General features: G+C 56.4%; 59 protein-coding genes and 1 pseudogene (2 of these 60 running past the window's edge). 30 read left to right on the plus strand and 30 right to left on the minus strand.

All coding sequences use genetic code 11. From position 1 onward, the window contains the following. On the minus strand, positions 1–165 hold the start of the coding sequence (locus H8K27_RS01965) for a site-specific recombinase (protein ID WP_329604325.1). Its footprint begins 1,875 nt before the window's first position; the window shows 165 of its 2,040 coding nt (coding positions 1–165); the start codon lies at positions 163–165; the stop codon falls past the left edge of the window. 399 nt (positions 166–564) lie between these two features. On the opposite strand from H8K27_RS01965, the gene H8K27_RS01970 reads away from it, so the two are divergent. Both H8K27_RS01970 and H8K27_RS01975 read left to right on the plus strand, forming a co-directional pair. Further along, entirely contained in the window at positions 565–1,866 is a 1,302-nt protein-coding gene (locus H8K27_RS01970; RefSeq protein ID WP_186861549.1) for a hemolysin family protein, read from the plus strand. 97 nt (positions 1,867–1,963) lie between these two features. Next, a complete protein-coding gene (locus H8K27_RS01975) occupies positions 1,964–5,587 on the plus strand; it encodes a bifunctional diguanylate cyclase/phosphodiesterase (protein WP_186861550.1) in 3,624 nt (1,207 codons plus the stop codon). 22 nt (positions 5,588–5,609) lie between these two features. Here H8K27_RS01975 and H8K27_RS01980 read toward each other — a convergent pair whose 3' ends face one another. Both H8K27_RS01980 and H8K27_RS01985 read right to left on the minus strand, forming a co-directional pair. Continuing rightward, on the minus strand, positions 5,610–6,719 hold the full coding sequence (locus H8K27_RS01980; protein ID WP_186861551.1) for a 6-phosphofructokinase: 1,110 nt from the start codon (positions 6,717–6,719) through the stop codon (positions 5,610–5,612). Between the two features lie 40 nt (positions 6,720–6,759). After that, the gene (locus H8K27_RS01985; RefSeq protein WP_186861552.1) at positions 6,760–7,623 is read right to left on the minus strand and encodes an MBL fold metallo-hydrolase; all 864 of its coding nucleotides are present in this window, start codon (positions 7,621–7,623) and stop codon (positions 6,760–6,762) included. A 112-nt stretch (positions 7,624–7,735) separates the two neighbouring features. Between H8K27_RS01985 and H8K27_RS01990 the strand changes: the two genes are divergently transcribed. Beyond that, a complete protein-coding gene (locus tag H8K27_RS01990) occupies positions 7,736–8,545 on the plus strand; it encodes a sulfite exporter TauE/SafE family protein (protein ID WP_186861996.1) in 810 nt (269 codons plus the stop codon). A 28-nt stretch (positions 8,546–8,573) separates the two neighbouring features. Here H8K27_RS01990 and H8K27_RS01995 read toward each other — a convergent pair whose 3' ends face one another. Both H8K27_RS01995 and H8K27_RS02000 read right to left on the minus strand, forming a co-directional pair. Continuing rightward, entirely contained in the window at positions 8,574–8,909 is a 336-nt protein-coding gene (locus H8K27_RS01995; protein ID WP_176804690.1) for an ArsR/SmtB family transcription factor, read from the minus strand. A 121-nt stretch (positions 8,910–9,030) separates the two neighbouring features. Continuing rightward, a complete protein-coding gene (locus H8K27_RS02000) occupies positions 9,031–9,741 on the minus strand; it encodes a queuosine precursor transporter (RefSeq protein WP_186861553.1) in 711 nt (236 codons plus the stop codon). A 156-nt stretch (positions 9,742–9,897) separates the two neighbouring features. On the opposite strand from H8K27_RS02000, the gene H8K27_RS02005 reads away from it, so the two are divergent. Then, the gene (locus H8K27_RS02005; RefSeq protein WP_186861554.1) at positions 9,898–11,184 is read left to right on the plus strand and encodes an HD-GYP domain-containing protein; all 1,287 of its coding nucleotides are present in this window, start codon (positions 9,898–9,900) and stop codon (positions 11,182–11,184) included. On the opposite strand, the gene H8K27_RS02010 is transcribed toward H8K27_RS02005, so the two are convergent. Beyond that, entirely contained in the window at positions 11,181–11,846 is a 666-nt protein-coding gene (locus H8K27_RS02010) for a GntR family transcriptional regulator (RefSeq protein WP_186861555.1), read from the minus strand. The genes H8K27_RS02005 and H8K27_RS02010 overlap by 4 nt on opposite strands. Before the next feature lie 210 nt (positions 11,847–12,056). On the opposite strand from H8K27_RS02010, the gene H8K27_RS02015 reads away from it, so the two are divergent. The 10 genes and pseudogenes from H8K27_RS02015 (at position 12,057) to H8K27_RS02060 (ending at position 21,261) form a co-directional block, all read left to right on the plus strand. Continuing rightward, positions 12,057–13,085 (plus strand): TRAP transporter substrate-binding protein, encoded by a 1,029-nt coding sequence (locus H8K27_RS02015; RefSeq protein WP_186861556.1) that lies wholly within the window; start codon positions 12,057–12,059, stop codon positions 13,083–13,085. After that, the gene (locus H8K27_RS02020; protein WP_186861557.1) at positions 13,082–13,699 is read left to right on the plus strand and encodes a TRAP transporter small permease; all 618 of its coding nucleotides are present in this window, start codon (positions 13,082–13,084) and stop codon (positions 13,697–13,699) included. The genes H8K27_RS02015 and H8K27_RS02020 overlap by 4 nt, the downstream gene beginning before the upstream one ends. Then, positions 13,696–15,045, plus strand: coding sequence for a TRAP transporter large permease (locus H8K27_RS02025; RefSeq protein WP_186861558.1), 1,350 nt, complete (start codon positions 13,696–13,698; stop codon positions 15,043–15,045). Before H8K27_RS02020 ends, H8K27_RS02025 begins: the two co-directional genes overlap by 4 nt. Then, positions 15,045–16,709, plus strand: a complete 1,665-nt coding sequence (gene mdcA, locus H8K27_RS02030) for a malonate decarboxylase subunit alpha (protein ID WP_186861559.1) — start codon at positions 15,045–15,047, stop codon at positions 16,707–16,709. Before H8K27_RS02025 ends, mdcA begins: the two co-directional genes overlap by 1 nt. Before the next feature lie 8 nt (positions 16,710–16,717). Further along, the gene (gene mdcC / locus H8K27_RS02035) at positions 16,718–17,032 is read left to right on the plus strand and encodes a malonate decarboxylase acyl carrier protein (RefSeq protein ID WP_186861560.1); all 315 of its coding nucleotides are present in this window, start codon (positions 16,718–16,720) and stop codon (positions 17,030–17,032) included. Next, a pseudogene (locus H8K27_RS02040) lies at positions 17,029–17,892 on the plus strand (biotin-independent malonate decarboxylase subunit beta); the annotation flags it as partial. The gene mdcC and the pseudogene H8K27_RS02040, both read left to right, overlap by 4 nt. Before the next feature lie 66 nt (positions 17,893–17,958). Beyond that, positions 17,959–18,684 carry a biotin-independent malonate decarboxylase subunit gamma gene (mdcE, locus tag H8K27_RS02045; protein WP_329604337.1) on the plus strand — a complete coding sequence of 242 codons (726 nt, stop codon included), beginning with the start codon at positions 17,959–17,961 and terminating at the stop codon, positions 18,682–18,684. 12 nt (positions 18,685–18,696) lie between these two features. Continuing rightward, positions 18,697–19,380 (plus strand): malonate decarboxylase holo-[acyl-carrier-protein] synthase, encoded by a 684-nt coding sequence (gene mdcG / locus H8K27_RS02050; RefSeq protein WP_186861561.1) that lies wholly within the window; start codon positions 18,697–18,699, stop codon positions 19,378–19,380. Positions 19,381–19,499: 119 nt separating this feature from the next. Continuing rightward, positions 19,500–20,351: a triphosphoribosyl-dephospho-CoA synthase MdcB gene (gene mdcB, locus H8K27_RS02055; RefSeq protein WP_186861562.1), complete on the plus strand. Its 852-nt coding sequence runs from the start codon at positions 19,500–19,502 to the stop codon at positions 20,349–20,351. Further along, positions 20,344–21,261, plus strand: coding sequence for an ACP S-malonyltransferase (locus H8K27_RS02060; RefSeq protein WP_186861563.1), 918 nt, complete (start codon positions 20,344–20,346; stop codon positions 21,259–21,261). The genes mdcB and H8K27_RS02060 overlap by 8 nt, the downstream gene beginning before the upstream one ends. A gap of 33 nt (positions 21,262–21,294) precedes the next feature. Here the strand turns inward: H8K27_RS02060 and H8K27_RS02065 are convergent, their stop codons facing one another. From H8K27_RS02065 to H8K27_RS02100, 8 genes are all read right to left on the minus strand, one after another. Next, positions 21,295–21,957 carry a TetR/AcrR family transcriptional regulator gene (locus tag H8K27_RS02065; protein ID WP_329604327.1) on the minus strand — a complete coding sequence of 221 codons (663 nt, stop codon included), beginning with the start codon at positions 21,955–21,957 and terminating at the stop codon, positions 21,295–21,297. Positions 21,958–22,080: 123 nt separating this feature from the next. Further along, positions 22,081–24,456, minus strand: a complete 2,376-nt coding sequence (locus tag H8K27_RS02070) for a TonB-dependent receptor (RefSeq protein ID WP_186861565.1) — start codon at positions 24,454–24,456, stop codon at positions 22,081–22,083. Positions 24,457–24,615: 159 nt separating this feature from the next. After that, positions 24,616–25,908: an alanine racemase gene (locus tag H8K27_RS02075; RefSeq protein WP_186861566.1), complete on the minus strand. Its 1,293-nt coding sequence runs from the start codon at positions 25,906–25,908 to the stop codon at positions 24,616–24,618. After that, positions 25,905–27,335 (minus strand): D-arabinono-1,4-lactone oxidase, encoded by a 1,431-nt coding sequence (locus tag H8K27_RS02080; protein ID WP_222610566.1) that lies wholly within the window; start codon positions 27,333–27,335, stop codon positions 25,905–25,907. Before H8K27_RS02080 ends, H8K27_RS02075 begins: the two co-directional genes overlap by 4 nt. Then, positions 27,332–27,718, minus strand: coding sequence for a c-type cytochrome (locus H8K27_RS02085; protein WP_186861567.1), 387 nt, complete (start codon positions 27,716–27,718; stop codon positions 27,332–27,334). The genes H8K27_RS02080 and H8K27_RS02085 overlap by 4 nt, the downstream gene beginning before the upstream one ends. 312 nt (positions 27,719–28,030) lie before the next feature. Beyond that, positions 28,031–28,582 (minus strand): RNA polymerase sigma factor, encoded by a 552-nt coding sequence (locus H8K27_RS02090; RefSeq protein ID WP_186861568.1) that lies wholly within the window; start codon positions 28,580–28,582, stop codon positions 28,031–28,033. Between the two features lie 3 nt (positions 28,583–28,585). Next, the gene (locus H8K27_RS02095; RefSeq protein WP_186861569.1) at positions 28,586–28,795 is read right to left on the minus strand and encodes a YgaP family membrane protein; all 210 of its coding nucleotides are present in this window, start codon (positions 28,793–28,795) and stop codon (positions 28,586–28,588) included. A 288-nt stretch (positions 28,796–29,083) separates the two neighbouring features. Continuing rightward, complete coding sequence (locus H8K27_RS02100; RefSeq protein ID WP_186861570.1) at positions 29,084–29,251, minus strand: hypothetical protein; 168 nt, start codon at positions 29,249–29,251, stop codon at positions 29,084–29,086. A gap of 132 nt (positions 29,252–29,383) precedes the next feature. Here H8K27_RS02100 and H8K27_RS02105 point away from each other — a divergent pair, with 132 nt between their 5' ends. Together H8K27_RS02105 and H8K27_RS02110 are read left to right on the plus strand one after the other, a co-directional pair. Beyond that, on the plus strand, positions 29,384–30,073 hold the full coding sequence (locus tag H8K27_RS02105; RefSeq protein WP_222610567.1) for a DUF6969 family protein: 690 nt from the start codon (positions 29,384–29,386) through the stop codon (positions 30,071–30,073). A 123-nt stretch (positions 30,074–30,196) separates the two neighbouring features. Continuing rightward, positions 30,197–30,913, plus strand: a complete 717-nt coding sequence (locus H8K27_RS02110) for an MgtC/SapB family protein (protein ID WP_186861571.1) — start codon at positions 30,197–30,199, stop codon at positions 30,911–30,913. 15 nt (positions 30,914–30,928) lie between these two features. Here H8K27_RS02110 and H8K27_RS02115 read toward each other — a convergent pair whose 3' ends face one another. Together H8K27_RS02115 and H8K27_RS02120 are read right to left on the minus strand one after the other, a co-directional pair. Further along, positions 30,929–31,258, minus strand: coding sequence for a TfoX/Sxy family protein (locus H8K27_RS02115; protein WP_186861572.1), 330 nt, complete (start codon positions 31,256–31,258; stop codon positions 30,929–30,931). Positions 31,259–31,285: 27 nt separating this feature from the next. Further along, a complete protein-coding gene (locus tag H8K27_RS02120) occupies positions 31,286–31,756 on the minus strand; it encodes a carboxymuconolactone decarboxylase family protein (RefSeq protein ID WP_186861573.1) in 471 nt (156 codons plus the stop codon). Positions 31,757–31,828: 72 nt separating this feature from the next. Between H8K27_RS02120 and H8K27_RS02125 the strand changes: the two genes are divergently transcribed. Next, entirely contained in the window at positions 31,829–32,278 is a 450-nt protein-coding gene (locus H8K27_RS02125) for a MarR family winged helix-turn-helix transcriptional regulator (protein WP_230418821.1), read from the plus strand. Positions 32,279–32,560: 282 nt separating this feature from the next. Here the strand turns inward: H8K27_RS02125 and lipA are convergent, their stop codons facing one another. From lipA to H8K27_RS02140, 3 genes are all read right to left on the minus strand, one after another. Next, entirely contained in the window at positions 32,561–33,571 is a 1,011-nt protein-coding gene (lipA, locus tag H8K27_RS02130; protein ID WP_186861575.1) for a lipoyl synthase, read from the minus strand. 21 nt (positions 33,572–33,592) lie between these two features. Continuing rightward, the gene (gene lipB / locus H8K27_RS02135; RefSeq protein WP_186861576.1) at positions 33,593–34,270 is read right to left on the minus strand and encodes a lipoyl(octanoyl) transferase LipB; all 678 of its coding nucleotides are present in this window, start codon (positions 34,268–34,270) and stop codon (positions 33,593–33,595) included. A gap of 210 nt (positions 34,271–34,480) precedes the next feature. Further along, on the minus strand, positions 34,481–34,801 hold the full coding sequence (locus H8K27_RS02140; protein ID WP_186861577.1) for a DUF2917 domain-containing protein: 321 nt from the start codon (positions 34,799–34,801) through the stop codon (positions 34,481–34,483). A gap of 196 nt (positions 34,802–34,997) precedes the next feature. On the opposite strand from H8K27_RS02140, the gene gcvA reads away from it, so the two are divergent. Continuing rightward, entirely contained in the window at positions 34,998–35,918 is a 921-nt protein-coding gene (gene gcvA / locus H8K27_RS02145) for a transcriptional regulator GcvA (RefSeq protein WP_186861578.1), read from the plus strand. Positions 35,919–36,138: 220 nt separating this feature from the next. On the opposite strand, the gene H8K27_RS02150 is transcribed toward gcvA, so the two are convergent. The 11 genes from H8K27_RS02150 to H8K27_RS02200 all read right to left on the minus strand — a co-directional run bounded on the left by H8K27_RS02150 (position 36,139) and on the right by H8K27_RS02200 (position 46,813). Then, positions 36,139–36,420: an HP0495 family protein gene (locus tag H8K27_RS02150; RefSeq protein ID WP_186861579.1), complete on the minus strand. Its 282-nt coding sequence runs from the start codon at positions 36,418–36,420 to the stop codon at positions 36,139–36,141. A gap of 81 nt (positions 36,421–36,501) precedes the next feature. Continuing rightward, entirely contained in the window at positions 36,502–37,347 is an 846-nt protein-coding gene (locus H8K27_RS02155; RefSeq protein ID WP_186861580.1) for a D-amino acid aminotransferase, read from the minus strand. A 205-nt stretch (positions 37,348–37,552) separates the two neighbouring features. Then, entirely contained in the window at positions 37,553–38,701 is a 1,149-nt protein-coding gene (locus H8K27_RS02160; RefSeq protein ID WP_186861581.1) for a D-alanyl-D-alanine carboxypeptidase family protein, read from the minus strand. Between the two features lie 111 nt (positions 38,702–38,812). Then, positions 38,813–39,451, minus strand: a complete 639-nt coding sequence (locus tag H8K27_RS02165) for an alpha/beta hydrolase (RefSeq protein WP_186861582.1) — start codon at positions 39,449–39,451, stop codon at positions 38,813–38,815. 48 nt (positions 39,452–39,499) lie between these two features. Next, the gene (locus H8K27_RS02170) at positions 39,500–39,826 is read right to left on the minus strand and encodes a (2Fe-2S) ferredoxin domain-containing protein (RefSeq protein WP_176804657.1); all 327 of its coding nucleotides are present in this window, start codon (positions 39,824–39,826) and stop codon (positions 39,500–39,502) included. Between the two features lie 96 nt (positions 39,827–39,922). Beyond that, positions 39,923–41,038, minus strand: a complete 1,116-nt coding sequence (locus H8K27_RS02175) for a VanZ family protein (protein WP_186861583.1) — start codon at positions 41,036–41,038, stop codon at positions 39,923–39,925. A gap of 28 nt (positions 41,039–41,066) precedes the next feature. Then, entirely contained in the window at positions 41,067–41,678 is a 612-nt protein-coding gene (locus tag H8K27_RS02180; RefSeq protein WP_186861584.1) for an ABC-type transport auxiliary lipoprotein family protein, read from the minus strand. Positions 41,679–41,743: 65 nt separating this feature from the next. Continuing rightward, entirely contained in the window at positions 41,744–42,712 is a 969-nt protein-coding gene (locus H8K27_RS02185) for an MlaD family protein (RefSeq protein ID WP_186861585.1), read from the minus strand. A gap of 7 nt (positions 42,713–42,719) precedes the next feature. After that, positions 42,720–43,511: an ABC transporter ATP-binding protein gene (locus tag H8K27_RS02190; RefSeq protein ID WP_186861586.1), complete on the minus strand. Its 792-nt coding sequence runs from the start codon at positions 43,509–43,511 to the stop codon at positions 42,720–42,722. Next, complete coding sequence (locus tag H8K27_RS02195) at positions 43,511–44,635, minus strand: MlaE family ABC transporter permease (RefSeq protein WP_186861587.1); 1,125 nt, start codon at positions 44,633–44,635, stop codon at positions 43,511–43,513. Before H8K27_RS02195 ends, H8K27_RS02190 begins: the two co-directional genes overlap by 1 nt. A 309-nt stretch (positions 44,636–44,944) precedes the next feature. Continuing rightward, the gene (locus H8K27_RS02200) at positions 44,945–46,813 is read right to left on the minus strand and encodes a phosphoethanolamine transferase (RefSeq protein ID WP_186861588.1); all 1,869 of its coding nucleotides are present in this window, start codon (positions 46,811–46,813) and stop codon (positions 44,945–44,947) included. 495 nt (positions 46,814–47,308) lie between these two features. Here H8K27_RS02200 and rpsL point away from each other — a divergent pair, with 495 nt between their 5' ends. From rpsL to rpsC, 12 genes are all read left to right on the plus strand, one after another. Beyond that, a complete protein-coding gene (rpsL, locus tag H8K27_RS02205; protein ID WP_050465777.1) occupies positions 47,309–47,692 on the plus strand; it encodes a 30S ribosomal protein S12 in 384 nt (127 codons plus the stop codon). A 142-nt stretch (positions 47,693–47,834) separates the two neighbouring features. Further along, positions 47,835–48,305 (plus strand): 30S ribosomal protein S7, encoded by a 471-nt coding sequence (gene rpsG / locus H8K27_RS02210; protein WP_176804650.1) that lies wholly within the window; start codon positions 47,835–47,837, stop codon positions 48,303–48,305. 128 nt (positions 48,306–48,433) lie between these two features. Next, on the plus strand, positions 48,434–50,539 hold the full coding sequence (gene fusA / locus H8K27_RS02215) for an elongation factor G (RefSeq protein ID WP_186861589.1): 2,106 nt from the start codon (positions 48,434–48,436) through the stop codon (positions 50,537–50,539). A gap of 81 nt (positions 50,540–50,620) precedes the next feature. After that, entirely contained in the window at positions 50,621–51,811 is a 1,191-nt protein-coding gene (gene tuf / locus H8K27_RS02220; RefSeq protein ID WP_176805263.1) for an elongation factor Tu, read from the plus strand. Between the two features lie 179 nt (positions 51,812–51,990). Beyond that, on the plus strand, positions 51,991–52,308 hold the full coding sequence (rpsJ, locus tag H8K27_RS02225; protein WP_176804286.1) for a 30S ribosomal protein S10: 318 nt from the start codon (positions 51,991–51,993) through the stop codon (positions 52,306–52,308). A 206-nt stretch (positions 52,309–52,514) separates the two neighbouring features. Then, positions 52,515–53,171: a 50S ribosomal protein L3 gene (gene rplC / locus H8K27_RS02230; protein ID WP_176804285.1), complete on the plus strand. Its 657-nt coding sequence runs from the start codon at positions 52,515–52,517 to the stop codon at positions 53,169–53,171. A gap of 3 nt (positions 53,172–53,174) precedes the next feature. Next, positions 53,175–53,798: a 50S ribosomal protein L4 gene (gene rplD, locus H8K27_RS02235; RefSeq protein WP_176804284.1), complete on the plus strand. Its 624-nt coding sequence runs from the start codon at positions 53,175–53,177 to the stop codon at positions 53,796–53,798. Further along, positions 53,795–54,109: a 50S ribosomal protein L23 gene (gene rplW, locus H8K27_RS02240; RefSeq protein WP_176804283.1), complete on the plus strand. Its 315-nt coding sequence runs from the start codon at positions 53,795–53,797 to the stop codon at positions 54,107–54,109. Before rplD ends, rplW begins: the two co-directional genes overlap by 4 nt. A gap of 2 nt (positions 54,110–54,111) precedes the next feature. Beyond that, positions 54,112–54,939, plus strand: a complete 828-nt coding sequence (rplB, locus tag H8K27_RS02245; protein ID WP_176804282.1) for a 50S ribosomal protein L2 — start codon at positions 54,112–54,114, stop codon at positions 54,937–54,939. 10 nt (positions 54,940–54,949) lie between these two features. After that, entirely contained in the window at positions 54,950–55,225 is a 276-nt protein-coding gene (rpsS, locus tag H8K27_RS02250) for a 30S ribosomal protein S19 (protein WP_007875308.1), read from the plus strand. A gap of 6 nt (positions 55,226–55,231) precedes the next feature. Then, positions 55,232–55,564, plus strand: coding sequence for a 50S ribosomal protein L22 (gene rplV, locus H8K27_RS02255; RefSeq protein WP_176804281.1), 333 nt, complete (start codon positions 55,232–55,234; stop codon positions 55,562–55,564). A gap of 9 nt (positions 55,565–55,573) precedes the next feature. Then, positions 55,574–55,736 carry the beginning of a 30S ribosomal protein S3 gene (rpsC, locus tag H8K27_RS02260; RefSeq protein WP_176804280.1) on the plus strand. It continues 662 nt past the right edge of the window, so the window shows 163 of its 825 coding nt (coding positions 1–163); the start codon lies at positions 55,574–55,576; the stop codon falls past the right edge of the window.

The following is a 55,736-nucleotide window of genomic DNA, read 5'->3' on the forward strand; positions in this document are numbered from 1 at the left end:
CAGCACGAAGCACAGTGCGCGGATGTTGTCAGTTGCATGGGCGATATCGCGGGCATGCCGCGGACGGATGGCGGCGACCAGCGCCTGCAGGTGGCGGATATGGCTGGTGTCGGGATGTTGCTGCAGTTCTGAAGTGATTTCCATCAGGACGATGTCTAAAGACACTGTACTCTCCTTTCATTGAGACAGGCACCATGACCGGTGTGACCGGCAGCAGGGTGCGTATCTGTTTGGCCCGGTGATGGTGATGGCGGGCATGTTTCATGCATCGTACGCTATATACGACGCGCACAGCAGGCAGGTGACCGTAGTCAGGGATGCGGTGCCGGATGTGTCTGTCACCAGAAGTCTGGTGCGACGGACCGGCAATCCGCTGATGCAGTGCCGGCCGGGATGATTACAGGGCGGACGGGATGGTCCGCAGGATACGCTCTGTGTAGATAGAGACCGTTGTTGCCGGGAAAAGTTTCATGCTCTGTCTGGCAGCCCGTAATTGTATGCAAATGTATCCAAAGTAATCTAATTAGTCTAAAGTAGTGCCGTGTTCATCCTGAAGGCAGGGCGTTGGATAATTTATTGCTAGTGGTGGCTGCACTTTTTCTCGTTTTATTAAACGGATTTTTTGTTGCGGCTGAATTCGGACTGGTCAAACTGCGCCAGACGCGTGTGCGCAGCATTGCCAAAACATCCGGGCTGCGCGGGCGCCTGCTGGTCACCGTGCACCAGCATCTCGACACTTATCTTTCTGCCTGTCAGCTGGGCATCACGCTGGCTTCCCTGGGGCTGGGCTGGATTGGCGAACCTGCGTTTGCGCGCCTGCTGCAGCCGCTGCTGCATCAGATCGGCGTGGCGTCGGCAGAGGTGATTCACGGTATTTCTTTCTTCTTCGCATTTTTTGTCATTTCTTTCCTGCATATCGTGGTGGGTGAGCTTGCTCCCAAGTCGATGGCGATCCGTATGCCGGAAAGAGTGTCGCTCTGGACGGCGCCTGCCTTGTACGGATTCTACTGGCTCATGTATCCGGCGATCTGGGCGCTGAACAGCAGCTCGAATCTGGTACTGAAAATCATTGGTCTTGACACCGTACATGGCAGCGACAGTCATTATTCGCCGGAAGAATTGAAACTGATCCTGCGGGGCGGGCATGCGGGAGCCAAGGAAACCCGTGACGAGTGGAGCATCATGGCGCAGGTGCTGGATTTCGGCGGCCTGGAAATTTCCGATCTGATGCGTCCGATCAATGAAGTCGTTGCCATGTATAAATCTGCCAGCCTGGAAGAAAACATGGAAACCGCTGCCAGAAACCGCTTCAGCCGCTATCCGTATTTCGACGACGATGAGCAGACCGTGCTTGGCATGCTGCATCTGAAAGACCTGTTTCTGGCGCAACAATCCGGCAAGCCGCTGGAGGATCTCAGCAAGCATTTGCGTCAGGTGGAATTCGTGCCGCCGAACATGCCGGCACTGGAACTGTTCCGCCGTTTCCGTAAAGGCGCGCCGCATTTTGCGATTGTCGGACATAAAGGCAGCAAGCCGGTTGGCTTCCTGACACTGGATAATTTGCTGAGTGCGCTGGTCGGCCAGATACGGGATGAATTCAGGCAAAATGAAAATGACTGGACATTGCTGGATGACGGCACATTGATCGGAAAAGGCAGTCTGCCTTTATATACACTGGGCATGGCGCTCGGCTTCGATCTGGACAGCGATGAGGTAGAATCGATTGGCGGCCTGATCATGCAAAAGCTGGGTGATCTGCCAGCCGAGGGGCAAAAAGTGGAATTTGAACAATTCGATGCGGTGGTCAAAAAAATGAACGGGCCGCGCATTGTGCTGGTCAGGATTTATCCAAAGCAGCATCCATGAATTTCCGGCATACTGAGAGCTAACATCGGAAAGTCATCAAAATCAAAAAACACCGGAATCAGGAATCAGGCGTGAACTAAACCTAAGGCCAGTCGGTATGCGAGCGCATCACACATTATCCGCTTATACCCGTAACTTCTGGATGGTGTCGGCCAGTGTGCTGGTTTTTCTCCTTTTTTTTGCGGTTTATATCCGTTCTGCAAACCAGCTGGATACCCTGCAGCAGCAACATTTCAAAGTCCTTTCCCTGGCCGACGAGTTGCGGCAATCCTCCGATGATCTGACCCGTATGGCGCGCGCCTATGTGGCAACGGGCGATCCGATTTATCAGCGTTATTATCAGGAAATCCTGGATATCCGGGATGGCCGCCGCCCACGGCCAGCAGGCGGCGCCCGCATGGAATGGGATATGCTGTCAGCCAATCCTGATAAGACGCGGGAGCCATCCGGGGGGGAAATCGCCCTGATGGAGCTCATATCCCAGGCTGGGTTTACCGAGCAGGAAACTGGCAGGTTAAATGCAGCCAAAATACAGTCCGACCATCTGTCCCAGACGGAACTGCATGCCATGCATCTGGTCAGCAGCAGCGGTGCCCATACCCTGTCGGAAGCGCAGAAGGCCGCCAGCATACCCTTGTACGATCCGGCCTATCTGCAGGAAAAGATTTCCATCATCGAACAGATCAATCAGGCGCGCAGGATGGCGCATGTCCGGCTGGAGCAGGCTGCGTCCGAACTTGAGTCGCGAGTACAGTGGCTGCAAAAAATCATGATACTCAATGGCCTGGTTATTCTGGTGCTGCTGGTACGCAGCTATCGTTCGCATTGGCAGATGATGGGGGGAACGCTGGAAGAAATTTATCAGCAGCTTTCCCAGCTTGGCGGCCAGCATACACCTGTCGCGGGCGGTAGCGGTTGGCAACATATCACCAGCATCAAATCCTGGATTGTGCAGACCCGCGAGTATCTGGAAAGAGTGGATGCTGAAAATCAGGAAATCAGTCAGAAAAACCAGCGTCTGACCCGTCTCTACAATGCGCTTAGTTTGTGTAATCAGTCCATCGTGCGCAGCAGTTCTGAGCAGGAGTTGTTTGAGCGGGTGTGCCATCATGCGGTGGTGCACGGCGGTATGAATATGGCGTGGATCGGGCTGGTGAATGAGGATACCCAGGAATTCCGGCCTGTGGCGCAATACGGCGATGAAGCAGGTTACTTGTCGGACCTGAAGATTTCCAGAGAGCCGGATCAAAATGGCAATCTGGGGCCGATTTCCAGCGTGCTGGTGAATGACGAACCGTTCTGGTATCAGAATTTGCAGCAGGATACCCAGTATCGGCACTGGCATCAGCGCAGCGTTTTGTTCGGGTGGAAATCAATGGCGATTTTACCTTTGCATAGAAATGGCAAAGTGGCCGGAACGTTTAATCTGCTGCTCGATCAGGTCGATGCGTTTGATGATGCGTCGCGCCGGCTGTTGCTGGAAATGGCGGTCGATATCAGCCATGCACTGACCCGGTTTGAGCTGGAGCAGGCCAGGCACCAATCCTTGCAGATGGAAGCAGTGCGCAGCTATCTGATAGAGCGTACTACCGGAAACCAGTCTGTCCGTGACATTTTGCATGATGTCGTGCTGAAACTGGAAGTCATGATTCCGGACAGCATGTGTACCATCATGCTGTTAGACAAAGACGGGCGCCGCATCAGAACAGGTGCGGCGCCCAGTTTACCGGATTTTTTTCTGCATGCAATTAATGGTCTGGAAATTGCGCCCGGAGAAGGTTCCTGCGGCAATGCCATGGCTACCGCCACCAGAACGATCGCGGCAGATATTGAAAGCGACCCGTTCTGGGTAAAGTATATCGGTCTGACTAAACGGGCTGGACTCCGATCATGCTGGTCAGAACCGATTGTGTCTTCTGTCGGCAAGATGCTGGGGGCTTTTGCGATTTATAACCATGTGCCGGGCAAACCCACGGTGTTCCAGATTCAGTTGCTGGAAATGACCGCGCATTACATTGCGAATACTCTGGAACGCAAACAGGCTGAAGAGACTTTGCGAAAATTGTCGCAGGCTGTTGAACAGAGTTTTAATGCCATCATGATTATCGACCGCAAGGCACATATTGAATACGTGAATGCGGCCTATCTGAAGCGGTATCACAAGACGCTGGAAGAATTGATCGGACAGCGGCCGCCGCTGATGTATCCGGGACAACTCAGCCGGGCGAATTACCGGAAGACCCGCAAGCTGCTGAAACACGGGGAAAGCTGGCATGGAGAACTGCTCCGCACCGATGTTTCAGGAAAAATGCACACTGATCTGATTCATATTTCCCCGGTGAGAGACGGCGCCGGGGAAATTACCCATTTCCTCATCATGCAGGAAGATATCAGCGAGAAAAAACGCAACGAGGAAAGAATTCAGTATCTGGCGCATTTCGATGCGCTGACCGGGCTGCCGAACCGGGTGTTGCTGGAAGAGCGGGCGCGCTATGCGTTTGGCAGGGTGGTGCGCACCGGAGAGCCGCTGGCAGTCATCTTTTTCGATCTGGACCATTTTAAAGATATCAATGATTCGCTGGGACACAGCATCGGCGATGCGCTATTGATGGAAGTCGCACACCGTCTGTCGGTCAGCCTGCGGGCGGACGATACGATTTCGCGGCTTGGCGGCGATGAATTCGTGCTGATATTGCCGGGTGTGGACAGTGTGGGGGCAGAGCGGGTGGTGACCAAACTGATGGAAATTGTCTGTCTGCCTTACCACATTGGAAATGTCGACCTGACGATTACTACTTCGGCAGGGATAGCAATGTGCCCGGACGATGGCCAGGACCTCGAAACCTTGTCCAAAAATGCCGATGTCGCCATGTACCGGGCAAAGCGCGAAGGCCGCAATGCTTACCGGTTTTTCACACAGGAGATGCAGGCGCGTTCAGCACGCCATTTGGAGCTGGTACATGCGTTGCGGCTGGCGCTGGAAAAACAGCAATTCACTTTGCATTATCAGCCGCAGATTGATATCGGAACCGGGCAGGTGATCGGCATTGAAGCCTTGCTGCGCTGGCAGCACCCGGAGCTGGGGGCAGTACTGCCGACAGAATTTATTCCGGTGGCGGAGGAAAGCGGCATGATTCTGCAGATCGGCGAATGGGTGCTGAACACCGCCGTCCATCAGCTGCGGTTGTGGCATGAGCTGGGGTATAAAGAACTTTGCGTGGCGGTGAATTTGTCGGCGGTACAGTTCCGCCATGGAGACCTGCCGCATGTGGTCAGTCAGATTCTGGCCGCAGAGAAAATGCCGGCTGCTTTTCTGGAGCTGGAGCTGACAGAAAGTGTGGCAATGCATGATCCCGAAGCTGCGATCGAGATGATGAGTAAGCTGCACCGGCACGGTGTCAGGATGTCGATTGATGATTTCGGAACCGGTTATTCCTCGCTGAGTTATCTGAAGAAATTTAAAGTCTATAAACTCAAGATTGACCGCAGCTTTGTGCGCGATATTCATACCGATCCGGAAGACAAGGCGATTGTCAGCGCGGTTATCGGGCTGGCTAAAAACCTGGGTTTGAAGACGATTGCCGAAGGGGTGGAGACTGCCGAGCAGCTGGAGTTTCTGCGGCAGCAGGGTTGCACCGAAGTGCAGGGGTATTACTTTGCGCAACCGATGCCGGCAGCGCAGCTGGAGGAATTTATACGGCAGCGTCATTCGCCGGAATGAGTCCTCATCGTTTGAGTCCTGTTCAGTCGCCGAGACAGATATGCAGGTCGCGCGCAGTCTGCAGGCAATCGCTGTTCAGCGGAACATTTTTCATGCGTCCGGCAACTTCTTCCAGCGCGACATAATTCACGTCCGGAAATGCCAGCGCCACCATGATGCCGGAATGTCCTTCGTCCAGCGCACGCACCGCCGCCGCGCCGAAGCGCATGGCGGACACGCGGTCGAAGGCGCTCGGACTGCCGCCCCGCAATAAATGGCCGAGCACGACTGCACGGGTTTCCTTGCCGGTTTTTTGCTGCAATTCATGCGCTAATTTTTCTCCGATTCCGCCCAGTCGTTCAACGTAGCCGGTACCTGCCTGCTCCTGCAGCGTGGCATTGCCACCAACCGGATTGGCGCCTTCTGCCGCAATCACGATGGCGTAATGCTGACCTGCAGCTTCGCGTGCAAGCAGATGTGCCACCAGCCGGTCGATGTCATAGGGAATTTCAGGAATCAGGATGCCATGCGCATTTGCTGCGATCCCGGAATGCAGTGCGATCCATCCGGCGTACCGCCCCATGACTTCCACCACCATGATGCGGCGGTGACTGGCGGCGGTACTGTGCAGACGGTCTATGCATTCAGTGGCGAACGATACTGCCGTGTCGAAGCCAAACGTGGTAAAGGTTTTGTCGAGATCGTTGTCGATGGTTTTTGGCACGCCCACCACCCGCATCCCTTGCAGATGCAGGGCGTGGGCAATGGTCAGTGTGCCGTCGCCGCCAATACAGATCAGCGCATCAATGTCCCTGTTCCTGAGCGCGGCGTGGATTTCGCCGCTGCGGTCGGTTTCCTGCATGCTGCCATCCGGCATGAGTGTCGGATAACGCAATGGATTACCGTGGTTGGTGGTGCCGAGCAGGGTGCCGCCCAGGTGGCCGATCTGGTCAACCTGGTCGATACTGAGCCGCGTGATCCCGTCTTCCGGATAACGGTCAGGGCACAGAATGCCATTGAATCCTTCGCGGATACCATAACATTCCCAACCACGCCGGACAGCCGCAAACACGACCGAGCGGATGACCGCGTTCAAACCTGGCGCATCACCGCCCCCGGTGCTGATGGCTATGCGGCGTATGGTCTGTGACATGAAGTTTCCTTGGAATTCGGAACGGAAAATGGCCGCAGGATCAGAGCTGATTCAGCGGAATTTTCAGGTAAGCGACCTGGTTGTCCTCGGCCGGCGGAAAGGCGCCGGCGCGGATGTTCACCTGCACCGACGACAGCAGCAGTACCGGCATTTCCAGTCCGGCATCACGCTGATTGCGCATGGCGACAAAGGCATCCTCATCAATTCCGTCGTGCACATGGATATTTTCCGCCCTTTGTGCCGCCACCGTGGTTTCCAGATTCACTGTGCGACCGGCAGGCGGATAGTCATGGCACATGAACAGCCGCGTTCCGGCAGGCAGTGACAACAGCTTACGGATGGATTGGTATAACTGGCGCGCATTCCCGCCGGGAAAATCACAGCGTGCCGTGCCGACATCCGGCATGAATAAGGTATCGCCGACAAATACCGCGTCACCGATCCGGTAAGCGATATCTGCCGGTGTATGACCGGGCAGAAACATGACCTGCGCTTCCAGCTGGCCGATTGGAAAACAGGCGCCATCGTCAAACAACTGATCAAATTGCGAACCGTCGGTTGCAAACTCCGGTTCCAGATGGAACAGGGTCTTAAAGGTCTGCTGCACCTGGCCGATATGGGCGCCGATAGCGATTTTTCCGCCGGCTTGCTGGCGCAGATAGTGCGCCGCAGACAGGTGATCGGCATGGGCATGGGTTTCCAGTATCCAGCAGAGGCGCAGTTGCTGCTGTTGCAGAAATACGAGAAGCTGGTCAGCGCGGGTGGTTCCGGTGCGGCCGGATTTGGGATCATAATCAAGCACCGGGTCAATCACCGCTGCATACCCGCCGCGTTCATCATAGACGACGTAACTGGCAGTGCAGGATACGGAATCGAAAAAAGGCTGAATTTGGGGCGGTCGCATCGTGAAGCCGTTAAAATAAGATGGGAAACATCATAGTAAACCGGAATGCATGGGACCAACAACCGGTACCGGTGCAGACGGATTCCTCATTGGGCAACAGCAAACGGCGTGTATGGATTTATTGGCGACATTACTGGGCGCAGCGATCGGGCTGCTGATGGGCGTGACCGGCGCAGGGGGCGGTATTCTGGCGGTTCCTGCACTGGTGTACAGCCAGGGCTGGAGCATGCAGCAGGCGATGCCGGTCGCTTTGCTGGCGGTGACTGCCGGGGCGCTGATCGGGGCAGTCGAAGGGTTTATGAAGCGACTGGTGCGGTACCGGGCGGCTTTCGTGATGGCGTTGGCGGGCAGCCTGCCGACCATGCTGGGCGTGGAACTGGCGCAGCGTCTGCCGCAAGCCTGGCTGATGGGCTGTTTTGCCTGCGTGCTGTTGCTGGTGGCGACGCGGCTGGCATTGCAGTTGCGGAACGCACACCATGAAAAACATCCGGATCAGGTATTGGCGAAAATTAACGAAACTACTGGCCGTTTTGACTGGTCGGCCAGAACAGCCGCAGTGATTGCAGCGATCGGCAGCATCGCCGGTCTGATGACGGGTTTGCTGGGGGTTGGCGGTGGTTTCATCATCGTGCCGATGCTGCGGCATCTGACCAATGTCACGCTGCAGGGTGCTGTTGCCACGTCGCTGTTTGTGATCAGTCTGGTCGGCAGTCTGGGTATTGCTTCTGCGCTCTGGCATGGCGCCGGTATCCCGGCAGGTTTTTCCACTTATTTCACGCTGGCGACGGTGGTTGGCACCTTGCTGGCGCGGCGGCTGGCGCCGCATTTGCCGGTACGGGTGGTGCAGATGATTTTTGTGTTGCTGGTGCTGGGCGTCGCCATCAGCCTGCTGATCCGTGCCGTGCAACAGTGGGGGCACTGATCCGGCGTATTCAGCAGGAAAGCCGGAATTAGCGGTTGCGGAGCGTATTCAGTAATGCGGCTTGCGCATCAAGCTGGCGCGCGACGTTGCTGCAGACCAGATCGCATAAGGCATAGACGGATTCGTCCGCAATCTGGTAATAGGCGGCATTGCCCCGGCCTTCGCGCTGGATAAAGCCGTGCTTGGCCAGCGTCGATAAGTGGCGCGATACGTTGGCCTGTGAGCATTCGCAGCGTTCTGCCAGTTCCCCGACATTCAGCTCGCCATCGCGCAGGCAATTCAGGATACGCAAACGGGTCGGCTCTGCCAGAGCAGAAAAGTATTGTGCGACTTGCGTCAGCGCCTGATCAGAGAGTCCTTCCATGGTGCAAACCAGTTCCTGATAGCAAAATGAAGATCATACCTTGTCCCGCACTTTGCGTCACGAAACAGCGATAAATAGATAAATAATAATCTTTTCGGGGTGCTGACTGCTTGTCAGGGTATTACACCTTCAGGCGGAAAGGCGTGAAATTGGTGTGTCTGTCATAAAAATCTTCCTGTTCTTTGCGTTTCAGGAAACCGACGATTTTATAGGTCGCCGGTGTCATCACGACCTCCCAGCCGGTTTTCAGCAAATACTGGGCAATCGCCACGGTAATGAGCTGATGATCGGACCAGATGCCATAAAACGCAATCACATAAAACAGGCTGGAGTCGACCAGCTCGCCGCACATGGTGGAGCCGATCGTGCGCAGCCAGAGGTGCCTGCCCTTGGTGGCGATTTTCATCTTCGCCAGTACGTAGCTATTTACGAAGCTGCCAGTCCAGAACGCTGTGATAGAACCGAGAATAATGCGGGGCGTATTGCCGAACACCGCCTTCAGATGCGTCTGGTAATCCTGATTGAACGCGTCGGCCACCGGCGTGAGCGCCAGCACGACCACGGACATCACTGCCGCAAACAACAGGGCGGCAAATCCGGCCCAGATCACTCGGCGATCCCGTCCGTATCCATAGACTTCGGTCAGGATGTCGCCAAAAAGGTAAGAGATCGGAAAAAACAGCACGCCAGCGCCGAAGCTGATGGTGCCCAGCACCGGCAAGGTGACCTGGGCTGCTTTGGCAGCACCGATCAGGTTGGAGCACAGCAGTACCGTGACAAACGCGGCCATCACGAAGTCATAGTATTTATATTGCTTGACAGGCTGATTCATCACGTACTTTCTGTAAAAGGTGGGACGGACCGGAAAATCTGCTGATTGTAATGGTAATCAAGAAACAGCGTCCTGAACGGCTGCAATTGCGGCAGATCATGTTTTTTTCATCAAAGAGGCTGCTAAAATATCGCATCCATACTTTCTGAACCGTCAATGTGCGCCGCGCCTAGAACTGTCAACGTCCCAATTGAGCAACTCTGTATTGGCCTGTATGTGCATCTGGATATTCCCTGGCTGGATCACTCCTTTGCGCTCAGCAGCTTCAAGATAAAGACCGAACAGGAATTGCGCGCGCTGAAACAACTGGGCGTTCCGACCATCCGGGTCAATCCGGTGAAGTCGGATTGCCGCCCGCTGCCGCCCCCGGCACCTTCTGCTGAACCGAAAGCCGAGCCGGAAAAGCTGGAGCTGACCGAAGAAGAACAGGAAAAAATCCGTGAAAAGAAGGCTCGCATCGACCGCCTGATCCGGGAGCGCAATGCTATTGCTGAATGCGAAAAACAGCTGCTGAAGACGGCCACTGCGTTGAAAAATATCAACCGCAATCTGTTTTCCCGCCCGCAGGAATCGGTGCAGCAGGCCGAGCAGCTGATCGAACAGATGGTCGATTCGCTGCTGATCGACAAAGACATTGCGATTCATCTCATGAACGACAAAATCGCGGGTGAGGATACGTATTACCACTCGCTCAATACTGCCGTGCTGACGATGATGCTGGCGAAGGAGCTGTCGTTTTCACGCGAGGATCTGAAACTGCTGGGCATGGGTTGCCTGTTTCACGATATCGGCAAGATGGAGATTCCCGACCGGGTGGTGAATAAGACGTTCCAGCTGACCAAGGCTGAGATGCATCTGATGCAGCAGCATTGTTATTACGGATTAAAGATCGCAGATAAGCTCGCATTGCCGAAGCAGGTCAGGGATATTATCGCTCAGCATCACGAATATATTGACGGCAGCGGTTATCCGCAGGGATTGAAAGGCGATGTAATCTCGCCGCTGGCGCGGGTGGTTGCGATCACCAATGCCTACGATAATCTGTGCAACCGGCCCAATTACCAGGAGTCAATGAGTCCGCATGAGGCGATGGCGCATATGTTCAGCCAACTGCGCAAGCAGTTCGACGTGCCGGCGCTGAATCTGTTTATCCGCAGCATGGGGATTTATCCGCCTGGCACCATTGTTAAATTATCTGATGGTACGCTCGGCATGGTGATTGCCGTGAATTCCCAGAAACCCCTGCGCCCCAGCGTGCTGATTTACGATCCCAGCGTGCCGAAAAATGAGGCCATCATCCTTGATCTGATGCATGATCCCTTGCTTGAAATTACCCAGAGCATGAAGCCGGGACAACTGAGTCCCGAGGTGCATGACTATCTGAGTCCGCGCAAGCGGATGACGTATTTCTTCGATTCGGAACGTCAGATCGAGAAGAATTAAGCGGCTGCGTTGCCGGTGCTGGCAGATAGCGAGGCCATCAGGTCGGCAAAACGCTCTCCCTGGATGGTGATATGACCGCGCAGCAGTTGCGCCGTCTTTTCACCGTCACCCTGCAGAATTGCCTGCACGACGTCGTCATGCTCGTGGTAGGAATTTTTCAGGCGGTCCCGCACACGCAACTGCAAACGCCGGTAAGGCCGCAGACGACGGTGCAGATTGGTCGCCTGCTGTGCCAGGAACTGGTTATGACTGCCCGTGTAGATCAGGCCGTGAAACACTTCATTTTTATAAAAATAGGCATCGGTGTCTTCCGCATCCCGGGCGGTTTTGCAGGCCTCATGCGCCGCCTGTAACGCCTGCTGCTCACCGGCAGACATGCGGCGGGCAGCCATTCTGCCGCACATCGCCTCGAATTCCGCCATAACTTCAAACATTTCCACCAGTTGCTGCGGGCTGATGGTGGCGACCTGTGCGCCACGCCGCGGCCGCATCTCGATAATCCCCATCGACGCCAGCTGGATCAGCGCTTCCCGCACCGGCGTGCGGGAGACATGAAAGCGGGCAGCCAGCTCGGTTTCATCCAGGTGGTGTCCGGGCGGTAATTGTCCGGTGGCGATCAGTTCTTCAATTTCTTCGCGCAGGCTGGCGGAACGGTTTTTCATTGCAATCGGTGCTCTGGACAGAAAATTTAATAGCGTGAATATTGTGAGTATATATTCAAGTTGACTTTGAATGCAAAATATACGATCTTGTATACAAGAAAAAATATCTGGCATACTCAGAACAAACTGCAAAACACCGCATTGCACTGAAGCGGGCCGGAAACCAGCGGACCAAGAGCCGCACACTGACGACAATCCTTAGGAGATAACATGACGCAATTCAGCCGCAGACATGCTTTGCGGGCGCTCAGTCTGGCCCCCGCTTTGTCCTTCGCTCATCCTCTGCTGGCGCAGGCACAGGGCATGACGCTTAAAATTTCACATCAGTTTCCCGGCGGTACGCTGGAAGAAGGCGATTTCCGTGATCGCCTGTGCCGCATGTTTGCTGCGGAGGTGCAAAAACGCAGCAATGGCGGTTTGAAATTCGAGATTTATCCCGGTTCTTCGCTGATGAAAACCAATGCGCAGTTTTCTGCGATGCGCAAGGGGGCGCTGGACCTGTCGCTGGTACCTTTATCGTATGCTGGCGGCGAGGTGCCGGAAGTGAACATCGGTTTGATGCCGGGACTCGTGCCCTCCTATGAAACCGGCGCGGCCTGGAAAAATGCCGAGGTCGGCAAGGAGCTGAACAGGCTGCTGCTGGACAAAGGCATTGTGCTGATCAGCTGGATCTGGCAGGCAGGCGGCGTGGCTTCGCGCACCAGAGCGGTGGTGGAGCCGGACGACGTCAAAGGCATGAAAATCCGCGGCGGTTCACGCGAAGTGGATCTGATGCTCAAAGCCGCCGGTGCTGCCGTGGTGTCGCTGCCGTCGAATGAAATCTATGCCGCGATGCAAACCGGTGCGATGGAAGCTGCGCTGACGTCGTCCACTTCGCTGATTTCCTTCCGGCTGGAAGAAGTGTCTAAATTTCTCACCAGCGGCCGTGGCCAGAGTTACTGGTATATGTTTGAACCCCTGATGATGTCGAAAGCCGTGTTTGACCGGCTGACCAAAGAGCAGCAGAACATCATCATGACCGTCGGTGCAGAGCTGGAAGCGTTTGCCATTAAAGCAGCGAAGCAGGATGACCTGACCGTCGCCAGCGTGTATGAAAAAAAGGGTGCCAAAGTCGCCGATATGAATGCCGCCACCGTCAAACGCTGGCAGGCGATTGCCCGCACGACAGCCTGGAAGGATTATGCGGATAAAAACGAGAACTGCGCCAAACTGCTGAAACTGGCGGAGAAACTGTTATGAGCCACGGCTTTGAAATGGCGCCGGGTAAAACGGTGCCGCTGCCGGCGCATCCGGCGCTCAGGATGCTGGCGCGCGGCCTGCACTGGCTGAACCGCTGGATTATCCGCCTGTCGATGATCGCTATGCTGCTCACCACGCTGATCCTGACTTATTCGGTGATCTCCCGTTATCTGTTCCGGGTGCCGACCGACTGGCAGGATGAGGCATCGGTGTTCATGCTGATTGGCGTGACATTTTTTTCAGCCGCTTATGTGCAGTCGTACCGCGGCCATATCGGCATCGAAGTGCTGTCATCGCTGTTGCCGCCGGCCTTGAACCGCTGGCGCCTGCTGCTGGTGGATCTGCTCAGTACGGCGTTCTGCGGTTTCTTTGCCTGGAAATCCTGGACTTTGTTTTACGAAGCATGGGTCGATGGTCAGACCACGTCCTCCACGTTTGCACCGCCGCTCTGGATTCCCTACGCCATGATGGCGGCGGGCATGACGCTGCTGACCTTGCAATTGCTGATCCAGGTGCTCGATGCGCTGACGGTGCTGGCGATGCCTGCGACGTCAACAACTTTCACCGGTCAACCGGCAGCGGCGGGACAGGCAGCGCGGGGGGAGAAAGCATGAATCCGTTAACCCTGGGTGTGCTGTATGGCGTGGTGACATTGCTGGTCATGTTTTCGGGGATGCCGATTGCCTTTGCGCTTGGCACGGTGGCGACCGGCTTCATGTATTTTCTGATGCCGGCGGCGTCGCTCGATACCATTACGCAAAATGTGTATGAAGAGATGGCATCCATCACCTTGCTGTCGATCCCGCTGTTCATCCTGAAGGGCGCCGCCATTGGAAAATCTGCTGCCGGGCGGGATTTGTATTCGGCCATTCATGCCTGGCTGCATAAGGTGCCGGGCGGACTCGGCATCGCCAACGTGTTTGCCTGCGCGATGTTTGCTGCGATGGCCGGCTCTTCGCCGGCGACCTGTTCCGCCATCGGATCGGCGGGCATTCCTGAAATGCGTCGCCGGGGCTATTCGCCGGGATTCGCTGCCGGCATTATTGCAGCCGGAGGAACGCTCGGCATTTTATTGCCCCCTTCCATCACCATGATCCTGTATGCAGTCGCTGCCGAACAGTCGCTGGGGCGCCTGTTTCTGGCGGGGATCGGCCCCGGGCTATTGATGGTGCTGCTGTTTTCGGGATACGCCGTGTACCGCGCCCGGGCTGAATATGCGCTGGCTTACCGCGCCTACCAGCAGACCGGAGCACATTCTGCCTATCTGGAACAAGAGCATTTCACGCTGGCGCAGAAAATGGAAATGCTGCCGCGGGTCCTGCCATTTGTGATTTTGCTCATCGGTGTCATGGTTGCCCTGTACGGCGGTTATGCCACACCGTCAGAGACCGCCGGGCTGGGTGCCTTGCTGGCGATGGCGCTGATTGCGCTGGTGTACCGCGTCTGGCGGCCATCCGACATCGCGCCGTTCGTCACCTCCACCATCAAGGAATCGACCATGCTGCTGCTGATTATCGGCATGTCGCTGCTGTATTCCTATGTCATGAGCTATCTGCACATCAGCCAGTCTGCTGCGCAATGGGTGGTCGATCTGCATCTCGATAAATGGATGCTGCTGTGCGTGATTTTGCTGATGGTGGTGGTATTCGGCTTTTTCCTGCCGCCGGTATCCATCATTCTGATGATGTGCCCGATCATTTTGCCGCCTTTGCGGGCTGCGGGGTTTGACCTGGTCTGGTTTGGAATCGTCATGACCATCGTGATGGAAATGGGTTTAATCCATCCACCGGTCGGGCTGAATATTTTTGTCATTAAAAATATCGCACCGGATATTCCGCTGAAGGAGATCGTCTGGGGCGTTTTGCCGTTTCTGTTGCTGATGCTGCTGGCGGTGATTCTGCTGAGCCTGTTTCCGCAGATCGCCACCGCGTTTCCTGACATGATCATGGGAGGGCAGTGATGGCGTCGCCCGGTTCGTGGAATACCCTGCAGCATAACCGTCAGCAGCGTCTGCAGCGCGCTGCGCAGCGGCTGGGTGCGGATTTGCAGGGGCGCGTTCTGCCTGCATCCCGCATCCGTGATTTGCTGCACGCCGTGCTGGAATCCGGTGACCGGGTCTGCATCGAAGGCAATAATCAGAAGCAGGCCGATTTTCTGGCGCAGGCGCTGACACAGCTTGATCCGGCGCAGGTGCACGACCTGCACATGCTGCAGTCGGTGCTTGCCTTGCCGGAACATCTGGATGTGTTTGAAAAAGGCATAGCATCGAAGCTGGATTTTTCCTTTTCCGGCCCGCAGGCGACCCGCCTTGCCAGGCTGGCATCGGCAGGCAGGCTCAATATCGGCGCGATCCACACCTATCTCGAATTGTATGCGCGCTATTTTGTCGACCTGACACCGAGAGTGGCGCTGGTGGCAGCGCAGGCAGCCGACCGTCATGGCAATCTGTACACCGGCCCGAATACCGAAGATACGCCGACGATCGTGGAGGCGACTGCCTTCAAGTCCGGCATTGTGATTGCGCAGGTGAATGAGGTGATCGATGTGCTGCCGCGGATTGATATTCCGGCTGACTGGGTGGACTACGTGGTGGCGGCGCCGGCACCGCATTACATCGAACCGCTGTTCACGCGCGATCCGGCGCTGATTTCCGAAATCCAGGTGCTGATGGCGATGATGGCGATTAAAGGCATCTATGCGGAATACGGCGTGCAGCGGCTGAATCACGGTATTGGTTTTGATACGGCTGCGATTGAACTACTGTTGCCGACTTATGCCGCCTCGCTCGGTCTGAAGGGCAAAATCGCCAGCCACTGGGCGCTGAATCCGCATCCGGCACTGATTCCGGCGATTGAAGCAGGCTTTGTGACCTCGGTGCATTCTTTCGGTTCCGAACTCGGGATGGAAAATTACATCCGCGCCCGCCCGGATGTGTTTTTTGTCGGTGCCGACGGTTCCATGCGCAGCAACCGCGCCCTGAGTCAGGCAGCGGGGCATTATGCCTGCGATATGTTTATCGGCTCGACGTTGCAGATTGATCTGCAGGGGAATTCCTCGACCGCGACGCTGGGGCGGATCGCCGGTTTTGGCGGTGCCCCGAACATGGGTGCCGATGCGCGCGGGCGGCGTCATGCCAGCCCGGCATGGCTGAAAGCCGGGCGTGAAGCCCGTGCCGGCAAAAACACCATGCCGCGCGGCCAGAAGCTGGTGGTGCAGATGGTGGAAACTTTCCGCGAACATATGCAGCCTGCATTTGTGGAAACGCTCGATGCCTGGCAGCTGGCTGAACAGGCAGACATGGCGTTGCCGCCGGTAATGATTTACGGCGAGGATGTCACCCATATCCTGACCGAAGAAGGGATTGCGAATTTACTGTTATGCCGCAGCGAAGAGGAACGGGAACAGGCGATCCGCGGCGTGGCCGGTTACACGCCGGTCGGACTGGCGCGCGACCGGCGCATGGTGGACAATCTGCGCGACCGCGGCGTGATCCGCCGCCCTGCCGATCTGGGCATTGATCCGCGCGATGCAACCCGCGATCTGCTGGCAGCAAAAACGATGAAGGATCTGGTGCGTGCTTCGGGTGACCTGTATCTGCCGCCCAGACGTTTCAGGAACTGGTAAGGAGAATCATGGAAACACTGGTATTTCATTACACGCAGGGGCAGCGGCGATTAGGGACGCCGCCCCGGCTGGTGGGCGTGGTCAGCTCCGGCAATCTGGAAGTGCTGGTGCACTGCGCCGAACCGGGTACGGGTTGTGAGATTCATGTCAGTACCGCAGCCGAAGGTTTCGGTGCAATCTGGCAGGCTGTCATGGACGATTTTCAGGAGCGCTGGCAACTGAGGGATGTCCGCATCGCGATCAACGATATGGGCGCGACACCGGCAGTCGTGCGTTTGCGGCTGGATCAGGCGATCGAAACCTGTCTGGAGCCGGAAACATGAGCAGCTATCTGGAAGCCACGGCGCGGCAGCGCATGTTGGCGCTGGTGGATAATTTTGAAGAAATGCTGCCGCCCGGTCCGGAATGGACCAGTCCGCATCTGCCCTTGCTGAACGCGCCGGTGTCGTTTGATGACGGTGTCGTGGTCGGCAGCGGCTATCTGGAGGGGCAATGGGTGTTTGCCGCGGCACAGGAGGGCGGCTTCATGGGCGGCGCGGTCGGCGAGGTGCATGGCGCTAAACTGGTCGGGCTGATGCGCCGGGCGGTGATCGACAAACCAGTCGCGCTGATTCTGCTGGCAGAGTCCGGCGGCGTGCGTCTGCACGAAGCGAATGCCGGACTCATCGCCGTGTCGGAAGTGATGCGGGCGCTGTTCGCCGTGCGTGCGGCCGGTATTCCGGTCATCGTGCTCAACGGCGGCAGCAACGGCTGTTTCGGCGGCATGGGCATCGTGGCGCGCTGTGCGAATTACATCATCATGTCGGAAGAAGCGCGGCTCGCGATGTCCGGCCCGGAAGTGATCGAAACGGCGCATGGCGTGGAAGAATTCGATGCGCGCGACAGGGCGCTGGTCTGGCGCACGACCGGCGGCAAGCACCGTTACCTGATGGGCGACTGCCAGATGCTGGTGCCTGATGATCTGAACGCATTCCGGGATGCCGCCGCGGCAGCAGTCCGTCGGATAAACCGGCCGGAACTGAGCCTGCAGGCGCTGGAAGCGGAGCATGCCATGCTGGAGCAGCGACTGGCATTCGCTGCCGATCACCGTGATCCGGCACAGTTATGGAGCGCACTGGGCGTGCCTGATGCCAGCCGGGTCGCCATGATGGAAACCGCTGAATTTATCGCCATGGCCGATGCCCTGCCGCCGGTGGCAGCGCTTCACAAAGATACCGCGTTCACTGCGCAGGCTGCCGGGCAACAGGAGGTGCAGCCGCATACTGCCGGCTGGCAGGCACTGACAGCGCTTTTGTTTCCGCAAGGTGCGCAAGTCAGCGAACAGGCTTACGTCCTGACCGGTACGGCGCAGGTGAATGGCAAAACGGTGGCGGTCACGGGCACCTGCGATCATGTTCCGATCGGGGTGGAAATCGCACTGGCGCAGGCAACCGCGGTGCTGGACACCGTGCGCCAGCATCCGGGGCGACCGGTTGTATTGCTGGTCGATACCGTCGGCCAGCGTCTGCGTCACCGCGACGAAATGCTTGGCATTAACAGCTATATGGCGCATCTGGCGAAATGCCTGGAGCTGGCACGGCAGTCCGGTCATCAGATCATCGCGCTGGTGTACGATCAGGCCTTGTCGGGCGGTTTCATCACCAGCGGCATGATGGCCAATGCCTGCTATGCCTTGCCGGAAGCGGTGATTCGCGTCATGGCATTACCGGCGATGGCGCGCATTACCAAGGTGCCGGAAGAAAAGCTGACCGCACTGGCGCAGGATAATCCGGTGTTTGCACCGGGGCCGGCAAACTATGAACGCATGGGTGGCATACAGGCGATCTGGTACGGCGATCTGGCCGCAGCGCTGCAAGAGGCGCTGGATACAGCAGACACGCAGGACAGACGGATGGAGCTTGGCGCGCAGCGTGGCGGACGCACGATGGCAAAGAAGGTGGCAGATCGCCTATTATCTCTACCTTTGCGACATTAAAGTGAGTCCGAATTGGAACAGACGGAACAATTTCACCGGCATGATCTGGTCTGGCTGGCGCATCCGGCGTGGGATATGCTGATTCAGCAGCAACCGGCACTGGCAGCGCAACTGCGCCAGTGGCAGCAGGCCGAGTGGCCGGCTGTGGTCAGGCGGCGCGATGGCGATGCGGCAGAGCATGAAGTGTGCATCGGTCTGGCGCTGCCGCCGCAGCAGGGCCGGAAAATCCGGGTGGCGGCGCGGGTGCCGTTACAGCAGATCAGCGCGCATCAGCCCGGCTTATCCTTGTCCACCGTGATGGCGGTGGCAGGCGACAGTGCGCAGGAGTATCTGCAGGCGATGCAGCGCGATGCGCAGCAGCAGGGTATCCGTTTCCGTGTCTATGGCTCGCTGGCGATGCAGTTCCTGACCGGCGTGCCGTATATGACGCCGCAATCGGATATCGACCTGCTGTTCCGTCCGTCTGACCGGCAGCAGTTGCGGCTGGGACTGGCATTGCTGCAACGTTATCGCGCATGGCTGCCGCTGGATGGGGAAATCGTTTTTCCGAGGGAACAGGCCGTGGCCTGGAAAGAATGGGCGACTGCCGACACACTGGCCGATGCCCATGCCAACCAGCGTGTTCTGGTCAAAGACAGCCAGACGGTCAGACTGGTCAGCCGGCAGGAATTGCTGGACAGCCTGCCGCTGCCATGAACCATCCGCTTCCTTTAGCAGCCGGTTTCTTTGCCCCGCCTGAAGCGACGGGCTGTCTGCCTGACGGGTTTTTATTGCCGCGGGGGGCCACAGTCTTTTCCAGCCGGCAGCAGAAACAGATGACCCGCATCATCGCGCTGTGTGCCGTGCGCAGCCTGTATGCCGAGCTGGCGCTGTATCCCAAACCCGGGCTGGTGTCCCTGCGCGATAACGGCAGCCATACCGATATGACTGCTGCAACGTTCATGCGCAGCCTGTTTGCCCTGCGCCATTATTTCAGGATGATTGCTGCCGCAGGTCTGCGCTGTGCACCGTTTTCCGAATTACAGCGTCTGGGGATACAGGCCGAACAGCGTATGTTGCGGGCGACCGGAGGCATCAATACACATCGCGGCGCAATTTTTGCGCTCGGTATGTTGTGTGCTGCCGGTGCCGCCTGCGTGGCTGCCGGTCAGCGTTTATCGGCAACGGCGATTCGCGCTGCCTTGCAGCAGTATTGGGGTGGAGCGCTGAGGCAGCATTGCGTCACGGCGCCGGAAATCGCGCCAGACAGCCATGGTCTGCAGGTTGCGCAACGCTTTGCCGCCAGCGGCGCCAGAGTAGAAGCGGCACTGGGATTTCCTGCCGTATTCGAGCTGGCCTTGCCGCGCCTGACGCAGGTGTTGCAAGACAGCGGCTGCGGTGAGGCAGCCAGGACGGAAGCCTTGTTCTGCCTGATTGCGCATGTCAGCGACACCAATCTGTATTACCGTGGCGGGCCGGCCGGGGCGGACTTTGCGCGACAGCAGGCGCAGGCCTGGATAAGCGCTGGCGGAACCCGTCAGCCGGACTGGTTTGAAAAGGCAAAAGCCTGTCATGCGGCGTTTGTGCAGCGTCGTCTGTCTCCCGGCGGCGCTGCGGATCTGCTGGCCGCCAGCTGGCTGGTGCATCAGCTGACTGGCCTTGATTTTCCGCCGGTGCGGTATGGCTAGACTGGCTTTGCTATGTCCCGGACAGGGCGGGCAGTCCGCACAGATGCTGGCGCTGGCGCAGTCCGATACCGCGGCCCGTCACTGGCTGCAACAACTCGAGGCTGACGGTGCCGTGCAGCCCGCTGCGCTGGATGCGCAGGCATTGTTTGACAACCGTCTGGCGCAGCCGCTGATCGTCACTGCAACGCTGGCGAACTGGCTGGCGTTGCGGACGCTGTTGCCGTCGCCAGCGTTGCTGGCGGGTTACAGTATCGGCGAATGGAGTGCCCATGCGATCGGTGGCACGCTGACGCCGGATGCCGCGGTGCAGCTGGCGCGGCAAAGGGCGCAGGCGATGCAGGATTGTGTGCTGCCGGGAGTGCCGCACCGCATGCTGGCGGTCAGTGGCATGCTGACGGTACAAGTACAGGAATTTTGCGCACGCCATCAGCTGCAGGTGGCGATCATTAGCGGGCCGGATGCGGCCATCATTGCCGGAGTCGCCAGCCGGGTGGCGGATGCCGCGAAGATCTTGCAAGCCATGCCGCGCTGTCACCTGACGGAGCTGCCGGTGCATATTGCGTCCCACACCACGCTGATGACAGCAGCAGTGGCGGTGATCCGCGCCGCGCTGGATGCAGTGCCGTTATCCGCTCCAGCGCTGCCGGTGCTGGCGGGTGTCTATGGCAGCGTCTGCCATACGCCGCAACAAAGTATGCAGGCATTGCTGGCGCAGACCACGCAGACGATACGCTGGGACTGGTGCATGGAAAGCCTGAACGAGGCAGGCATCACGATCGCCCTGGAGCTTGGGCCGGGCAATGCGCTGAGCAAAATGCTGCAGGCCAGATATCCGCATATTGCCTGCCGTTCGGTGGCGGATTTCCGTCATTTGGATGCGGTGGCGGATTGGGTCAGTCGCCAGAGCTGATCCTGCGCCGTGACGGAGCAGGGAAAATACCGATCAGCGCCGTGCCGGAAAACGCTGCTGTATGCCCAGCAGCAGCACATCGAGCAGTGCATCCACATGATGTTGCGGGTCGAGTTTCGGCGTCCATACATCGCCTTCATCCATGACCAGGCTGATCGAAGTCAGTCCATGGATACCCTGCCAGAAAATCTGCGTCATCAGGTGCAGGGTATCGTCATCACCGGCGACCTGTCCGGCATCCCTCAGCTGCACAAACAGATAGTGGGCAAACGCATACGGGTCCTGCTCGATATTGCCATGCTCGACCACGGCGGCTTCCACCGGAGCATGCGGACGACGCTCCATGAACACCAGCGCGTACTCATCCGGATTGCTGAGTCCGTATTGAATATAGGCTTTGCCGGTGGCGCGGATTTTTTCTGCAGGATCGTCGCAGTGTGCTGCGGCTTTTTTCATGATGTCGACCAGTTCAAACAGCGTCTCGTCCATCGCCTGCGTGATCAGTGTCGCCTTGTCGTGAAACAGCGCATACACCACCGTGGTTGAAAAACCGGCTTCTTCTGCCACATTGCGGATCGTGAGTTCTCTGGCGCCGCCTTTTCTGACCAGCCCTTTAACCACTGAAATAATGTGTTTTTTCCTGGCTTCGGATTCGCGTCGTTTGCGTTCCTGTAAATTGGCAGCAGCCCTGGTCACAACTGAATTCCTATCAAAAGTTAAATGCCCGTACGGCATGAAGAGCATGCGATACGGGCTTATTATACTGAAGCCCTGCGGGAGCAAGAACAGAGATTCTCCCGCAGGTCAGCCAGAACTACACTACATCCGCACATTGAGCTGCATGCCCATCATGCGCGGCGCACTGACCGAGGCAAAGGGTGTCCCAAGTACGGCAGTGATCGGGTTGGCATTGAACACGTAACGCTGGTTGAACAGATTATTCACAAACAGCGATACGCCCCAGCGCCGGTCCTGCCGCTGCCAGCCGAAATGCAGATCGGTCCGGTGCTGCGGCCCGCCGATGTTGAAGCCGGGTGCCTTGACACAGCTCATCTGCGCGGCGGAATTGTCATTGCAGCGGGTCGCGCCGGTATAGGCATGTTGCAGCATCAGGTTCAGATTGCCATTGAGCACGTCATACCAGGTGTAATCGACGCCGCCCGTGATGCTCCATGTTGGTGTGCCAACCGGCTGGCCGGACAGGTCCGGTCCGTTCTGCACCACATAATGGGTGTATTTCTGATCGATGTATTCGGCATTACCAAACAGTTTCATCCCGCGCACAGGCGTCCAGCTGGCTTCCACATCGAGCCCGGTCGCATCCTGATCGCTGTTGGTGACCTGATACGCCGGAATCGGCGTGCCGGGCGCCTGAATCAAGGTCAGCGATTGCAGATTGGTGAACTTGTAATGGAACAGCGAGGCATTCAGCATCAGCTTGATGTTGCGTAGATAGCTCTTGATGCCGATCTCATAGTTCCAGACATCTTCAGGCTGGAATTGCGCGCCCATCGTGACCGAATTGAAACCGCCGGACTGATAGCCTTTGGTGACCGAGGCATAGCTCATGATATCCGGTGTGTAGTGATAATCCAGCACCAGACGCGGACTGACATCCGTCCAGCTTTTTTTCACGGCGGCAGCGCTGCTGGTGGCCGAACCATTGATGAAGAAATTCTGCGTCAGCGCAGCCAGTGCCGCATCCTGACCGGTGAAAAATCCATACTGGTTTGCCAGCGCGATCTGCTGATCCAGTCCCGCTGCCAGACGTGCCGGATAATTCCAGCTGAATTCCTTGCTGTCGCGCGTCAGGCGCAGCCCGGTCGTCAGATTCAGTTTCGGTTGCAGATGCCAGATCACGTCGCCATAGACGGCAGCCGACTGATAATCGCCGTGGTTAATCATGTTTTCCTGCCAGCTCTGACCGAGGAAATTCAGCGGCAGACCGTACTGGGCGGCACCACCGTTGAGCATGCTGAACAAGGGGATGCCGAGCATATTATTGGCAATCGTGTTGTAGCTGTCGGTGTTGGTGTTGACCTGGCTGATCTGGAAAGCATTTTCCTTATAAAAACTGGCGCCGGCCAGCCAGTCGGCTATCCCGTTTTTTCCCGCCAGTTTGAATTCCTGTTGCCAGGTGCTGTTGCGCTCGATGTTGGCGGTATTCAGAAAAGTGACCGGATTATTGGTGCCGTCTTCATCTTCCTGGTTAAACGAATTGAAGTGGCGGTAAGCTGTGGTCGATGTGAAATCGGCCCAGCCCAGCGGTTTTTCAATGCGGATGGTCACACCGTCGAAACGGCGGCTTTCGGTGTTGCCGCCGTTGGTATCGTTGTACACCAGTTCACGGCGCGGATCGACGAAACTGCTGATGCTGGCCGGGAACGCTGGCGCGGTGCCTGCCGGACTGAACGGCACCAGCGAGATCGGCGGACGTGCCATCTGGTTCAGGTTTTCATGTTCCCAGGTCAGCAGGACGCGGGTTTTTTCCGGCCCTTTCCACAGCAGACTGGTGCGGGTTCCCCAGTTGTTCTGATCTTTGTAGCGCTGGCCGTTGCCGCTGTCACGCAGCCAGCCGTCGCTTTGCTGGTCGACGGCATTGAAGCGCAAAGACAGGTCGTTGCTGAGCGGAATATTCAGCAGCCCGGACAGATAGCGGCTGCCGTAATTGCCGGCCCGCAGTGTGGCTTCCGCTTCCAGTTCATCGGAGGGTTCGTTCGATACGATGGAGATGGCGCCGCCCGCGCTGTTGCGTCCGAACAGTGTGCCTTGCGGACCTTTCAGGATTTCAATGCGCTGCACATCGTTGAAATTCATCAACGCGCCGCCGGTTTTACCGCTATAGACGCCATCGACATACACGCCGACCGGCGCATCGGTGCCGATGCCGAAGTCTTCGGTGCCGACCCCGCGCAGATAGAGGGAAGGCTGGGTGGCGCGGTTGCCATCGGCCTGCAGGCCGGGAATAAAGCCATTCATGCTGCCCAGATTGGTGATGCCGGTTTTTTCCAGCTGCTCCGCCTTCAGAATCTGGAACGGAATCGGCACTGCCTGCGCTTCCTGCGCGCGGCTCTGGGCGGTGACGGTCACGGATTGCGTTGCCTCCTCATCGGCATGCGCCAGCGTCAGCACCCCGGCTTCCAGCAACAATGCCTGCGTGATGCAGACAGCGATTTTTCGTTTTTTCAGCTGCATGTGTCTTCCTCTTTTTCTGGTTTGGATGGATGATAAAAAACGGCGAGTTGGCTCTTGTCCTTTTTACTCACCGCCGAACTGAGTTCAATATCTGCGTTGAATTTCTGCTTTGAACTTCTTCTTTGAGCATCAGCGTTGAACAACTACCTTGAAAACGCCTCAGGCGGTGGCCGGAAATACCGGCCACATGGCGCTGATCCTGCCTTCGTCGAGCAGGGCGATATCGCCGAATTGCTGCAACACCGCCTCGCTCTGGCGCGGCCGGAAAAACACCGTGTCATCGACCTGCAGTTGCTGGCGGCCTGATTGCAGCAGCAACTGCTGATTGGATGAGGTGCCGTACAGTCCGCTTGCGCTGAGCCCGGCAGGTGATACCGGGTCTGCCAGCCAGTTGCCGCCGTAAATGAAAATTCCCTGCTGCTGGTTTGGGTCCCAGGTGCGGGCAGCGTCGCCGAGCCATTCCACGCCGTAAGGCATGCGGAACTGTTCACTGACTTTCAGCACCGGTGTGGCGATCAGTGCCGCTGTCTGCAGATCGGACAGAGAGGGAAGATCAAAGTCCGAAGGCTTCACCATCGCAGAGCCGACCGAGACTTCATTCTCAATCCCGCTGCCGTCATACAGGCGGTAAGTCGGCGAGCCGCCGGCATTGAACACCAGCGGATGATGAATTGCGTGCGTACTGCTGCGGTTCAGCACGTCAATCGCCTCCTGCGCCATCGCGGTATAGGTCTGGTGCGCGTGTGCATGCGCCTGCTGCTGCAACCCCGGCAGATCGGGAATCTTGGCGACATGGGCGTCATAACCCATCATGCCGCTGAATTGCAGGCGCGCTTCGCTTTGCAGCAAGGTCAGCATTTCATGCAGTGTGGTCATGCTACCGATACCGCCGCGATGCAGGCCGACATCGATTTCAAAACTGATGCGCATCACCGTGTTCAGCTGGCGCGCCAGATCGCGGTATTGCACCAGCCGTTGCGGCGTGTCGATCAGCCATTGCAATTGCTGCTGCGGAACGAAGTCGCGCGGATTGCGGGCATGTTCCTGATAGAACTGCGCGGCAGCGGCCACCGGCATCGGCTTGCCCAGCAAAATATCATTGCCGCCCTGCGCCATCATGCGCAATTGCGGCAGACTGAACAGCATCATGCGCGGGCTTTGCGTGACGGCACTGATTTCACGGATCAGCGCTTCACAGGGCAGTGATTTGACTACCAGCCGGAACTGCATGCGCTGACCGATATTACGCATGATCTGCTGCGCATTGTGCAGCAGCCGCTGACGATCTATCAGCAGGACCGGGGTGCTGATGCCTGCCTGCTTCAATGCCTGCGCACTGCGCGTGAAGTAAGCATCATGCGGCGCACCTTTGGCTGAGGGCCGCAATGCCCACAATCCCGCCAGTCCGATACCGGTTGCGGCCAGCAGTTTGCGTCGCTGACGGGAAATCATGATTGCACCCCGAAAATCTGGCGCAGATGCGGATTGAGCATGCGGCCCGCCGGATCGTATTCCTGCCGCAGCGCCAGGAAATCTTTCCAGCGCGGATACAGTGCCGCAAAATCGCCGGCCTGATGCGCATGCAGCTTGCCCCAGTGCGGGCGGCCCTCGTAACGGCGGAATACCGGCGCAATATCGTCGACCAGATAGCGCCACGCCTCTCCAGCCGCAGCATGCACTGCCACCGAACAGGATGCGCGCTGATAGAACGGACTGAGCCAGGCATCATCTTCCTGCACAAAACGGAATTCCAGCGGGAAGTACACGTCGTTGCGCTGTTCCAGCCGCTGGATCACCTCGCGCACGCAGGCAATGCCAGCCTCTTGCGGCACATGGCATTCGGATTCGTTAAATCGGGTCGGACGCGACGTGGACAACAGCTTCCAGGACTGATCCTGTGCGGTTTCCTGTTGCGCCGGATTGATAAGTTTTTTCGCAATCCAGCGCCGCAACTCGGGGAAGCGGCCCAGCCGGTCGCGCAGCTGTTTCAGGCTGTGCAACATGGCTTCGTCGCCGGAATCGGGGCGCAATTGTTCAGCACTGGTCGCAATATCATGCGTGATCGCTGCGGCATAGCCGGTGAACGGCAGATAATAAAATTCAAAATGACGATGCTGCCTTGCCAGTTGCGGTGCCTGATCCAGCATGTCCTGCACCGGCAGCAGCCAGACTTTGCGGCGCAGACGATAGGCCGGTACCGCCTCCAGCGTCATTTCGGTCAGGATGCCGAGACTGCCGAGCGATACTTTGGCTGCCTGCAGCAATTCGGGAAGGCGTTGTTCGCTGTATTCGACGATTTGTCCGGAGGGTGTCGCCAGACGCAGCGCTTTCACTTTTGCGTGCAGCGCCGGTAAAGTCATGCCGGTGCCATGCGTTGCGGTGCTGATGGCGCCGGCCAGCGATTGCGCGTCAATATCCGGCTGATTGTGCATCGCCAGTCCGCGCGCATCCAGCTCGCGTGCCAGTTGCGCCAGCCGTGTGCCAGCCTGTATCCGCACCAGCGCGCCGTCCTGACCGGCAATGCCCGACAGGCTGTCGAGCGACACGATCTGCCCCGGTGTCGGCACCAGCGTCGTGAAGGAATGCCCCGCGCCCACGCAGCGTACCGGCGACTGGCTGTTTGTCAGCAACTGCAGTACCGCTGCCTCATCGGCCGGGCTTTGTATGGCCTGCGGCTGGCAGGTCTGGATGCCGGACCAGTTTTGCCAGGTCAGCGCCTGAGCGGAAGTTTGCGGTGGCAGTGCAGGCGTTGGCGGTGTGAATGGTTCAACCGGCATCCGGGAACATTCCGCCAGAATACCGATACCGCCGAGCGCACCGGCGGCAACACCGGCACGGATCAGATTTCTGCGCAGAGCGCTGGGAGTGTGCTGGGTCATGCTGCTTCCTTTGCCGGATGTGCTGTGTGAATCGGGGTGGACATGAATTCGATCAGGCGACGTAAATCCTGATCGCTGCAGCCGCTGCAAAAGCCCTTCGGCGGCATGGCCTTGTAGCCATCGCGCGCATGTTGCAGCAATACCTCCTGACCCTGCGCCAGCCGTGGCGCCCAGTCGGCTTCAAAGCCTACCAGTGGTGCGGTGCTGGCCGGGGACACATGGCAGCTGATGCAGGAGCGCTGATAAATCTGGGACAGCGCCATATCGGCGGGGCGTGCGGCTTCGGCAGCGCTGATCTGTTGCGGTCCGGGCGTGACATGCTGCGGCTGGCAGGCGCACAGCAGCCATGCCGCGCTCACCGTCTGTATGAAAGTGCGGAACATAGAACAACATCCTTTTTTAACACTGCGCTCACAGTGGTGGCGCAGGCGAGTCTCTGTCTGTATTTTTTGTTATGCCGTTCTGGATGAAATAAAACAGCGTTTTTATTATATAACGTTGTTTTTTATTTGAAACAGCATTTTGTGACGACGTTGTTTTTGCGTCTCGCCAGAAGTTGTTTGTCGTGAGTTGTGACTACAGCCTGACAGGCTGTACCGAATGCCTGATGCGGCATCAGATTGTGGGATGAATGCGGAAAAAAGGAAGGGCGGCGTGCTGCCGCCGTAAAAGGTCAGGCAATCAGCGAAGAAATATCAGTGCGTGGACGGCGCGGTCGGCACGGTTTCCGGTGCCAGCAGGTATTCACGCACCAGTTCGCGGGCGCGGTGCAGGCGGCTCTTGACCGCACCGGGCTGTTCACCCAGCCGTTCCGCGATTTCTGCGATCGTCAGTTCTTCAAAGTCGCGCAGTAAAACCACTTCCAGATAATGTGCCGGCAAGGATTCCAGCGCATTCGCCAGATCAATCCGCAAGGCATCGTCCGTGCGGCAGCTGAGCTGGCGTTCTGCTGTGTCGTCTTCCAGCGGATCATGCCTCAGCATCAGGCGTTCGAGCTTGCGGCATTCGCGTTTGATCACGGTAAACAGCCAGGAAGAAAAGGCCGCTGCCGCTTTCAACCCCGATACTTTGCGTGAAATCACCAGCAGCGATTCCTGCACCGCATCGTCAATATCGCTGGCCTGGCAATGGCGGCGGGCATAGCGCCGCGCATCGGCCTGGCAGACTGTCAGCAAGCGTTTGATGGCAACAGGATCACCGGCCTGCGCCGCAAAAATCAGGTCAGTTCTGTCGATCCCGCTGGTCATGATTTATTTCCCCTTATCGAGTTTGCGGCCCACCATAGCGCACATCGGGCAAAAGCCGATCAGTCCGGTGACCGCCAGCATTGCCGCCATGATACCAATGCCCGTCATCATGGCAGAAGTATTCCAGTTCATTGCAGCAAACGCCAGCCCCATGATACCCATGACGATGCGTAATATACGTTCCCATCCCGGGACATTCTTTGTGTAAAACATGGTGTTCTCCTTTTTGTCAGTGTGAGGTCAATCCTCCTTTGCTAAGAGCCGGGTTCGCATGAAAACGGTTCGCGAAAATTAAAAAATATTCTTAAATACATTCTTAAAAATATTCTTTAAATTTTTTTATACAGCATTCCTCCGGTCCGCCGCAGTAAACGACAAACGGCCAGCGTGATGCTGTACGGCAAGCCGGAGACTTCAAAAAAAATATTGAGAAACCGCGAACCGTTTTGTCCATTCACCTCCTCTTAGCTGGGCAGGTTATACCTCTGCACCTTTACTTTCTTAATCTGATCTGGAGACACACATGAAATCTTCTTTGAAAATGGCTTCGCTGGCAGCACTGACTGCAGCAACTCTGGCGCTCCCGGCAGCCGCAGGCGACATGCCGGACGCACAGGCAAAATGCCAGCCAGCCGGCATGCGCAAATGCGCGCCGAAATGTGCAGCCAAGTGCGCCCCGGCAAAACATGCCAAAGCCAAATGCGGTGCAAAATGTGCTCCGAAGTGCGCTCCTAAATGTGCCCCGAAATGCGCGCCTAAGTGTGCGCCTAAGTGTGCACCTAAGTGCGCTCCAAAACACTGATGAGCGCATCGTCCGGACGCAGGCCGGCAGCGCCGGCCAAGACCTCCGGAGCGGCTGCCGTCCGGCGTATTCTGGAGACATACGCCGGGCTGGCGGAGCGGGGTGAGCACCTGTTGCACCGCCTGCTCGCCGGTCAGACTCCCCGCCAGTGGCAGCATTATCCGCAGGAGGATGCGATTGATCTGCGCAGCGGCTATCAGTGGTTTTATCACTCGCACTCTCCCGAAGACCGGCCTGGCAGCGCTGAGCACGGACACTTTCACCTGTTTGCCCGCCGGCCTCTGTGGAGCAGGCGGTTGCACTCTCATGCCGGACAGGCATTTGCCAGGCTCACCGGGCAACCGCAGCGGACGGTGCAAACCCGGCATTTGCTGAGTATCGGTCTGGATGCGAAAGGTGTGCCGGTCAGCCTGTTTACGGTGAACAGCTGGGTCACCGGCGACCTGATGCTGAATGCCGCCCTGACCGAACAATTGCTGGCACGGATACAGCTCAACACCGGCCACCCTGACATTGAACGCATGCTGACAAACCTGATCCGGCTCTGCCTGCCTCAGATCAGGCTGTTGCTGGCTGCGCGGGATGCGGCGCTGGCCAGCCGTCAGCCGGACACCGTGCTCACGGATCAGACACTGGAAGTGCTGTCGCATCTGCCGATTGATCTGGACCGGCAATTCCTCGCAGGATAAAACCGTACCGCCCCTGAACAGTCACCTGTTGCGCTGCCGCCGGATCAGCAGTTTTTCTGAAGCGCAGGCAAAAATTGTTTATCATTCTGAAAACATGAATAGTGACTTTTCTGACGGGGCAAGATGGAAGCCATACAAAATATCAACCTGAGTTCATTTCTGGACACCTTGCTGAGCCTGATTACCGCCTTCACGCTGGGCGGTGTCATCGGTTACGAACGGCAATACCGGCAGCGGACGGCTGGTCTGAGAACCAATGTGCTGGTGGCTGTGGGCGCGGCGGTATTCGTCGATATGGCAAACCGGCTGGAAGGCCACGCCGGTGCCGTGCATGTGATCGCCTATGTGGTATCCGGCATCGGTTTTCTTGGCGCCGGTGCCATCATGCGTGAAGACGGCAATGTGCGCGGACTGAACACGGCGGCAACCCTGTGGGGCTCAGCCGCAGTCGGCGCGGCCGCCGGGGCCGACCTGATTCTGGAAGCCATCGCTGCGACCTTGTTTGTACTGGCAGCCAATACGCTGCTGCGACCCATCGTGAACCGCATCAACCGGCAGCCGATTGAGGGCGATGAAGTGGAAGTCACCAACACGGTGTATATCATCGCGGCCAAACCGCATCAGAAACTGGTGCTGGCGCATTTGTCCAGAGAGCTGGAGCTGGCGAACTACCCGATCCGCGATCTGGAAGTCCATGCATTCGGCAGTGACGATATTGAAATCGAAGCCACGCTGATGTCCACCTCGGTGAATTCCGACGAACTGGATGCCATCCTGAGCCGCATGGCCGACCAGCCTGCCGTGAAGCAGGCATTCTGGAGCCCCAGTACGACCGAGTAAAGACGCATATTTTCTTTATCGGTCTTCTGAGGCGAGGATGGCCCGCCTGGCCCAGACCAGCAATTCTTCGGGCTGCTCAAACAGTTCCTCTGGCAAAGAATAGAATTTCCTGACCTCGACAAGTCCCTTTTTTGTGCTGTATGAAAACGGCTGACAACCACATCTTTCATAGTCAGGCCGGGTGTCGGCGTTGACGCGAAAGTACAAGGTATTTCCCATGATCATGGCGAACTGAATACCCTGGTACTTCATGGCGTGGCCGCCGAAAAATTTTCCATCCGTGAACGGCGCTAATGGTGCAAGAAGCTCCCGCACGTAATCGACGAATTGACTGCTGGTATTCATGCACCCTCCTGATTGGGCCGTATGGACTTATTCAATGGGCGGCGGAAATTTTAAAGCGCCAGCGATACGGTTCCAGGCGTTGATCGCACCCACGGTCACGGTCAGGAATGTGACTTCCGTTGCCGAAAACATCGCTTGCAGTTCTGCATAAACCGATTCCGGAACAGGATGTTGCGCCATCAAAGTCAGGGCTTCTGTCCATGCCAGTGCGGCACGTTCACGGGGAGAGAAAATACCCGCATCACGCCATGCTGCAACCAGATCTATTTTGGCTTTTTCTATGCCGAGTTTTCTTGCCACGTTTAAATGATACTGCAGACAGAATGCGCAACCGTTCAATTGCGACGCCCGCAATTTCATCAGTTCAGTCAGTTGTTTTTCCAGCCCGGAGTCATCGATTGTTTTACCCAGCAGGCTTAATGCTTCCACCACGCCGGGTGCCGTTTTCACAAAACTTGTCCAGTCGACTCGTTGATCTGATAAACGCGATGTTGTCATGGTCAGTCCTAAACGATAATATAAGAATTCGAATAATAATAATCGAATTCTTACACTATGCAAAATTCAACTATGAACAGCACGCCCATTCCGGCAATCGGGGAAGGTAAGCGCGGCGAGAACGGACATATTGGTTATCTGCTGCGGCAGGCTTATGCAGCCTATCGCATCAGAATGGAACAGGCGCTGCGAGAGTCGGGGCTGACACTCCCCCAGTTTTCCGTACTCACCATGCTTGCTGCATATCCAACAGCTTCTGGTGCGGAATTGGCGCGCTTATCACTGCTGACACCGCAGACAATGAGTGTCATCGTCGCCAATCTGGAGCGTGCGGGAATCGTGTCAAGAGAACCGCACAAACTGCATGGCAGGATTCAAGTCATCCACATCACAAAAGCCGGTACGGCTGTGCTGTCGCGCTGTAAATTGGCTGTGCAGTCAGTCGAAAACGCACTCTTGACCGATGTCAATGCGCGTGATGAGAAAGTAGTCCGCCGCTGGCTGGTGAGTATTGCCAAATAGTTTGCTATTGATGAAAGCGCAATACAGAAAATGACACTTCAGGACCGCGAGAAAACGATAGACCTGAATCCGGGAAAGATGAACGGGGATAAACGTTTATATCCGGTGCGTGTTCTGTGGTTCGTAAAGATGGTTTACCAGAACCCGTCGATACGCCGGCAATGTTCATCCTTTGGGGACATAACACTGCCGGCAGGTGCGTATGACATACAGATATGTCGTGAACCATTGACTGAAACGCTTAATTGAATTGTCTCGTCAGTAGCTGATTTGTCTCACCACTCACTGGTGGTTCACATCCGTTCCTACCCCGTGTGCCTGTTGATCTGCATGGTATGACGATCGTACCATTGCGCCGACAGCGGCGTGGGCGAAGCCCATTTTGTAGGCTTCTTCTTCGTACATTTTGAATACGTCGGGATGCACGTAACGGCGCACCGGCAGGTGATGGCCGCTGGGTGCGAGGTACTGGCCGATGGTCAGCATGTCGACATTGTGGGCGCGCATGTCGCGCATGACTTGCAGCACTTCTTCGTCGGTTTCGCCGAGTCCGACCATGATGCCGGATTTGGTTGGGACGCCGGGATGTTGTTCTTTGAAGCGTTTGAGCAGATTCAGCGAATATTCGTAATCAGAACCGGGGCGGGCTTCCTTGTACAGGCGCGGCGCGGTTTCGAGATTGTGGTTCATGACATCCGGCGGTGCCATGTTGAGGATTTCGAGTGCGCGGTCCATGCGGCCGCGGAAATCCGGGGTCAGAATTTCGATGCGGGTCAGCGGCGACAGTTCGCGGATTTTGGTGATGCATTCGGCAAAGTGCGCTGCCCCGCCGTCGCGCAGGTCGTCGCGGTCGACCGAGGTGATGACGACATAGCTGAGTTTCAGGTCGGCGACGGTTTTTGCCAGATTCAGCGGTTCGTTCACGTCCAGCGGATCAGGGCGGCCGTGGCCGACGTCGCAGAACGGGCAGCGGCGGGTGCATTTGTCGCCCATGATCATGAAGGTCGCGGTGCCTTTGCCAAAGCATTCGCCGATATTCGGGCAGGAGGCTTCTTCGCAGACGGTGACCAGCTTGTTGGCACGCAGGATGTCTTTGATTTCGTAGAAGCGGGTGGTCGGCGAACCGGCTTTGACGCGGATCCAGTCCGGCTTGGGCAGGCGCTCCATCGGCACGATTTTGATCGGGATGCGCGCAGTCTTGCTGGCACCCTTCTGTTTTTCGGTCGGATCGTAAGCGGCTGACGCGGTATTCTGGTTCAGGTCTGGGGAGGCAGGTGTATTTTCGGTTGTCATGGTACGAAGCGTATCGAAAAATCAGGGCGTTTCGGTGGAAACGGATAACAGGTCTTGCAAATTTCTGGCGAGGGTCGCCTGCACGTCGGCAAGTGCGGCATCGACGCCCACGGTTTTCATGTCGACGGTGGCAAGACCGGCATAGCCGCAGGGGTTGATCCATGAAAACGGCGCCAGATCCATATGCACATTCAGCGACACGCCGTGGTAGGTGCAGCCGTTACCACGGACCTTGAGGCCGAGCGCGGCGATCTTGGCGCCCTGGTGCGGGCCGTGGCTGAGGTAGATGCCCGGCGCGCCGGTTTTGCGTTCACCGGCGATGCCGCTGGCGGCCAGCGTGTTGATGACGGCCTGTTCGATCTGATGCACGAATTCGCGCGCGAACAAGCGTGCTTTCGGATGGCTGCGGCGCAAGTCCATCATGAGGTAAATCACCGCCTGACCGGGACCGTGGTAGGTGACTTCACCGCCGCGGTCGGTCTGCACCACCGGCACATCATGCGGCGCCAGCACGTGCGAGCGGTCGGCGCCGAGGCCGAGGGTAAACACCGGCGGATGTTCGACAATCCAGAATTCGTTTGGCGTGTCGGCATCTCTGGCGTCGGTAAAGGCGCGCATGGCATCGAAAGTGACCTGATAAGCTTCAGTGCCGCGATGCAGGATTCTGGGAGTGGCAGAGGATGTGGGAGCTGCTTGCATAAGGTGCTAGTGTAACATTTTGCACCGGAACAGGCCGTAATTCTTGCAGCGCCGGGAAATGCGGTTTGTGTGCGGGACTGTGTTGCGTAGGCTGCCTTGATTACCCTGGCTTGCTGAATGCGGCAGGAGAGTGGTGTCGGGCAGGCATCCGGGCGGATGGCTGACCCCTGGCAGGGCCGGCAGTCCGCTCAGAAGCTGCGAACCGGACAATCAGGCCCAGGCCTGGGTGAACTTCTGCGTCAGTTTTTGCATGTAAGACAAGATACCGGAGCTTGCCGCTGTGTTCACTGTATTTCTGGCGCTGCAAAATTCGAGCTGGCTGTCTTGCTGATCGGCTTCCAGCACGATCAGGCGGTGCGCCGGAATGGTCATGGTTTCGCCGGCATGCAGCCAGAAATCTGCATCGACACCGGCGATGGTGAGCCAGACGCGGCCACGGCTGAGGCGAATCTGGCGTGCTTGCTCAGAAATGCCGGATACAGTTTCCCCAGCGTGCAGAGAGAGTGATTGGTTTGTGAAATTATTTGTCATTTCCAGACTCCTTGCTTTCAGGTAATTAAATCAACATAAATGATTTATCCTTGATTTTTAAGGGAAAATCTTCGTTGATTTTTCAATGAGTGTATTTTAGGCGCTATCAAAGCAGAAACAAAACGAGAAATTTTTGCTTTGCTTGCTAATAAAATTCACAGTAATATTTGCGCTGGACATATCAGTTATCACGTAAATGGATTTCCGGAAACTTCCCAATCTGGCCGCTTTGCGCGCTTTCGAGGCCGCCGCCCGGCATCAGAATTTCTCCAAAGCCGCGGAGGAGATTCATCTCACGCATGGCGCGGTCAGCCATCAGGTGCGCGCGCTGGAGCAGGAGCTGGGGGTGGCGCTGTTTGTGCGGCACGGCAAGCGGATTGCGATCACGCCGGATGGCGAGCAGTTTGCGGCAACGATACGGCAGGCGCTGCAAACGCTGGCCGAGGCGGCGGAACTGCTGCAAAACCGGCACCGTCATCAGCGGCTCGGGATTACTTCTTTGCCGTCATTTGCCGCACGCTGGCTGTCACCGCGGCTGGGGCGGTTTATTGAGCATTATCCCGATCTGGAGGTCAGCCTGCAGTCGAGTTCTTCGCTGAGCGATTTCGGGCGGGAACAGGTGGATATCGGCATTCGTTTCGGCCTGGGTAATTATCCGGGGCTGGTCAGCGAGTTGCTGATGGGCGACTGGTATTACCCGGTCATCAGTCCGCATTACAGTCTGGACAAGATTCCCGAAACGCCGCAGGAACTGGCGCGCGGACATCTGCTGCGCTGTGACGAGGAACCGTGGGAACCCTGGTTCCGGGCGGCGGGGCTGGATGCAGAGGAGCCGAGCGGCGGGCTGATTTTTCAGGATTCCTCGATGCTGGCGCGTGCGGCGGTGGACGGGCAGGGGATTGCGCTGGCACGCCATGCGATTGTGCAGTCAGACATCCGCGCCGGGCTGTTGCGACGGCTGTTCGATATCACGATTCCCAGCCCGGTTTCCTACTATCTGGTGTATCCGGCGCTGGCGCTGGACAAACCGCAGGTGCGCGCTTTCCGGGAATGGCTGCTGGCTGAGGTGGCGCAGGCAAAACAGGTGGAAGATATCGGATACTCCCCTGCTGTTTAAGGAAAATGCCCCTGTCCTCATTGAAAACACTGGGTGTTTTTATATACTGGAGGGGAGTATATTACGGGCTTTGACCCGGCCGGCCTCCTTTTATGGGGGGGCTGGGCGGTGAGCGGGGCGCGTATGCGGCTGCTTATACTGACAATTCCGACAATCCCGATAACAAAAAACGCCGCGCGGCAGGACAGCGGCGCGGCGGCTGAGGACAGTTGGTGCAGATTTACAGGACGACCTTGACCATCGGGTGACCGGATAATTCACGGTACAGGTTGTCGAGCTGCTCACGGCTGGTTGCCCAGACAGTGACGGTCAGCGAGAGGTAGGTGCCTTTGCTGGACGGACGCATGTCCATCTTTCCGGCATGGAAGGTCGGGTCATGCAGCGTGACCACTTCGATAATCGTCTGGGCAAATTCGGCATGCATTGCCCCCATGACCTTGATCGGGAATTCGCCCGGATATTCGATCAGGCTTTCTTCGGGGGGGATAGGTTTCATTTCCATCTTGTTTCCATTTCTTTCGTGGACAGCCGGGTCTGCCCGTCTGCCCAGAAAGAGGGAAGCAAAATCAGGGCAATACCGCAGTCAGGCTGCTTTGGCTAATTGATAAGCCGCATACAATTTTTGGTATATGGGGCCAGGCACGCCATTTCCAATAGTGTGCTCGTCGAGCTTGACGACCGCAAGCACTTCTTTGGTGGCAGACGACAGCATCACCTCGTCGGCGGCGAACACTTCTTCGCGGGTGATGCGGCGGCTTTCAAACGGAATCCCGGTGGCAGCGCACAGTTCTTCGAGCAGCGCGTAGCGGATGCCTTCCAGAATCAGGTGGTTTTTCGGCGGCCCCATCAGCATACCGTTTTTGACGATCCAGACATTCGACGCCGACGCTTCGCTCAGGTAGCCGTCGCGGAACTGGATGCTTTCAGCCACGCCATGCTCGGCGGCATTCTGCGCAGCCAGCACATTGCCCAGCAGGGAAATCGATTTGATCTCGCAATGCAGCCAGCGTCGGTCTTCCATCGACACGCAGGCCACGCCATGCTCACGCGCCGCAGCCGCCGGCAGCACGATAGGATTGGTCATGACGAACACCGTCGGCGTCACCTCTTTCGGAAACGCATGCGCGCGTTTCGCTACACCGCGTGTGATCTGCAGATAGACCATCTGGTCATCGGATTCGTGGGCATCCATCACCTGCCGGATCAGCGCCAGCCATTCTTCCTTGCTATGCGGATTGGGAATACCAATGGCTGCCAGACTGCGGAACAGGCGCGCCAGATGCTGATCGGCGCGGAACATTTTGCGGCCATAGACCGGAATGACTTCATAGATGCCGTCGCCAAAAATAAAACCGCGGTCGAGCACGGAAATCTTGGCTTCGGAAAGCGGCGTCATCGCGCCATTCAGGTAGACGAGAGGTTCGTTCATGATTGCACAGGAAGTGGGATGAGAAGGAGGCATTCTCACATAAATCCGGGACATGCCTTATGCAAATATCGCATACAAAGATGTCCGCGGGTTATCCATACACGTTGCCGGCAGGCATGAAAAAGCCGCATTGCCACTTCATTGATAGCAGCAATGCGGCTTGCACGGATGCTGAGCATCCGGGTGGCAATAGCGCCAGTGGAAATTACTTCAGCAGCAGGCGGATCGAATCCCATGCGCGGCCAAAGATGCTGGCCTGATCGACTTTTTCCAGTGCCAGTACCGGGAATTCGGCGACCGGTTTGCCATCGAGCATCATCTTCATGCTGCCGACCTTGCTGTTCTGCGCAATCGGCGCTACCAGCGGGTCTTTGCGTTCCAGCGCCGGTTTCAGTTTGGCGGCGCTGCCTTTTGGCAGGGTTACATACAGATCGCGGTCAAAGCCGATTTTGATTTGCGGCTGCGTGCCTTTCCAGACTTCTGGCGTTGCCACGGCCTGGCCTTTGTCATACAGCTTCACGGTGTCGAAATTCAGGAAACCCCAGTTCAGCAGTTTCAGACTTTCCTGGGCGCGGATCTGGTCGCTGGCGGTGCCAGTGATGACAGAAATCAGGCGGCGGCTGCCGGAGCCGTTCGGACGGTTGGCCGTCGACACCAGGCAATAGCCGGCAGCTTCGGTGTGGCCGGTTTTCATGCCGTCAACGGTCGGGTCCAGCCACAGCAGCCGGTTGCGGTTAGGCTGGGTGATTTTGTTGTAGGTGAAGCTCTTGGTGCTGTAATAGGTTTTGTAATAATCCGGAAAATCCGCGATCAGACGCGCTGCCAGCAGCGACAAGTCGCGGGCGGTGGCATAGTTTTCCGGGCTGGGCAGGCCGTGCGGATTGGCGAAATGACTGCTCTTCATGCCGATGCGTTCCGCTTCGCGGTTCATTTGCACCACAAAGGCTTCTTCGCTGCCCGCCACTGTTTCTGACAGCGCGACGGCGGCATCATTGCCGGACTGTACGATCAGGCCGTACAGCAGCTCATTGATCGAGACGGGCTTATTCGGCTCGATGAACATCTTGGAGCTGCTGGAATCGACTTTCCAGGCATGGGTGGACACGTTGACGCTCTGGTTTAAGTCGAGTTTCTTTTCCTTTAATGCAGCAAAGACCAGATACGCCGTCATGATCTTGGTCAGCGATGCCGGTTCAATACGGAGATCCGGTTCCTGCGCCGCCAGCACCTGATTGCTGGTGGCGTCCAGCAGCAGGTAGGATTTGGCGGCGATTGTCGGAGCCGGGAGAGTCTGTGCAAAAGCAGCCGACAGTGTCAGCAGTGATGCAGCAATCGAAGCGAGAAATTTTTTCATTGGTGAGGCTTAAGGATAAAAAGTACGACAAAAAAATACAGAAAATACAGCGGAAAATACTCAGTCAGACGACAACATTCAACCTGGTTGCATCAACCCTGACATGGCGTGTCAGGATGCATCCCACATACCGGTCACGAGCTGCTTGATGTGGTGCAGGCGGCGATGGAAAAAATGATCGGCACCCGGAATCACGGTCACCGGAATATCCTGCGGCCGCAGCCAGTCCAGCACCGCAGACAGCGGGATGGTGTCATCCAGCTCGCCGTGAATCAGGATGGTATTGGCCGGAATATCCGGCATGGCCCACTTGCCTGCAGCTGCACCGACCAGCACCAGGCGCTGCGCGGCCGCACCTTCCTGCATCAGTTTTTGCTGCAGCCTGGCCTGCACGAAAGTGCCAAATGAAAAGCCGGCCAGCGCCAGCGGCAGACCGGGAAAGCGCTGGCGCATATGGCGCAGCAGCGTTGCCATGTCATCGGTTTCACCGATGCCGGCGTCATGCGTGCCGGCCGACTGGCCGACGCCGCGGAAATTCATGCGGACCGCTGCATAGCCGAGGCCGGTGAAAGTGCGCGCCAGTGTTTGCGCCACCTTGTTATCCATGGTGCCGCCATACAGCGGATGCGGATGCGCGACCAGTGCCAGCCCTCGCGGTGCGGCAAAGCTGTCGCCGTCGGGCAGATCGAGCGCGCATTCGAGCGCGCCGGCAGCGCCGGTGATCAGAAAATGTTCAGTTTGAGCGTTCATGCGGACAGGAAATCGGGATCGGGACCAGGTGGCAGGTGTTAAGCCGGCTCAGGCATTCGGTAATTTCAGACGCTCCACGACGCCGCCGCCAATCAGGTCAACATCGATGATTTCATCGATATCGCTCTGATCGACAAAGGTGTACCAGGTTCCTTGCGGATAGACCACCAGCACCGGGCCTTCATCGCAGCGGTCCAGGCAGCCTGCCTTGTTGATGCGGATTTTACCGTGGCCGTTCATGTCGAGCTGTTTGATGCGGCGCTTGGCGTGTTCCTGCGCTGCCTGCGCGCCACGGTCCATGCAGCAGGGGCGGCCATCGTCGCGCTGGTTCATGCAGAAAAAAACATGCTTTTGAAAATACAGAGGTTCAGTCATGGTCAGGCATTCTTTCTTTTGCTGCTGTTACGCTGATGCGCCGGATGGTGCATCACGGAAGGCAGATATGATACTGCAAGTCGCTCCCCGCTTGTGTCAGCCGGGGCGCGGCTGGCGCAAAATCACCCATATCCCCAGAAATGGCCAGCATAGCGACAAAAACTGCGCGGCGCCGTTGAAATTGAGGAATTTCCCCTGTATCCAGGTCTGCATGGTGACTGTGAAATAAGGATTGTCCGGCAGCAGATTCAGCACGATCAGCGACAGTGCCAGCATCAGGAACGCCAGCCGTTTTTGCACATGCATCGGTGCAAACGAAAAGCCGTACAGCATCAGGATGGCAATCAGCAGGCCGGCGACTGCGCCCGGCGTCAGCCATGCAAACGCAAATTCCGGCCTGAACAGCAGCGCACTGGCAAGCGCCTTGGCCAGCAATGCCAGACTCAGCAGCAGCGCAGACAGCCAGAATTTCGGCGCATGCCGGTTCAGCAGGCTCAGCCCGATCAGCACCGCGCCGGTGCAGCCGCAGGCGGTGATCAGGGTTTCTGCCAGCAGATATTCTTCGGCAGTCAGCTGGATACCATGCAGCAGCATCGCGCTGAAGTCGATATCCATGTCGAACCAGTCGCTCAGGTGCTGCGAGGCCAGCGGGAAAATTTGGCCCAGTCCGAACAGGTAGGCCTGCGGATACAGTTGCGCCATCGGCCACAGACCGAGGATCACCAGATCGCGGCTGGATTCCCGTGTTATCCACTGCCGCCGCAGTAATTGCAGCCGCCCTTTTTCCAGCAGCAGCGGGGTCAGTGCCGCACCCAGCAAGGCGCCGATGAACGCGCCGCCGCTGTTGGTCAGGAAATCCAGCAATGAGGTGACGCGGCTGGGCAAGAAATACTGCACCAGTTCTGCAGTGGCCGACACCAGCGCGCCGAATCCGCTGGCCAGCAAGGCTGCCCACCAGCGCGGAACACGGGGATACAGCGCCAGCACGATCAGCATGCCGAACGGAATATAGCCGACGACGTTGATGCCGGCGTCAAATCCGGTCCAGTATCGCGGCCATTGCCGGATCACGTCTGGCAGCGCGGACAGATTATTGGCCTGCCAGCCGGTGAACGGATACCAGCTGGCATACAGGATCAGGATCAGATAAGCCACCAGGCAGCTGCGTGCGAATGGCGAGCTGCGCAAGGGCGGATTGGTGTCAGGTATCACGGTTCAATACTGTTCAGATAAACATGATTCAGGGATGCAGCTGGCTGTTCAGCCAGTCCAGCAAATCGGTGCTGAGCCGGTCGGCTGCCTGCTGCATTGCCTGTGCGCCGCCGGCGGCATCCTGCGTGGCCGACGGCGTCTGCCGCACAAAATTGCCCTGCGCGATGATGCGGCGGTTTTTTACCAGCACCGCATGCAGGCTGAGCTGCGCGTGGCTGCGCTCCGGCGCGGTGAAGATCTGGGAAAACTCCTGGAGTTCCAGATGCAGCAGCGGCAGGTTATCCACGCCATCTGCGGGACTGCCGAGCAGACTGCCGCGTGCTGCAAACTGCTGGCGCAGCCGTTGCGCCAGCAGTTGCGCTGGCGGCATGCTCCAGCGTGCCTGCGCATAAGGCTGCAGTTGCTGGCCGTTGGCATAATTCAGGCGATACAGCATGGCATTGCTGTCGAGCGCCGGTGTGGTCTGGATTTCCGCCAGAATCACCTGCAGCCGGGTATCCGGCACGGCTGCCTGCTGAAATGCGCCGAAATCGTAACTCTGTTTCGGTGCTGTGACGGTACCGGCGCAGCCGCCGAGCAGCATCAGCAGGCCGCCGAAGAAAAAGGCAATGACGCCGTGGCCGAGGTGTGAGAGTGACATGGTCGTGTTCCTTACTCGCTGTGCTGGATTCATGGAGGTGGCGTGCATGAGATGGGCAGTCGCAGTTAATGGGACGCAGAACGGGACGCAGAACTGGGCGCGGCAAACCCGGCTTCGCCGGGGCCGGGCGGTGTTGCCGGAGAGCCGAACAGCAGGCTTTGTGGCCGTTCGTTGAGCGCCTCGGCAGTACGGTTCAGTGAGCGCAGGCTGCTGCGCGCCTCGCCGGTCAGGCTCTGGATGCGCGGCAGCGTATCGCTGACGATGCCGCGGTTGATCTGGTCCAGCGCGGTGTTAAAGCGGGCGACCGGACCGTCGGCAGTTTGCAGCTGGTCGCTCAGTTGTGTCAGGCTGCGGCTCAGTTGTGCGGCATTGTCGGAGAGGTGATGCACCGACTGCAGGGTCTGCTGTGTCTCGCTCATCAAGACCGGCAACTGCGCCAGTCCCGGTTCCAGCCGCGCCGGCACTGCCTGCCATGCGAGCGCAGCCTTGTTCACGTTATCAATGCTGCTGATGATGATTTTCTGGTTTTGCGGGTCCAGCAGACTGTTCAGGCGGCGGGTCAGCTCTTCGGTCTGGGTCAGGATGGCCAGACCGCGCTGTTCCAGATTCTGCAGTGTGCCGGGACGCAGCGGAATCCGCGGCGGCGCATCGTTGTCTGCCTGCGCCTGCAGCAAGGGCTGCGTGGATTGCGGATCATCATCCAGCTGCACAAAGGCAATGCCGGTCACACCCTGATACGCGAGCGTGGCAAAGGTGGAACGGGTCACCGGTGTGTCCGGCAGCACTTCCAGCCGCAGGATGATCTGGCCGGGTGTTTTGGCATCAAAATCAATGTCGGTGACATTGCCGACCTTAATGCCTTTGTAACGCACCGCCGCCTGCAGATTCAGACCGGAAACGGCGGACTTGGTCACGATTTCATAAGGAACGCGCTGGATTTTATCGCGTCCCAGCCAGATTGCCAGCAGCGTTGTCAGCACGATCAGTGCAAGGGTGAATAAGCCAGCGATCAGGGCGTGTGAACGGTTTTCCATGGCTTTCCTAATTTTCCCAATATGGAGCAGGGGACAGAACTTCCATGGCGCGCCGGCCGCGGCCGCCAAGGAAGAAGCGTTGTATGAACGGATGATCGTACTGCACCACTTCCTGCGGTGTGCCGACCACGATCACTTTTTTTTCAGCCAGCACCGCGATCCGGCTGGAGAGCGCAAACAGGCTGTCCAGATCATGCGTGACCATGACTACCGTGAGCCGCAGCTGCTGATGCAGCGACTGGATCAGTCCGACAAAACTGTCGGAGCGGTCGGGGTCGAGCCCGGCGGTCGGTTCGTCGAGAAACAACAGTTCCGGGTCGAGCGCCAGCGCGCGTGCCAGTGCAATACGCTTGATCATGCCGCCGGATAAATCCGCCGGCATTTTCTGCGCGTGCTCAAAGCCGATGCCGACCATATGCAGTTTCAGATAGACCAGGTCGCGGATCAGCGCTGGCGGCAGTTTGCGCAATTCCCGCATCGGCTGGGCAATATTGTCGAACACGCTCAGCGCCGAGTACAGCGCGCCGTGCTGGAACAGCATGCCGGAACGCTTGCGCAATTCATCAAAATGCCCGGCCTGCGACACATGTAGGTCTTCGCCCAGTACCCGGATAGTGCCGCGGCGCGGTATTTCCAGCCCCAGCATCTGTCGCATCAGCACGGTTTTTCCGGTGCCGGAGCCACCCACGATGGACAGGATTTCACCGCGCCGGACATTCAGGTTCAGATGATCGTGCACCACGGCGCGGCCAAACTGGGTGCGCAGATCTTCGACTTCGATCACATGATCCGCATCCATCAGTAACCCACCTTGCTGAAAATAATGGCAAACACTGCGTCCGCGATAATCACGACGGTAATCGCAATCACCACCGAACTGGTGGTGCCGCGTCCGAGACTTTCGGTGTTCGGTTCGATACGCAGGCCGAAGTGGCAGGCGATCAGCGCAATCAGGATGCCAAACGTGACACCTTTGCCGAGGCCGATCCAGTAATTCAGCAGCGGCACCGCTTCCGGTAATTTATAAACGAAAAATTCCGGCGTCATGCCGAGCAGTGCTTGTGCCGAAATCATGCCGCCGATCAGTGCCATCACATCGGTCCAGATCACCAGCAAGGGCATGGCAATTGCCAGCGCCAGCACTTTCGGCATGATCAGCCGGAAGCCGTGCGGAATGCCCATGACCCGCATGGCGTCGAGCTCTTCGGTAACCCGCATGACGCCGAGCTGAGCCGTGATGGCGGAACCGGAACGGCCGGCCACCAGAATCGCCGCCAGCATCGGCCCCAGTTCGCGGATGATGCTCATGCCGAGAATATTCACGATGAACAGGTCGCCGCCAAAAGTGCGCAGCTGTTGCGCTGACAGATAAGACAGCACGATGCCGATCAGGATGCCGACCAGCGCCGTGATGCCGAGCGCCTGCGCACCCATGCGATACAGATTGGCGGAGAGTTCTTTCCAGGGGCCGCGCACCGGATGGCGCAGGAAACGGCCCAGATCAAAAATCAGCTGCCCCAGGAGGGTCAGCAGGTCGCGCGCATGACTGAAGAAACCCAGCATCACCATGCCGAGTTGCATGATGCTGTTGAGCCGCTGTTTCGGCGGCTTTGGCAGCGGACGCTGGCTGACCTGTTCCAGCCGTTCAAAAATGCCCTGATGGTTTGCATGCACCCGCAGCTGTGCCGGACGCCGGCATTGCCAGGCATGCCACAGCACCTGCGCGCCGGTATGATCGAGCGTATTGACGCCGCATAAATCCCAGATCAGGTCGCTGTGTTGCTGGTAACTGAGCAGCTCAGCATGCAGATTGTGCAGGCAATGTCCGTCGGTCAGCGCATGCACGGTCCAGTCGCCGGAGATCGTCACTGTCGCCGGACTTGACTGGCTGATACGCAGAGTGGGGGAGGTCACAGATCGCATCCCATGAGTGTACGCGAGATCGTGCTTTTGCTGCAATGAAGCAAATGCCGCCAATCGCATCCGGATTATTCACCACCGGTACCGGAGATTTTTCTGGTTTGAATCAGAAATCGGGGAGTATCCGTAAAAAAATGAGCTGTTGCCTACATAAATAAAGGGATTGAAAACATACTGGGGGGGAGTATATCTGGCTTGCAGGCATCCTGAAAGCCGCCTCATCCGGTATGCGGATGCTGTCGGCATCGTTTGCAGCCCCGCATTGACAGGTGTGCGGGATCAGCGGCGACTGGTCACGATGGCGACGCCGCTTTATTTCTCCTGCTGCAGCGGCGTTTTCCTGTCGATGACTTCGCGGCAATCGCCACGAAAGCTGGCATTGTCGTAATTACTCCAGCCGTAGCTGTCGACATAGCGGGTGTGGGCGCGCCATTTCCTGTTCAGGATGCTCCATTCCAGGCGTTCGTCGGGATAGCGCACATTGCCCATGTCGAGCAGCGTGTGAAAGACATTTTCAGTCGAAAGACGGGATTTCCGGTGCAGTTGCAACTGTTTAATCTTTTCCGGATACAGTTGCTGATAGGCGTCGGAATACCAGATGAATGCCGGAATATGGAATTCATACTGCGTGTTATGCCCATGAAACGCCAGATTGCAGGTGCCGTCATACAGCGTCTGTCCATGATCGGACACGTACATCATGGAAGTGATCTGATCGCTGGCCTTCAGGCGCTGGATCAGTTCCGACAAAATCCAGTCCGTGTACAGAATCGAATTGTCGTAACTGTTGTTCAGCGCTTCCTTGTTTTTCAGATCGGTATAAGCAGGATTATCGATACCGTACAGCGACGGCTTCCAGTGATCGTATTCCCCGGGGTGGCGGTGACTGTAATTCCAGTGATTGCCCAGCGTATGCAGCACGATCAGCTTTTTCGGCGCATGGTCCTGCAATGCGTGGCGCATGGGTTCCAGCAGCACATCGTCCAGATTGGAGCTATTGGTAAATCCGCCCAGATTCAGGAATTGCGTGACATCTGCCTCATTCGCAAAAACCGAAGTCGGCGTGTCAAACTGGCCAAAACTCATCTGGTTGGAAATCCAGAATGTCTTGAATCCGGCTTCCTTAAAGGCTGTCAGAAAAGATTTTTCGGCAAACCCGGCCTTCAGGCTCTGCGCCGCCGGCTTGCGCGACACAATGATCGGGACGGACAGGCGGGTGGCCGCCACCGCGCTGACCATGTCGCTGAAACTGACCAGATTTTCTTCCAGCGACAGCAGCGGATTGGTTTCCCTGCCGTAGCCATTAATCTGCCAGCGGTCAAAGCGGGACGATTCGCCGATCACCATCAGCACAGTCTGCGGCAGATTCGGATTACCTTGCAGATGTGCATTAAAGCGGAAGGCGCGGCTTTTTTCCGCCAGTTCATGCAGGTATTGTCGTTCGTGCCAGAAATCGGCAATCCGCAATGCCAGTCCGAACGGCCAGCTGCGCGCCAGCAAATCGTCGTCATACGGAATCCTGGCCCAGTGTGGTAAAGGCCCGATCTGCCGGGTTGCCGCCAGCCGCAATTGCTCGATCAGCGGATGACTGAGCGCATGACCGGAGGCGGCTTTGCCGGCGCCATTGTCAGCGTGGGCATCTCCGTGCTGCCCCGCCGCAATGCCGGTATCCGGTTTCTGCGCCTGCACCCCGACATATTCGCCATACGTCCAGACGCCGGCGCCCGCTGCAAACAGTGCCAGCAACAGCCAGCGGCTGCCGTGTGTCCAGCGCAGCACATCATGGCGCCGCGCAATTTGCAGCAGCCCCCACCACCAGCCTGTAACCGACACGGCCAGCAACAGCAACAGCCAGGCTTTGTAACCTAAAAATTCGGCAGCCTCTTTCGGGCTGGTTTCGAGCATGATGCCCAGATGGTGCGTGGAAATGCCCTGGCCGAAATACAAACGCAGATAAATTTCCACTGGCACCGCCCACATCGCCGGCAGCAGCACGTAATGAAACCAGCGGGGGTGCTGAAACAACGCCCACAGCACCAGCCAGCAGATCGCCTCGGTCGCCGCGATCAGCCAGCCATCTCCGACCGGTTTGCCCAGCAACACGGGAAAAAAAGGCACGACGGACAGCAGCAAGTAGCTCAACAGCAACACAGCCGGGCCGGGACGGAACAGGGAACGCATGGCAGATATCAGAACAACATCAAATAAGGCCACCTGTCGCTGGCAATCAATCGCCGCAACCTGCGCCTGTCAGAAAGAAGGGCGTAAATATAAATGATTTAAGGCGCTTCAGGGAGAATCATTACCGTCGCGGGGCCGGCAGGATTCACCGGTTGCCCGGCAGCGTCCAAAACGAACGGAAAACGCGGAAATACTTGATTTTTCAGGAAAATTTCATACCCTGAAAAGCTGTCCTGACCGTATTCCCATCCATCCGGACTGAGCGAAAATCATTGACAGGTCTGGATAATACCAAATAAAATCGCGAGTTCTCGATTTTGGGTTTGCATGTTCCGGTTCCGGACTGGCTGGTTGATCAGGTCAGGAAGGTGCTGAAAAAGCAGGCAGCCTGAGCGGGCGTGTCTGGGTTTTGCCAGGCATGGACAAATGATTTTGAGTTCCCGGGCAACCGTTTCCGGGTTTGTATTAACGTTGTATTTTGTTGGATTAAAAACGATGCCAACCATCAATCAACTGATTCGCCAGCCACGCGTCTCCGCTGTGGTTAAGAGCAAATCGCCGGCGCTGGAAAACAGCCCGCAGAAACGTGGGGTTTGCACCCGCGTTTATACGACAACTCCGAAAAAGCCTAACTCGGCTTTGCGTAAAGTTGCCAAAGTTCGTCTGACCAACGGTTTCGAAGTCATTTCGTATATCGGCGGTGAAGGCCACAACCTGCAAGAACACAGTGTCGTGCTGATCCGCGGCGGCCGTGTAAAGGATTTGCCAGGTGTGCGTTATCACATGGTCCGCGGTGCTTTGGATACCCAGGGTGTTAAAGACCGTAAGCAAGCTCGTTCCAAATATGGTGCGAAGCGTGCTAAGGCTGCTAAGAAGTAATTAACCCGTCATTTAATCACCGTAAGCTTTACGGTTCAGTGTCGATCGGAATGGGTCGAGTAAGTGGCTGACTATGATGGTCCGCCGCGAGGGTCGGTAAAAATGTTACCTGACGCTCAACTGAAGATTGAAAGGAATAGAAATGCCACGTCGTCGTGAAGTCCCGAAACGGGACATTTTGCCGGATCCAAAATTCGGCAATGTAGAAGTAGCAAAATTTGTAAACGTGTTGATGTTGTCCGGCAAGAAGTCTGTTGCTGAAGGCATCATCTACGGTGCATTTGATCAGATTCAGCAAAAGTCCGGCAAAGATCCGCTGGAAGTCTTTGCTCTGGCGATCAACAATGCCAAGCCACTGGTGGAAGTGAAATCCCGCCGCGTTGGTGGTGCAAACTACCAGGTTCCGGTTGAAGTTCGCCCGGTCCGTCGTTTAGCGCTGTCTATGCGTTGGCTGCGTGAAGCTGCTAACAAGCGCAGCGAAAAATCCATGCCATTGCGTTTGGCAGGTGAGTTGTTGGAAGCCGCAGAAGGTCGCGGCGGTGCAATGAAGAAGCGTGACGAAGTCCATCGTATGGCTGAAGCCAACAAGGCCTTCTCTCACTTCCGCTTCTAAGAGTAAGTGTAGGGAGTCATTGTATGAATTTAATGCAATGGCTCTGGCAAATATTTTGAATCAGGCCGGGCGCGATTTTTACAGAAAATTGCGCTCGGTTTTGTCCATTAAAAGATTTAGGAATATCTATGGCCCGTAAGACCCCCATTGAGCGCTACCGTAATATCGGTATTTCTGCTCACATTGATGCAGGTAAAACAACGACCACGGAACGTGTTCTGTTCTACACCGGTGTAAATCACAAGATCGGTGAAGTGCATGACGGCGCCGCTACCATGGACTGGATGGAGCAGGAGCAGGAACGCGGTATTACCATTACTTCCGCGGCAACCACTTGCCACTGGAAGGGCATGGCAAACAATTTCCCTGAACACCGTATCAACATCATTGATACGCCGGGCCACGTTGACTTCACGATCGAAGTTGAGCGTTCCATGCGTGTTCTCGACGGCGCTTGCATGGTTTATTGCGCAGTGGGTGGCGTGCAGCCACAGTCTGAAACCGTATGGCGTCAGGCGAACAAGTACAAAGTGCCACGTCTGGCATTTGTTAACAAGATGGACCGTACTGGTGCAAACTTCTTCAAAGTTTACGACCAGATGCGCGCGCGTCTGAAAGCCAATCCTATCGCTATCCAGATTCCTATCGGCGCGGAAGAAAACTTCCAGGGTGTGGTCGATCTGGTCAAGATGAAAGCGATCATCTGGGATGAGGCCAGCCAGGGTATGAAGTTCGACTACCGTGATATTCCTGCAGAACTGGCTGACCAGGCTGCTGAATGGCGCGAAAAAATGGTGGAAGCTGCCGCTGAAGCCAGCGAAGAACTGATGAACAAGTACCTCGAAGAAGGCGATTTGTCCGAAGCTGAAATTAAGCAGGCTTTGCGTCAGCGTACTATCGCTTCTGAAATCGTTCCGATGATGTGCGGTACTGCGTTTAAAAACAAAGGCGTGCAGGCCATGCTGGACGCGGTGATCGAATACCTGCCATCTCCAGTGGACATTCCACCGGTTGCTGGTACAGATGAAGATGACCAGCCTACAACACGTAAAGCAGCTGACGATGAAAAATTCGCAGCGCTGGCGTTCAAGATCATGACTGATCCATTCGTTGGTCAGCTGATCTTCTTCCGCGTGTATTCCGGCACGATTAATTCTGGCGATACAGTGTACAACCCGATCAAGGGCAAGAAAGAGCGCCTGGGCCGTATTCTGCAGATGCATGCTAACCAGCGTGAAGAAATCAAAGAAGTCCGCGCCGGCGATATCGCTGCGGCAGTTGGTCTGAAAGATGCGACAACCGGTGAAACACTGTGCGATCCGTCTGCGATCATCACTCTGGAAAAAATGGTATTCCCAGAGCCAGTGATTCAGCAGGCTGTCGAGCCTAAGACTAAGGCTGACCAGGAAAAAATGGGTCTGGCGCTGAACCGTCTGGCGCAGGAAGATCCGTCTTTCCGCGTAAAAACTGACGAAGAATCCGGCCAGACGATCATCGGCGGTATGGGTGAGCTGCACCTGGAAATTATCGTTGACCGTATGAAGCGTGAATTCAACGTGGAAGCGACTGTCGGTAAGCCACAGGTTGCGTACCGTGAAACAATCCGCAAGACATGCGAAGAAATCGAAGGTAAATTCGTTAAGCAGTCCGGTGGTCGCGGTCAGTACGGTCACGTTGTTCTGAAGATCGAGCCACAAGAGCCAGGCAAAGGTTTTGAATTTGTTGACGCGATCAAGGGCGGTACAGTTCCACGCGAATACATCCCTGCGGTAGAGAAAGGCGTGATCGAAACGCTGAACTCCGGCGTTCTGGCTGGTTACCCGGTGGTTGACGTTAAAGTGACGCTGTTCTTCGGTTCTTACCATGATGTTGACTCCAACGAAAACGCATTCCGTATGGCTGCTTCGATGGCGTTCAAAGACGGCTGCCGTAAAGCAAGCCCGGTCATTCTGGAGCCAATGATGGCAGTTGAAGTGGAAACGCCGGAAGACTACGCTGGTACTGTGATGGGTGACTTGTCTTCCCGCCGCGGTATGGTTCAGGGTATGGATGAAATCCCGGGCGGCGGCGGCAAGATCATTAAAGCTGAAGTGCCACTGTCCGAAATGTTCGGTTACTCGACTTCCCTGCGTTCTGCAACGCAAGGTCGTGCAACCTACACGATGGAATTCAAGCACTACTCTGAAGCACCGAAGAATGTGATCGACGCGATCGTTACAGCGAAAGCGAAGTAATCTCCAGGTATCTGAAAAAGCCTGCCCCATGCCGGGGCAGGCATCTTATTGATAAATCGTTCTTTTTGAAGGAAGAATAAAATGGCAAAAGGTAAGTTCGAGCGCACCAAGCCGCACGTCAACGTCGGAACAATTGGTCACGTTGATCACGGCAAAACGACACTGACAGCAGCGATTGCAACAGTCTTGTCCGCAAAATTCGGCGGCGAAGCGAAGAAATACGACGAAATCGACGCAGCACCAGAAGAAAAAGCACGTGGTATCACCATTAACACAGCCCACGTCGAATACGAAACAGCAAGCCGCCACTACGCCCACGTTGACTGCCCAGGCCACGCCGACTATGTGAAAAACATGATCACCGGTGCAGCGCAGATGGACGGCGCGATCCTGGTTTGCTCCGCAGCAGACGGCCCAATGCCACAAACACGCGAGCACATCCTGCTGGCGCGTCAGGTTGGCGTTCCATACATCATCGTCTTCCTGAACAAATGCGACATGGTTGACGACGCAGAATTGCTGGAACTGGTCGAAATGGAAGTGCGCGAATTACTGTCCAAATACGAATTCCCAGGCGACGACCTGCCAATCATCCAGGGTTCCGCCAAACTGGCGCTGGAAGGCGACAAAGGTCCACTGGGCGAAGAAGCCATCATGAAACTGGCCGACGCACTCGACAACTACATCCCGACACCAGAACGTGCAGTTGACGGCACATTCCTGCTGCCAGTAGAAGACGTCTTCTCCATCTCCGGTCGCGGCACAGTCGTTACCGGTCGTGTAGAGCGCGGCATCATCAAAGTCGGCGAAGAAATCGAAATCGTTGGTATCAAAGACACAGTCAAAACAACCTGTACCGGCGTTGAAATGTTCCGCAAACTGCTGGACCAGGGTCAGGCAGGCGACAACGTCGGCGTTCTGCTGCGCGGTACCAAGCGCGAAGACATCCAGCGTGGTCAGGTGCTGGCAAAACCAGGTTCCATCAAGCCGCACGCCCATTTCACAGGCGAAATCTACGTCCTGTCGAAAGACGAAGGCGGCCGTCACACACCATTCTTCAACAACTACCGTCCACAGTTCTACTTCCGTACCACGGACGTGACTGGTTCGATCGAGTTGCCGAAGGATAAAGAAATGGTGATGCCAGGCGACAACGTCTCGATCACAGTAAAGCTGATCAACCCGATCGCGATGGAAGAAGGTCTGCGCTTCGCGATTCGTGAAGGTGGCCGTACTGTTGGTGCGGGTGTGGTTGCTAAAATTATCGAGTAATTCACACTTTCCATTTGTCGGCGAAAATTCAGTCGATAAATGTTGAAAACTCGAAATTTGTAGTACACTAGCGGGCTGTCTCACTTTTTTAGGTGTGGCAGCCTGTTAGTTTTAATATTCGCTCTTTGTAAAATTGCCGTCCTCCATGAGATGACGGCCCGTTCTTTATAGGATATGACATGTCTACACAGAATCAAAAAATCCGCATTCGCCTGAAAGCATTTGACTACAAGCTGATCGATCAGTCCGCGCTGGAAATCGTTGAAACAGCGAAGCGCACTGGTGCAGTTGTTAAGGGGCCGGTACCTCTGCCAACACGTATTCAGCGTTTTGACGTACTGCGTTCCCCGCACGTCAACAAGGCTTCCCGTGATCAGTTCGAGATCCGTACTCACCAGCGTCTGATGGATATCGTTGATCCTACAGATAAAACTGTTGACGCTTTGATGAAGCTTGATCTGCCAGCTGGCGTGGATGTTGAAATCAAGCTGCAATAATCATATTGCTGCCTTCTTTGAATTTCAAAGCCTGGTAAAAGTTTGACATACCACAAATTTTTGAATTTTCAAATATTTTTGCTTGTGAATTAAAAAATCGCGGGCTATAATGGAAGGCTTAAATGTGGGTCAGCTTCGGCTGGCCTATTCGTTTAAGTTTTTTAAACATCAGCCTCACCCAATCGTAGGTGAGAATGGAGAAAATAATGAGCTTGGGCCTAGTTGGTCGCAAGGTTGGTATGATGCGTATCTTTACTGATGACGGGGATTCTATTCCGGTTACAGTATTGGATGTGTCCAACAACCGCGTGACGCAAGTCAAAACTCCTGAAACAGACGGTTACTCTGCTGTTCAGGTTACTTTCGGTCAGCGCCGTGCATCCCGCGTAACTAAAGCGGCTGCCGGTCACCTCGCAAAAGCAGGTGTTGAAGCTGGTACTGTCTTAAAAGAATTCCGTGTTGATGCTGCTAAAGCTGCTGAACTCAAGGCTGGCGATGTTGTGCCTGTCGGTTTGTTCGAGGCTGGTCAAAAAGTGGATGTGCAGGGCGTGACAATTGGTAAGGGCTATGCCGGTACCATCAAGCGTTATCACTTCTCTTCTGGTCGTGCCACTCACGGTAACTCCCGTTCCCATAATGTTCCGGGCTCTATCGGTATGGCGCAGGATCCAGGTCGTGTTTTCCCTGGTAAGCGCATGACTGGTCACCTGGGTGATGTTAAGCGCACTGTGCAAAATCTGGAAATCGCTCGCGTTGATGCTGATCGCCAGTTGTTGCTGGTGAAGGGTGCCGTGCCGGGTGCAAAAAATGGTCAGGTGATTGTATCTCCTGCTGTTAAAGTTAAAGCCAAGAAGGGAGCCTAATCCATGGAACTGAAGCTCCTAAACGAACAAGGTCAGGCAGCGGCAAATGTCGCAGCACCTGATACAATTTTCGGCCGCGATTACAACGAAGCATTGATTCATCAAGTCGTCGTTGCATTCCAGGCGAATGCTCGCAGCGGTAACCGCAAGCAAAAAGACCGTGAAGAAGTTCATCACACGACTAAAAAGCCATGGCGCCAAAAAGGCACTGGCCGTGCACGTGCTGGTATGTCCTCTTCTCCACTGTGGCGCGGGGGTGGTCGTATATTCCCGAACACGCCAGATGAAAACTTCTCTCACAAAGTGAACAAGAAGATGTATCGCGCAGGTATCTGCTCGATCCTGTCTCAGTTGGCTCGTGAAGACCGTCTGCAAGTGGTTGAGAATGTTGCTGTTGATGCGCCTAAGACAAAGCTCTTGTCTGAAAAGCTCAAGGCGTTGGGTTGCCTGGATTCCGTTCTGATCATCACTGATGAATTTAACGAAAATCTGATGTTGGCAGCACGTAACCTGGCTAACGTTCTGGTGGTAGAGCCACGTTATGCTGATCCAGTTTCTTTGGTGTTCTACAAGAAAGTGTTGATCACTAAGCCGGCACTGGCAAAGATTGAGGAGATGCTGGCATGAGCGCATTAGTCAAACATAGCGAAGAACGCCTGATGAAGGTGTTGCTGGCTCCTGTGATTTCTGAAAAGGCAACTATGGTTGCTGAAAAGAATGAGCAAGTGGTTTTCCTGGTAACCCCAGATGCAACCAAGCCAGAAATCAAGGCTGCCGTCGAATTGCTGTTCAAAGTACAGGTTGAATCTGTGCAAGTAGCAAATCGTCAAGGTAAACAAAAACGTACCGGTAGATTTACTGGCCGTCGCAATCATACAAAGCGCGCTTTCGTATGCTTGAAGCCGGGTCAGGAAATCAACTTCACTGAGGGGGCATAATCATGGCACTCGTTAAGATGAAGCCAACCTCACCAGGTCGTCGTGGTATGGTGAAAGTAGTGACAGAAGGCCTGTTCAAAGGTCGTCCGTTCGCTGCTTTGTTGGAAAAGAAATCCAAAACTGCTGGCCGTAATAATAACGGTCACATCACTACCCGTCATATCGGTGGTGGTCATAAGCAGCATTACCGTGTTGTTGACTTCAAACGCAACAAAGATGGTATTCCTGCAAAAGTAGAACGTATTGAATACGATCCTAACCGTACAGCGCACATTGCATTGTTGTGCTATGCGGACGGTGAACGTGCATACATCATTGCTCCTAAAGGCGTTGCAGCCGGCGATCAGTTGATGAATGGTTCCCAGGCTCCGATCAAGGCAGGTAACTGCCTGCCTATCCGCAATATCCCTGTCGGTACAACTATGCACTGCGTAGAAATGTTGCCAGGCAAGGGTGCCCAGATCGCACGTACAGCAGGTGCTGGCGTTGTGCTGATGGCGCGTGAAGGTACTTACGCTCAGGTTCGTCTGCGCTCCGGTGAAGTGCGCCGCATTCATATCGAATGCCGTGCAACAATCGGTGAAGTCGGTAACGGCGAGCACAATCTGCGTAAGATTGGTAAAGCTGGTGCAATGCGTTGGCGTGGTGTTCGTCCTACCGTTCGCGGTGTGGTCATGAACCCGATCGATCACCCGCACGGTGGTGGTGAAGGTAGAACAGCAGCCGGTCGTCATCCAGTATCTCCATGGGGTCAACAGACCAAGGGTAAGAAGACACGTCGCAACAAGCGTACTACTTCGATGATCGTCTCACGCCGTGGTAAGAAATAAGGGATAACACATGACACGTTCATTGAAAAAAGGGCCGTTCTGCGACGCCCATCTGGTGAAGAAAGTCGAAGCTGCGCAAGCAACTAAAGACAAAAAGCCAATCAAAACTTGGTCCCGCCGTTCGACAATTATGCCGGACTTCATCGGTTTGACCATTGCGGTGCATAACGGCAAGCAGCATGTGCCGGTTTATGTTTCCGAAAACATGGTTGGTCATAAGCTCGGCGAATTTGCGCTGACCCGTACGTTCAAGGGTCACGCTGCCGATAAAAAGGCTAAGAAATAAGGACCGATGATGGAAACTAAAGCAACTCTGCGCGGTGTGCGTCTGTCTGAGCAAAAAGGTCGCCTGGTGGCAGATCTGATCCGCGGTAAAAAAGTAGATCAGGCATTGAATATCCTGGCTTTCAGCCCTAAAAAAGGTGCTGCGATCATCAAGAAAGTGCTGGAGTCCGCAATTGCGAACGCCGAGCATAACGATGGTGCAGATATCGACGAGCTGAAAGTGAAGACTATCTATGTCGAAAAAGGTGCGATTCTGAAGCGCTTCACAGCACGCGCTAAAGGTCGTGGTGATCGTATCTCTAAACAATCCTGTCACATCTACGTGACTGTTGGTAACTAAGGAGTCACGATGGGACAGAAGATACATCCAACCGGTTTTCGTCTGGCGGTAACACGTAACTGGTCTTCACGCTGGTATGCAGGCAACAGCAATTTTGCCTCCATGCTCGGTGAAGATCTGAAGGTACGTGATTACCTGAAGAAAAAACTGAAAAATGCTTCCGTAGGCCGTA

This window comes from Cognatundibacterium griseum (assembly GCF_014284195.1).
GTDB lineage: Bacteria > Pseudomonadota > Gammaproteobacteria > Burkholderiales > Burkholderiaceae_D > Undibacterium > Undibacterium griseum.

Excerpts from the sequence above, each read along its gene's own strand:
- H8K27_RS01995 (WP_176804690.1), bottom strand. The coding sequence starts at position 8,909 with ATGGAAGGACTCTCTGATCAGGCGCTGACGCAAGTCGCACAATACTTT.
- H8K27_RS01980 (WP_186861551.1), bottom strand. The coding sequence starts at position 6,719 with ATGTCACAGACCATACGCCGCATAGCCATCAGCACCGGGGGCGGTGAT.
- rpsL (WP_050465777.1), top strand. The coding sequence starts at position 47,309 with ATGCCAACCATCAATCAACTGATTCGCCAGCCACGCGTCTCCGCTGTG.
- H8K27_RS02015 (WP_186861556.1), top strand. The coding sequence starts at position 12,057 with ATGACGCAATTCAGCCGCAGACATGCTTTGCGGGCGCTCAGTCTGGCC.
- H8K27_RS02010 (WP_186861555.1), bottom strand. The coding sequence starts at position 11,846 with ATGAAAAACCGTTCCGCCAGCCTGCGCGAAGAAATTGAAGAACTGATC.
- H8K27_RS02170 (WP_176804657.1), bottom strand. The coding sequence starts at position 39,826 with ATGACTGAACCTCTGTATTTTCAAAAGCATGTTTTTTTCTGCATGAAC.
- mdcA (WP_186861559.1), top strand. The coding sequence starts at position 15,045 with ATGGCGTCGCCCGGTTCGTGGAATACCCTGCAGCATAACCGTCAGCAG.
- H8K27_RS02080 (WP_222610566.1), bottom strand. The coding sequence starts at position 27,335 with ATGACCCAGCACACTCCCAGCGCTCTGCGCAGAAATCTGATCCGTGCC.
- H8K27_RS02090 (WP_186861568.1), bottom strand. The coding sequence starts at position 28,582 with ATGACCAGCGGGATCGACAGAACTGACCTGATTTTTGCGGCGCAGGCC.
- H8K27_RS02200 (WP_186861588.1), bottom strand. The coding sequence starts at position 46,813 with ATGCGTTCCCTGTTCCGTCCCGGCCCGGCTGTGTTGCTGTTGAGCTAC.
- gcvA (WP_186861578.1), top strand. The coding sequence starts at position 34,998 with ATGGATTTCCGGAAACTTCCCAATCTGGCCGCTTTGCGCGCTTTCGAG.
- fusA (WP_186861589.1), top strand. The coding sequence starts at position 48,434 with ATGGCCCGTAAGACCCCCATTGAGCGCTACCGTAATATCGGTATTTCT.
- rplV (WP_176804281.1), top strand. The coding sequence starts at position 55,232 with ATGATGGAAACTAAAGCAACTCTGCGCGGTGTGCGTCTGTCTGAGCAA.
- H8K27_RS02120 (WP_186861573.1), bottom strand. The coding sequence starts at position 31,756 with ATGACAACATCGCGTTTATCAGATCAACGAGTCGACTGGACAAGTTTT.
- H8K27_RS02085 (WP_186861567.1), bottom strand. The coding sequence starts at position 27,718 with ATGTTCCGCACTTTCATACAGACGGTGAGCGCGGCATGGCTGCTGTGC.
- H8K27_RS02195 (WP_186861587.1), bottom strand. The coding sequence starts at position 44,635 with ATGCGATCTGTGACCTCCCCCACTCTGCGTATCAGCCAGTCAAGTCCG.
- rplB (WP_176804282.1), top strand. The coding sequence starts at position 54,112 with ATGGCACTCGTTAAGATGAAGCCAACCTCACCAGGTCGTCGTGGTATG.
- rplC (WP_176804285.1), top strand. The coding sequence starts at position 52,515 with ATGAGCTTGGGCCTAGTTGGTCGCAAGGTTGGTATGATGCGTATCTTT.
- rplW (WP_176804283.1), top strand. The coding sequence starts at position 53,795 with ATGAGCGCATTAGTCAAACATAGCGAAGAACGCCTGATGAAGGTGTTG.
- H8K27_RS02020 (WP_186861557.1), top strand. The coding sequence starts at position 13,082 with ATGAGCCACGGCTTTGAAATGGCGCCGGGTAAAACGGTGCCGCTGCCG.
- H8K27_RS01975 (WP_186861550.1), top strand. The coding sequence starts at position 1,964 with ATGCGAGCGCATCACACATTATCCGCTTATACCCGTAACTTCTGGATG.
- H8K27_RS02140 (WP_186861577.1), bottom strand. The coding sequence starts at position 34,801 with ATGACAAATAATTTCACAAACCAATCACTCTCTCTGCACGCTGGGGAA.
- tuf (WP_176805263.1), top strand. The coding sequence starts at position 50,621 with ATGGCAAAAGGTAAGTTCGAGCGCACCAAGCCGCACGTCAACGTCGGA.
- H8K27_RS02190 (WP_186861586.1), bottom strand. The coding sequence starts at position 43,511 with ATGGATGCGGATCATGTGATCGAAGTCGAAGATCTGCGCACCCAGTTT.
- H8K27_RS02110 (WP_186861571.1), top strand. The coding sequence starts at position 30,197 with ATGGAAGCCATACAAAATATCAACCTGAGTTCATTTCTGGACACCTTG.
- H8K27_RS02150 (WP_186861579.1), bottom strand. The coding sequence starts at position 36,420 with ATGGAAATGAAACCTATCCCCCCCGAAGAAAGCCTGATCGAATATCCG.
- H8K27_RS02075 (WP_186861566.1), bottom strand. The coding sequence starts at position 25,908 with ATGATTTCCCGTCAGCGACGCAAACTGCTGGCCGCAACCGGTATCGGA.
- H8K27_RS02070 (WP_186861565.1), bottom strand. The coding sequence starts at position 24,456 with ATGCAGCTGAAAAAACGAAAAATCGCTGTCTGCATCACGCAGGCATTG.
- rpsJ (WP_176804286.1), top strand. The coding sequence starts at position 51,991 with ATGTCTACACAGAATCAAAAAATCCGCATTCGCCTGAAAGCATTTGAC.
- H8K27_RS02025 (WP_186861558.1), top strand. The coding sequence starts at position 13,696 with ATGAATCCGTTAACCCTGGGTGTGCTGTATGGCGTGGTGACATTGCTG.
- H8K27_RS02165 (WP_186861582.1), bottom strand. The coding sequence starts at position 39,451 with ATGAACGCTCAAACTGAACATTTTCTGATCACCGGCGCTGCCGGCGCG.
- H8K27_RS02155 (WP_186861580.1), bottom strand. The coding sequence starts at position 37,347 with ATGAACGAACCTCTCGTCTACCTGAATGGCGCGATGACGCCGCTTTCC.
- H8K27_RS02105 (WP_222610567.1), top strand. The coding sequence starts at position 29,384 with ATGAGCGCATCGTCCGGACGCAGGCCGGCAGCGCCGGCCAAGACCTCC.
- mdcC (WP_186861560.1), top strand. The coding sequence starts at position 16,718 with ATGGAAACACTGGTATTTCATTACACGCAGGGGCAGCGGCGATTAGGG.
- H8K27_RS02005 (WP_186861554.1), top strand. The coding sequence starts at position 9,898 with ATGTGCGCCGCGCCTAGAACTGTCAACGTCCCAATTGAGCAACTCTGT.
- mdcB (WP_186861562.1), top strand. The coding sequence starts at position 19,500 with ATGACCCGCATCATCGCGCTGTGTGCCGTGCGCAGCCTGTATGCCGAG.
- H8K27_RS02060 (WP_186861563.1), top strand. The coding sequence starts at position 20,344 with ATGGCTAGACTGGCTTTGCTATGTCCCGGACAGGGCGGGCAGTCCGCA.
- H8K27_RS02180 (WP_186861584.1), bottom strand. The coding sequence starts at position 41,678 with ATGTCACTCTCACACCTCGGCCACGGCGTCATTGCCTTTTTCTTCGGC.
- H8K27_RS02185 (WP_186861585.1), bottom strand. The coding sequence starts at position 42,712 with ATGGAAAACCGTTCACACGCCCTGATCGCTGGCTTATTCACCCTTGCA.
- H8K27_RS02125 (WP_230418821.1), top strand. The coding sequence starts at position 31,829 with ATGAACAGCACGCCCATTCCGGCAATCGGGGAAGGTAAGCGCGGCGAG.
- H8K27_RS02095 (WP_186861569.1), bottom strand. The coding sequence starts at position 28,795 with ATGTTTTACACAAAGAATGTCCCGGGATGGGAACGTATATTACGCATC.
- H8K27_RS01990 (WP_186861996.1), top strand. The coding sequence starts at position 7,736 with ATGGATTTATTGGCGACATTACTGGGCGCAGCGATCGGGCTGCTGATG.
- H8K27_RS02000 (WP_186861553.1), bottom strand. The coding sequence starts at position 9,741 with ATGAATCAGCCTGTCAAGCAATATAAATACTATGACTTCGTGATGGCC.
- rplD (WP_176804284.1), top strand. The coding sequence starts at position 53,175 with ATGGAACTGAAGCTCCTAAACGAACAAGGTCAGGCAGCGGCAAATGTC.
- H8K27_RS02115 (WP_186861572.1), bottom strand. The coding sequence starts at position 31,258 with ATGAATACCAGCAGTCAATTCGTCGATTACGTGCGGGAGCTTCTTGCA.
- H8K27_RS02160 (WP_186861581.1), bottom strand. The coding sequence starts at position 38,701 with ATGAAAAAATTTCTCGCTTCGATTGCTGCATCACTGCTGACACTGTCG.
- H8K27_RS01985 (WP_186861552.1), bottom strand. The coding sequence starts at position 7,623 with ATGCGACCGCCCCAAATTCAGCCTTTTTTCGATTCCGTATCCTGCACT.
- lipA (WP_186861575.1), bottom strand. The coding sequence starts at position 33,571 with ATGACAACCGAAAATACACCTGCCTCCCCAGACCTGAACCAGAATACC.
- rpsS (WP_007875308.1), top strand. The coding sequence starts at position 54,950 with ATGACACGTTCATTGAAAAAAGGGCCGTTCTGCGACGCCCATCTGGTG.
- lipB (WP_186861576.1), bottom strand. The coding sequence starts at position 34,270 with ATGCAAGCAGCTCCCACATCCTCTGCCACTCCCAGAATCCTGCATCGC.
- rpsG (WP_176804650.1), top strand. The coding sequence starts at position 47,835 with ATGCCACGTCGTCGTGAAGTCCCGAAACGGGACATTTTGCCGGATCCA.